General features: G+C 61.5%; 39 protein-coding genes (1 of these 39 only partly in view). 21 read left to right on the top strand and 18 right to left on the bottom strand.

All coding sequences use genetic code 11. The features are described from left to right. The first annotated feature begins 120 nt into the window (after window positions 1-120). The 6 genes from PP1Y_RS01555 to PP1Y_RS01530 all read left to right on the top strand — a co-directional run bounded on the left by PP1Y_RS01555 (window position 121) and on the right by PP1Y_RS01530 (window position 8,807). Entirely contained in the window at window positions 121-2,217 is a 2,097-nt protein-coding gene (locus PP1Y_RS01555; RefSeq protein WP_013836350.1) for an alpha-glucuronidase family glycosyl hydrolase, read from the top strand. Between the two features lie 31 nt (window positions 2,218-2,248). Beyond that, window positions 2,249-3,913 carry a glycoside hydrolase family 43 protein gene (locus tag PP1Y_RS01550; protein ID WP_158511823.1) on the top strand — a complete coding sequence of 555 codons (1,665 nt, stop codon included), beginning with the start codon at window positions 2,249-2,251 and terminating at the stop codon, window positions 3,911-3,913. 92 nt (window positions 3,914-4,005) lie between these two features. Then, a complete protein-coding gene (locus PP1Y_RS01545) occupies window positions 4,006-5,130 on the top strand; it encodes a fumarylacetoacetate hydrolase family protein (RefSeq protein WP_013836348.1) in 1,125 nt (374 codons plus the stop codon). A gap of 127 nt (window positions 5,131-5,257) precedes the next feature. Further along, window positions 5,258-6,040 (top strand): SDR family NAD(P)-dependent oxidoreductase, encoded by a 783-nt coding sequence (locus PP1Y_RS01540; protein ID WP_013836347.1) that lies wholly within the window; start codon window positions 5,258-5,260, stop codon window positions 6,038-6,040. Continuing rightward, entirely contained in the window at window positions 6,031-6,918 is an 888-nt protein-coding gene (locus PP1Y_RS01535) for an SMP-30/gluconolactonase/LRE family protein (RefSeq protein WP_013836346.1), read from the top strand. Before PP1Y_RS01540 ends, PP1Y_RS01535 begins: the two co-directional genes overlap by 10 nt. Further along, entirely contained in the window at window positions 6,915-8,807 is a 1,893-nt protein-coding gene (locus tag PP1Y_RS01530; RefSeq protein WP_041558189.1) for a sialate O-acetylesterase, read from the top strand. Before PP1Y_RS01535 ends, PP1Y_RS01530 begins: the two co-directional genes overlap by 4 nt. A gap of 45 nt (window positions 8,808-8,852) precedes the next feature. Here the strand turns inward: PP1Y_RS01530 and PP1Y_RS01525 are convergent, their stop codons facing one another. Together PP1Y_RS01525 and PP1Y_RS01520 are read right to left on the bottom strand one after the other, a co-directional pair. Continuing rightward, a complete protein-coding gene (locus tag PP1Y_RS01525) occupies window positions 8,853-9,962 on the bottom strand; it encodes a LacI family DNA-binding transcriptional regulator (RefSeq protein WP_013836344.1) in 1,110 nt (369 codons plus the stop codon). A 277-nt stretch (window positions 9,963-10,239) separates the two neighbouring features. After that, window positions 10,240-11,655, bottom strand: coding sequence for a sugar porter family MFS transporter (locus PP1Y_RS01520; RefSeq protein ID WP_013836343.1), 1,416 nt, complete (start codon window positions 11,653-11,655; stop codon window positions 10,240-10,242). Between the two features lie 227 nt (window positions 11,656-11,882). Here PP1Y_RS01520 and PP1Y_RS01515 point away from each other — a divergent pair, with 227 nt between their 5' ends. Then, a complete protein-coding gene (locus PP1Y_RS01515; RefSeq protein ID WP_051009920.1) occupies window positions 11,883-13,475 on the top strand; it encodes an alpha-L-arabinofuranosidase C-terminal domain-containing protein in 1,593 nt (530 codons plus the stop codon). A gap of 51 nt (window positions 13,476-13,526) precedes the next feature. Here the strand turns inward: PP1Y_RS01515 and PP1Y_RS01510 are convergent, their stop codons facing one another. From PP1Y_RS01510 to PP1Y_RS01500, 3 genes are read right to left on the bottom strand one after another with little or no spacing between them, the layout of a single operon-like run. Continuing rightward, window positions 13,527-15,419 carry an NPCBM/NEW2 domain-containing protein gene (locus PP1Y_RS01510; RefSeq protein ID WP_013836341.1) on the bottom strand — a complete coding sequence of 631 codons (1,893 nt, stop codon included), beginning with the start codon at window positions 15,417-15,419 and terminating at the stop codon, window positions 13,527-13,529. 14 nt (window positions 15,420-15,433) lie between these two features. Then, window positions 15,434-16,981 (bottom strand): glycoside hydrolase 43 family protein, encoded by a 1,548-nt coding sequence (locus tag PP1Y_RS01505; RefSeq protein ID WP_013836340.1) that lies wholly within the window; start codon window positions 16,979-16,981, stop codon window positions 15,434-15,436. A 28-nt stretch (window positions 16,982-17,009) separates the two neighbouring features. Beyond that, the gene (locus PP1Y_RS01500; RefSeq protein ID WP_013836339.1) at window positions 17,010-18,050 is read right to left on the bottom strand and encodes an alpha/beta hydrolase family protein; all 1,041 of its coding nucleotides are present in this window, start codon (window positions 18,048-18,050) and stop codon (window positions 17,010-17,012) included. Between the two features lie 371 nt (window positions 18,051-18,421). On the opposite strand from PP1Y_RS01500, the gene PP1Y_RS01495 reads away from it, so the two are divergent. Further along, window positions 18,422-20,512, top strand: coding sequence for an alpha-L-arabinofuranosidase C-terminal domain-containing protein (locus PP1Y_RS01495; RefSeq protein WP_013836338.1), 2,091 nt, complete (start codon window positions 18,422-18,424; stop codon window positions 20,510-20,512). Window positions 20,513-20,589: 77 nt separating this feature from the next. On the opposite strand, the gene PP1Y_RS01490 is transcribed toward PP1Y_RS01495, so the two are convergent. Continuing rightward, window positions 20,590-21,609, bottom strand: a complete 1,020-nt coding sequence (locus PP1Y_RS01490; protein ID WP_013836337.1) for a cupin-like domain-containing protein — start codon at window positions 21,607-21,609, stop codon at window positions 20,590-20,592. Between the two features lie 5 nt (window positions 21,610-21,614). Continuing rightward, window positions 21,615-22,307 (bottom strand): SapC family protein, encoded by a 693-nt coding sequence (locus PP1Y_RS01485; RefSeq protein WP_013836336.1) that lies wholly within the window; start codon window positions 22,305-22,307, stop codon window positions 21,615-21,617. 337 nt (window positions 22,308-22,644) lie between these two features. Here PP1Y_RS01485 and PP1Y_RS01480 point away from each other — a divergent pair, with 337 nt between their 5' ends. The 3 genes from PP1Y_RS01480 (at window position 22,645) to PP1Y_RS01470 (ending at window position 30,104) form a co-directional block, all read left to right on the top strand. Then, window positions 22,645-25,569, top strand: a complete 2,925-nt coding sequence (locus PP1Y_RS01480; RefSeq protein ID WP_013836335.1) for a TonB-dependent receptor — start codon at window positions 22,645-22,647, stop codon at window positions 25,567-25,569. Between the two features lie 64 nt (window positions 25,570-25,633). After that, window positions 25,634-27,175, top strand: coding sequence for a tryptophan halogenase family protein (locus tag PP1Y_RS01475; RefSeq protein ID WP_013836334.1), 1,542 nt, complete (start codon window positions 25,634-25,636; stop codon window positions 27,173-27,175). Window positions 27,176-27,434: 259 nt separating this feature from the next. After that, on the top strand, window positions 27,435-30,104 hold the full coding sequence (locus tag PP1Y_RS01470; RefSeq protein WP_013836333.1) for a glycoside hydrolase family 3 C-terminal domain-containing protein: 2,670 nt from the start codon (window positions 27,435-27,437) through the stop codon (window positions 30,102-30,104). 7 nt (window positions 30,105-30,111) lie between these two features. On the opposite strand, the gene PP1Y_RS01465 is transcribed toward PP1Y_RS01470, so the two are convergent. Both PP1Y_RS01465 and PP1Y_RS01460 read right to left on the bottom strand, forming a co-directional pair. After that, window positions 30,112-32,532 (bottom strand): glycoside hydrolase N-terminal domain-containing protein, encoded by a 2,421-nt coding sequence (locus PP1Y_RS01465; RefSeq protein WP_013836332.1) that lies wholly within the window; start codon window positions 32,530-32,532, stop codon window positions 30,112-30,114. Between the two features lie 170 nt (window positions 32,533-32,702). Further along, the gene (locus PP1Y_RS01460) at window positions 32,703-33,209 is read right to left on the bottom strand and encodes a hypothetical protein (RefSeq protein ID WP_051009918.1); all 507 of its coding nucleotides are present in this window, start codon (window positions 33,207-33,209) and stop codon (window positions 32,703-32,705) included. 130 nt (window positions 33,210-33,339) lie between these two features. On the opposite strand from PP1Y_RS01460, the gene PP1Y_RS01455 reads away from it, so the two are divergent. Further along, entirely contained in the window at window positions 33,340-33,756 is a 417-nt protein-coding gene (locus PP1Y_RS01455) for a response regulator (RefSeq protein ID WP_013836330.1), read from the top strand. A 10-nt stretch (window positions 33,757-33,766) separates the two neighbouring features. On the opposite strand, the gene PP1Y_RS01450 is transcribed toward PP1Y_RS01455, so the two are convergent. Further along, window positions 33,767-34,996: an MFS transporter gene (locus PP1Y_RS01450; RefSeq protein WP_013836329.1), complete on the bottom strand. Its 1,230-nt coding sequence runs from the start codon at window positions 34,994-34,996 to the stop codon at window positions 33,767-33,769. 128 nt (window positions 34,997-35,124) lie between these two features. Between PP1Y_RS01450 and PP1Y_RS24545 the strand changes: the two genes are divergently transcribed. From PP1Y_RS24545 to PP1Y_RS01435, 3 genes are all read left to right on the top strand, one after another. After that, window positions 35,125-35,718: a TetR/AcrR family transcriptional regulator gene (locus PP1Y_RS24545; protein WP_013836328.1), complete on the top strand. Its 594-nt coding sequence runs from the start codon at window positions 35,125-35,127 to the stop codon at window positions 35,716-35,718. Between the two features lie 196 nt (window positions 35,719-35,914). Further along, window positions 35,915-36,961 carry an acyltransferase gene (locus PP1Y_RS01440; protein WP_013836327.1) on the top strand — a complete coding sequence of 349 codons (1,047 nt, stop codon included), beginning with the start codon at window positions 35,915-35,917 and terminating at the stop codon, window positions 36,959-36,961. A gap of 130 nt (window positions 36,962-37,091) precedes the next feature. Continuing rightward, window positions 37,092-38,387, top strand: coding sequence for an alpha/beta hydrolase (locus PP1Y_RS01435; RefSeq protein WP_013836326.1), 1,296 nt, complete (start codon window positions 37,092-37,094; stop codon window positions 38,385-38,387). 7 nt (window positions 38,388-38,394) lie between these two features. On the opposite strand, the gene PP1Y_RS01430 is transcribed toward PP1Y_RS01435, so the two are convergent. Next, the gene (locus tag PP1Y_RS01430) at window positions 38,395-39,375 is read right to left on the bottom strand and encodes a hypothetical protein (protein ID WP_232512300.1); all 981 of its coding nucleotides are present in this window, start codon (window positions 39,373-39,375) and stop codon (window positions 38,395-38,397) included. 162 nt (window positions 39,376-39,537) lie between these two features. Here PP1Y_RS01430 and PP1Y_RS01425 point away from each other — a divergent pair, with 162 nt between their 5' ends. The 5 genes from PP1Y_RS01425 to PP1Y_RS01405 are packed head-to-tail and all read left to right on the top strand — an operon-like array spanning window position 39,538 to window position 47,306. Then, window positions 39,538-40,659, top strand: a complete 1,122-nt coding sequence (locus PP1Y_RS01425; protein WP_013836324.1) for a CapA family protein — start codon at window positions 39,538-39,540, stop codon at window positions 40,657-40,659. Beyond that, window positions 40,656-41,690 carry a hypothetical protein gene (locus PP1Y_RS01420; RefSeq protein WP_013836323.1) on the top strand — a complete coding sequence of 345 codons (1,035 nt, stop codon included), beginning with the start codon at window positions 40,656-40,658 and terminating at the stop codon, window positions 41,688-41,690. The genes PP1Y_RS01425 and PP1Y_RS01420 overlap by 4 nt, the downstream gene beginning before the upstream one ends. A gap of 51 nt (window positions 41,691-41,741) precedes the next feature. Continuing rightward, the gene (locus PP1Y_RS01415; protein ID WP_158511822.1) at window positions 41,742-44,390 is read left to right on the top strand and encodes a TonB-dependent receptor; all 2,649 of its coding nucleotides are present in this window, start codon (window positions 41,742-41,744) and stop codon (window positions 44,388-44,390) included. Continuing rightward, window positions 44,390-45,925, top strand: coding sequence for a tannase/feruloyl esterase family alpha/beta hydrolase (locus PP1Y_RS01410; protein WP_041558175.1), 1,536 nt, complete (start codon window positions 44,390-44,392; stop codon window positions 45,923-45,925). Before PP1Y_RS01415 ends, PP1Y_RS01410 begins: the two co-directional genes overlap by 1 nt. Window position 45,926: 1 nt before the next feature. Next, complete coding sequence (locus PP1Y_RS01405; RefSeq protein ID WP_013836320.1) at window positions 45,927-47,306, top strand: MmgE/PrpD family protein; 1,380 nt, start codon at window positions 45,927-45,929, stop codon at window positions 47,304-47,306. Window positions 47,307-47,382: 76 nt separating this feature from the next. On the opposite strand, the gene PP1Y_RS01400 is transcribed toward PP1Y_RS01405, so the two are convergent. The 7 genes from PP1Y_RS01400 to PP1Y_RS01370 form a co-directional block, all read right to left on the bottom strand. Then, window positions 47,383-48,345 carry a mechanosensitive ion channel family protein gene (locus PP1Y_RS01400; protein ID WP_232512299.1) on the bottom strand — a complete coding sequence of 321 codons (963 nt, stop codon included), beginning with the start codon at window positions 48,343-48,345 and terminating at the stop codon, window positions 47,383-47,385. A 192-nt stretch (window positions 48,346-48,537) separates the two neighbouring features. After that, window positions 48,538-49,971 carry a cardiolipin synthase gene (gene cls / locus PP1Y_RS01395; RefSeq protein ID WP_013836318.1) on the bottom strand — a complete coding sequence of 478 codons (1,434 nt, stop codon included), beginning with the start codon at window positions 49,969-49,971 and terminating at the stop codon, window positions 48,538-48,540. A 224-nt stretch (window positions 49,972-50,195) separates the two neighbouring features. After that, window positions 50,196-50,969, bottom strand: a complete 774-nt coding sequence (locus PP1Y_RS01390; RefSeq protein WP_013836317.1) for a hypothetical protein — start codon at window positions 50,967-50,969, stop codon at window positions 50,196-50,198. Then, a complete protein-coding gene (locus PP1Y_RS01385) occupies window positions 50,966-52,477 on the bottom strand; it encodes a hypothetical protein (RefSeq protein WP_193789707.1) in 1,512 nt (503 codons plus the stop codon). The genes PP1Y_RS01390 and PP1Y_RS01385 overlap by 4 nt, the downstream gene beginning before the upstream one ends. A gap of 10 nt (window positions 52,478-52,487) precedes the next feature. After that, window positions 52,488-54,692 (bottom strand): TonB-dependent receptor, encoded by a 2,205-nt coding sequence (locus PP1Y_RS01380; RefSeq protein ID WP_013836315.1) that lies wholly within the window; start codon window positions 54,690-54,692, stop codon window positions 52,488-52,490. 83 nt (window positions 54,693-54,775) lie between these two features. Further along, a complete protein-coding gene (locus PP1Y_RS01375; RefSeq protein ID WP_013836314.1) occupies window positions 54,776-55,957 on the bottom strand; it encodes an MFS transporter in 1,182 nt (393 codons plus the stop codon). A gap of 11 nt (window positions 55,958-55,968) precedes the next feature. After that, window positions 55,969-57,267, bottom strand: coding sequence for an MFS transporter (locus tag PP1Y_RS01370; protein ID WP_013836313.1), 1,299 nt, complete (start codon window positions 57,265-57,267; stop codon window positions 55,969-55,971). 83 nt (window positions 57,268-57,350) lie between these two features. Between PP1Y_RS01370 and PP1Y_RS01365 the strand changes: the two genes are divergently transcribed. Further along, a protein-coding gene (locus tag PP1Y_RS01365) for a cytochrome P450 (protein ID WP_148274780.1) crosses the window boundary here: on the top strand, window positions 57,351-57,671 show its start. 843 nt of this gene lie beyond the right edge of the window; only the first 321 of its 1,164 coding nucleotides appear in the window; the start codon lies at window positions 57,351-57,353; its stop codon lies beyond the right edge, outside the window.

Genomic DNA, 57,671 nt, shown 5'->3' with positions numbered 1-57,671 from the left:
CATTTGCAAGCCGAACTATCGAGACTTGACTGTGCGTGCCCGTATGATAGCGCTACCAGCATGATTGGGAGAGGTTTCGCTTCTGGCGCCGGACAGGTGTCGATCCTTGCGCGCATTGGCATGTTGCTGTTTGTATCGCTGTGCGCGATCCAGGCAGGGCCTGCCCGCGCCGAAGACGGCTATGCGCTTTGGCTGCGGTACGCTCCCTTGGACGAGGCAACCGCAAGCGCGGTGAACGCGCGCCTTGGAACTCCTGAACTGCTCGGCAAATCCTCGCCGATCACGCAGGCTGCTCAAGCGGAGCTGGCGCGTGGCTTGGGGGCCATGCTCGGTCAGTCGGGTAAGGGTAAAGCGCCAGTCCTCGCCCGGGCCGGGCGCCTTTTCGGACAAGATGCCGGTCTGGCAAGGCAGCTGGCAGGATTGCCGAGCGGGGCCTATCGTATTGCACTGGGGCATGATGGCCGTGTCGTCATCGCCGCCAATGACGATATCGGGCTCCTCTACGGCAGCTTTGCGCTGCTGCGTCATGTGGCGAGCGGCGAGGATCTGGACGCCATCGATCTGACCTCGGCTCCTGCCCTTCCGCTGCGAATGCTGGACCATTGGGATGACCCCGATGGCTTTGTGGAGCGCGGCTATGCCGGCCGCTCGATATTCGACTGGTGGTTGCTTCCGGATCATCTCGATCCGCGCCTCATCGATTACGCCCGCGCCAACGCGTCGGTCGGGATCAATGGGGTGGTCGTGAACAACGTCAATGCGTCGCCCCTGATGCTGACGCCGCGTTACATCGAAAAGCTCGCCCGCCTGGCGAATGCATGGCGCCCCTTCGGCATCCGCGTATTCCTGTCAGCGCGCTTTTCTGCTCCCCGCGACCTGGGCGGACTGACCACTGCCGACCCGCTCGATCCGCAAGTTCGCCGTTGGTGGAAGGAAAAGGCCGACGAGATTTATACCTCCATTCCCGACTTCGGCGGATTCCTGGTCAAAGCCAATTCGGAAGGCCAGCCCGGTCCGCAGGACTATGGTCGTACCCATGCCGATGGCGCGAACATGCTGGCGCAGGCGCTCGGAAGTCGAGGCACGGTGATCTGGCGTGCCTTCGTCTACGCAAGCGGTTCGGAGGCCGATCGGGTCAAACTCGCCTATGAGGAATTCAAGCCTCTTGACGGAAAATTCGCCGACAATGTGATCCTTCAGGTCAAGAACGGACCCCTTGATTTCCAGCCGCGCGAACCGTTTCACCCCCTGTTCGGCGCAATGCCGCACACCAGAATGATGCTGGAAGCACAGATCACCAAGGAATATCTGGGCCTTGCGACCCATCTCGCGTTCCTCGCGCCGCTCTGGACCGAAACGCTGGATGCAGATACCGGCCATGGCAAGGGCAACCGGACCCTCAGCGTAGCGCAGACTTTGGCGCAGGGTGGCATGGCTGGCGTCGCGAATACGGGATCTGACCGCAACTGGACCGGCGGACATTTCGATCAGGCCAACTGGTATGCCTTTGGTCGGCTCGCCTGGTACCCGGAGCTGACAGCCGATACTATCGCGCGCGAATGGGCGGCCCAGACTTTCAGCCGTGATCCCGCCTTTACGGTGCCTCTGGCGGAGATGATGGTCGGCAGCCGGCAGACCGTAGTCGATTACATGACCCCACTTGGGCTTGCCCACCAGATGGGCACCGGACATCATTACGGCCCGGCGCCTTGGGTATCGGATCTGTCGCGACCCGAATGGAACCCAACCTATTACAACCGCGCAGACAAGTCGGGTATCGGCTTTGACCGGATGGCAACAGGCAGCAATGCACTGGCCCAATACGCGCCGAGCGTCGCGGCGCAATGGGCGGATCCCGCGACAGGCAATGAAGACTACCTGCTTTGGTTCCATCATCTTCCGTGGGAATTTCGGACACGGTCCGGCAGCACATTGTGGGCCGAACTGGTCGCGCGGTACGATCGCGGCGTTGCCGGGGTGGACGCGATGGCTGCGCAGTGGGCCGAACTGTCACCTTATGTCGATGCGCAGCGCCATCGCGATGTTGCGCAATTCCTGGCGATCCAGAAGCGCGAAGCGCGTTGGTGGCGCGATGCGTCTATCGCCTATTTCAGCACGGTCTGCGGCTGCCCCTTGCCGTCTGGAGCCCGGCCACCTGCGCATGGGCTCGATTGGTACGAGGCCCTGCGCTTTCCCGATGCCCCGGGCAATCCATGACTTTGGCGAACGAGACAAGAAGGAGAGCAACGTGATCCGCAGCAGGTACCTGATCCTTGCCATGGCCGCGGCCAGTTTGCCGGGAGCCATCGCCGCACAACCTGTCGCGCACGTGGCCGAGGTGGAATATCAGGCTGGTCCCCAGCCAGATACGGCTCCGGGCGAATTCCGCAATCCAGTCCTGCCCGGCTTCCAGCCCGATCCTTCGCTGGTGAAGGTGGGCAAGGACTTCTACCTCGTCAATTCGACCTTCGCCTGGTTTCCGGGGATCCCGATCTACCACAGCCGCGACCTTGTGAACTGGCGGCAGATCGGGAACGCCATCGACCGGCCCGGCATGTTTTCCTTCAAGGGCATGCGTACCAACGATGCGGTATTCGCACCCGCCATCAGCCATTACGGCGGCAAGTTTCGCATTCTCGACACATGCGTGCGATGTGGCGGAAACTTCATGCTCGTGGCGGACCGGCCTGAGGGCCCCTGGTCCGATCCGGTCTGGCTAGACTTCGAAGGCATCGACCCGTCGCTGTTCGTCGACGAGGACGGCAGCGCATGGGTGGTCAACAATGGTGCGCCCGAAGGCGAACCCCGTTATGAGGGGCATCGCGCCATCTGGATCCAGCGCATCGATCTTGCCTCGGGCAAGATGTTCGGCCCGCGCAAGGTCCTGGTCGATGGCGGAGTGCATCCTGAAGACAAGCCAATCTGGGCCGAAGGACCGCATATCTTCAAGCACGACGGATGGTATTACCTGACAGCCGCAGAAGGCGGCACTGCAGAGGACCATTCGCAGACCATTTATCGCTCGCGGCAGGCCGATGGCCCTTATGAAGCCGGTCCGGTCAATCCGATCCTGACGCAGCGCGATCTGCCGGCGGATCGCCCCTCGCGTGTCGAAGCGACCGGCCACGCGGACTTCGTGAGTCTGGACGATGGCAGCTGGTGGGCGGTCTTCCTTGCCACAGTGCCCTTCGAAGGGCAGTCGACGCTGCTCGGTCGCGAAACGTTTCTACTCCCGGTGACCTGGAAGAACGGTTGGCCCTTGATCCTGCCTAAAGGCGCCGCCGTTCCCCTGACGGCAAAGCGGCCGGCCCTAGCCACCGACGGTAAAGTGGACTTGACTCACTGGCGGGACACGTTCGCCGGTCTAGAACTGGCGGCGCAATGGCTGCAACTGCGCGATCCCTCGGGACCGCCGTGGTATCGGATCGACAATGGGCTGGACCTGACGGCCCGCCCGGTCGCGCCGGGGAGCCTGGATGGGCAGCCCGCCTTTCTCGGTCGGCGCCTGCGCCAGCAGACGGCACGCGTCAGCGCGCAGATTGCCTTTACGCCCGAACGGGACGACGACTATGCCGGCCTGATGGCCTTTATGAACGAAGACCATTTCATCAGCATCGGGATCACGAGGGTCGAGGGGCAGCAAAGGATAGCCTTGCGCGAAAGGCGCAGCGCGGATCAGCCTGAAAGCGGCGTAACCGTTGCCAGCATGCCCTTATCGGATGGAGGACCGGTCGAATTCGCCATTTCTCTCGACCGGGGAACCGCCGACTTCGCCTGGCGTCCGGCAGGGCAGGGCGACTGGCGATATCTTGTGCGCGGCCAGAACGTTGAACACATGGCTTCTGTGCACGGCGGTTTGTTCACCGGAACTGTAATCGGTCCATTCGCGCAGCAGGCCTCCACTAATCAATAGGCGAATACTTGCCATTATCGAACGTGCAGGACTTGCCGAAAGGCATGAATCAATCTATGATAGCGCTATCAAACGGAGGGGATTCGGGGCCAATGCCCGACAATCTAGTAGATATCCTGCCCGCGGATTTCCGCGAAGGCTTGTTCGCCGGACGTGCAGAAAGTGAGTGCGGGCCTCATGTTATCGCAATCCGGAATGGCGAATTGTTCGACATTACCGAGCAGGTTGCGACGATGTCGGGTGCCGTCGCGCGGCGCAGCTTCTCGGGTGGGCGGCACATCGGTGCAGTGCAGGACGGCCTGCCCGAAGGCTGGCGCCTGATTTCACCTGTCGATCTGCAGTGCATCAAGGCCTGCGGCGTCACCTTTGCCCTCTCTGCAATCGAGAGGGTGATCGAGGAACGGGCGCGCGGGGATGCGGCGAAGGCCGCCGAAATCCGCGATCTGCTGGAAGAGCGTGTCGGCAGCGGCATCCGGTCCGTCGTTCCGGGAAGCGACGAGGCCATGGCGCTCAAGACTGCGCTGATCGATCAGGGTATGTGGTCGCAATATCTTGAGGTCGCGATCGGACCCGACGCCGAAGTCTTTTCCAAATCGCCGGTTCTTTCGACGGTCGGCCATGGCGCACTGATTGGCGTGCGCTCGGATTCGAGCTGGAACAATCCCGAACCCGAAGTGGTGCTTGTCGCCGATGCGAGTGGCACGGTTGTCGGCGCGACCCTCGGCAACGACGTCAATCTCCGCGATTTCGAGGGTCGTTCGGCGCTTCTGCTGTCCAAGGCCAAGGACAATACCGCGTCCTGCTCGATCGGCCCTTTCATCCGTCTTTTCGACGACGGTTTCACGATCGACGATGTGCGTTCCGCAAATGTCGACCTTCTGATCGAGGGCACCGACGGGTATCGGCTCGAAGGCACGAACCGAATGAGCGAGATCAGCCGCGATCCGCTCGATCTGGTGAACCAGACTTTGAGCGAGCATCACTATCCGGATGGTTTCGTGCTCTTTTGTGGCACACTGTTCGCGCCGACCCAGGATCGCGACACGCCCGGCGGTGGGTTCACGCACAAGCTCGGCGACAAGGTCACCATTCGTTCGGAAAAGCTCGGAAGCCTGTCCAATGTGGTAACCACTTCCCGTGAGGCTCCCCCCTGGACGATGGGCATTGCGGCCCTGATGCGAAATCTCGCCGCGCGAGGCCTGATCGAGAAGGTCTGAAGCGCATGGCACACGGTAGCTATCCGACCGGACAGGCGCAGTTGCCGGTCAGAAGTGCCGGAAGCGTCGATAAGGAATGAACCAGTATGGTAATGAAAAACACAGCTGCGACAGGTCGGCTCAGATAATGGCAGACAAAGCGAACGTCGAGGCGCGGCACGCGATCTATCCGAGCCTGTCGGGCAAGCGGGTGATCGTAACCGGTGGCGCTTCCGGTATCGGTGAGGGCATGGTCGAGGCGTTTACCCTCCAAGGTGCGCAGGTGACTTTCCTGGACATCCAGGAAGAGGCGTCGCTGGCCCTGGTCAAGAGACTTGCGAATGCACCGTTCAAGCCGGACTTCGAGCTTTGCGACATAACCGATATCGAAGCCTTTGGTCAGGTGCTCGACAGGATGCTCACTTCCCTTGGCGGCTGCGATGTCCTGATCAACAATGCTGGAAACGACGACCGCCACGCAATTGAAGACATCACGCCCGATTATTGGGACGAACGCATGGCAGTGAACCTGCGGCATCAGTTCTTCGCCGCAAAGGCCGTGATCCCGGCGATGAAGGCAGCCGGCAGCGGTAGCATCATCAACCTCGGATCGATCAGCTGGCATCTCGGCCTTGAAGACCTGGTCATCTACCAGACTGCAAAGGCGGCCATAGAGGGTCTCACACGCAGTCTCGCGCGGGAATTGGGCCGTTCCGGCATTCGCGTGAATTCGGTGATTCCCGGCAATGTCCAGACGCCGCGGCAGATGCAGTGGTACTCGCCCGAGGGTGAGGCCGAGATTGTCGCTGCGCAATGTCTGGACGGTCGTATTCAGCCGCAGGACATTGCTGCCATGGCGCTGTTTCTGGCATCCGATGACGGGCGGTTCTGCACATCGCACAATTACTGGGTGGATGCCGGATGGCGGTGAGCGGCCCGGTATCGCTTGCCTTCGATGCCGGCGCGATGCTGGGCGAGGGGCCTGTCTGGGACACGGCGCGTCAGTGCTTGTGGTTCGTCGACATCAAGGGGCACGCAGTATGGCGCTTCGATCCTGAAGGCGGCACATCGCGCCGGATCGATGCGCCCGACCAGGTGGGTTGGGTCCTTCCGACCAGTGCTGGTCGGTTGCTTGCCGGACTGAAGAGCGGCCTGCACCTGATCGATCCGCATCCGGGGCATTTTGAGAAGACGGCGACGGTTCCCGGCGAACCGGCGGACAATCGCCTCAACGATGCCTGCACCGACCGGGCAGGGCGCGTGTGGTTCGGATCGATGGATGATGGCGAGCAGCAGGAAACAGGGCGCTTCTATCGCTATGAACGCGGCTCCATCGTCGCGGTCGGTCCTACGGGCGTCACCATTACCAACGGTCCGGCGGTGAACGGAAACGCAGACCTCGTCTACTTCGCCGATACCCTTGGCAGAAAGATATACGTAGCGGAGCTGGGCGAAGACGGCTTGCCTGGCGCACCCCGCCTCTTCGCGGACATCGCGCAGGATTTTGCCGAGGCCTATCCGGACGGTCCTGTCGTCGATGCCGAAGGATGCGTGTGGACCGGCCTTTGGAATGGCTGGGCAGTGGCCCGCTATTCACCTGAGGGGCGGCTATTGGAAACCGTGCCCTTGCCGGTCGCAAACGTCACCAAACTTGCCTTTGGCGGAGCGGATCTGCGGAGTGCCTTCGTCACGACCGCGCGAAAGGGCCTCGATGGGGCCGCGTTGGAAGCCCAGCCGCAGGCAGGCGGGCTCTTTACCTTCCGCAGCGAAGTGGCCGGATTGGCCACGACACCGGTGGAGATGAAATGACCTATCGCTTTCCCCTGGCGCTTGCCCTTCTCGGTACCTCAATGCCGGCCCTCGCGGCTCCCGCTCTTTCACCGTACTGGACCGATCATGCAGTGATCCAGCGCGGCAAGCCGATTGCAGTTGAAGGGCGCGCCGATCCCGGTGAGCGCGTAAGCGGCTCGCTCGGCGATGAGAGCAGCGAAGCCGTGGCAGGCAGCGACGGGTATTTCACGCTGAAGTTCAAGGCCCATGAAGCAAGCCGGTCTCCTCTCACCCTCACGGTCGGCAACCGTCAGGTCCGCGATCTGCTGGTGGGCGATGTCTGGCTGTGCTCTGGGCAGTCCAACATGGCCTTCATGGTGAAACAGGGCCTCAATGCCGCCACGGAAATCGCATCATCTGCGGACGATGGCTTGCGCTTGCTGCGCGTACCCGACGGATCAGCGGTAAGTCCGCAAGCGCGTTTCAGCACGCCTGCACAGTGGGCGGCAGCCGCTCCCGATACAGTTCGCGATTTTTCCGCCGCCTGCTATTTCATGGCGCGCGAGCTGCGCGCCACCCTTGGCGTGCCCGTGGGCGTGATCAATTCCAGTTATGGCGGTTCGCAAATCCGCGTCTGGCTCACTCCCGAAAGCGGCAAGGCCCTTTACGGCGCCGAGCAGATGGACATGCTGCGATCGTTCGGTTCGGATGAACTGGGTACAGTCGCGCGTTTCGCTCCCACCTGGGAGAACTGGTATCTTCAGCATTCCGGCGGCACGGCGCCCTGGGTCAAGCCGGACAGTCTGCAATGGCAGCCCGTGCCGCAGATCAGCGTATGGAACGAATGGAAGGGCTCGCCCCTTGTCGAAAGCCCGATCGGAACCGTCTGGCTGCGCAGGGAAGTCGATCTGACTCCGGCTCAGGCGAAAGGCGGGGCCAAACTGTCGCTTGGCGTCATCGACGAAATCGACATGACCTGGGTCAACGGCCATCCGGTCGGCAATACCTTCGGTTGGGACGTCGAGCGTAATTATGAAGTGCCCGCTCGCTTTCTCAAGCCGGGCAGGAATGAAATCATCGTTGCCGCCACCAATACGTGGAGCACGGGCGGATTTACTTCGCCTGCGGACAAGTTGAGCCTCACGCCTGCCGGCGGGGCCGCGGTTCCGCTGGCTGACGGTTGGCGCTACAGCAAGGCACCGATGAAGGAGCTTCCCCCGCGCAGTCCCTGGGATACCAATGCCGGTATCGGCGTTCGCCATAATGCCATGGTCGCGCCGCTAGGCCATGTCGCGCTCAAGGGCGCGGCATGGTATCAGGGTGAAAGCGATGTCGACCTTCCCGGTTATCGCGACCGCATGCGCGAACTCTTTGCAGGCTGGCGCAAACAGTTCTCATCAGACATGCGTATGCTCGTGGTTCAGCTTGCCAACTATGGGCCGGTGCAACTGGCTCCGACCAATTCCGGTTGGGCAGACTTGCGCGAAGAGCAGCGTCAATCGGTCTTGGCTGACAAGAACGCCGAACTCGTGACTGCCATCGACATCGGTGAGCGCACCGATATCCATCCTGCCAACAAACAGGTGCTCGGCCATCGGCTTGCCCTTGCAGCGCAAGGCATTGCCTTGCCTGAGCCGGTGAATGCCATGCGCGACGGAGAAAATGTGCGGGTCCGCTTTGCCGGTGTTGCTGGGAAGCTCGTCGCATGGAGCGCAAGCAGCCCGCTCGCATTCGAACTGTGCGGCGATACCCAGTCGACCTGCCGCTATGCAGCGGCGCGGGTGGACGGCGCCAGCGTGCTGCTGGCTGACGATGGGAAGCCTGCGACCCGTGTTCGCTACGCCTGGGCCGACAGCCCGGTCGTCAACGCATACGATGACAAGGCCATGCCCTTACCCGGTTTCGAACTCGATATCGCCTCGCGCTGAACAGGCCCGCATTGTGGATGCTGATACCTGAACAGGCAGGGGGTATCATTCCTCCTGCCTGCTGCCCCTCATGGCCCTGCGGGCAAGGCCCGGCGCGTTGTCGGACTGGCGCCGCACGATCGAGTAATCGAGCTTGAGATGCACGGGAACGCCGGCTTTGCCGCTACGTTCTGCCCGCAGTTCAGTGGCCAGCATTTCGAGCGCCGTGCTTGCCATCTCATGGATGGGCTGGCGGATGGTCGTCAGCTCAGGCCAGATCGTGCTGGCAATCGGCGTATCGTCAAAGCCGCAAACCGTAAGGTCCAGCGGCACGTCGAGGTGACGGCGCTGCGCCACCGCCACTGCGGCTGCCGCCATGTCGTCGTTGGAGGCGAAAATCGCGGTAGGGGGATCTGGCTGGTCGAGCAGGTACATGGCTGCATCGATGCCCGAGCGATATGTGAAGAGACCCTGCCGCACGAGACTTTCAGGCACATCGAGCCCGGCCGCCGCCATCGCGTCAAGATAGCCGGACAGGCGTTGTCCGCTTGCCGTCTGGTGGGGGTTGCCGATGACGAAACCGATGCGCTTGTGGCCAAGCCCGATAATGTGGTTCGTCATGTCATAGGCGGCTTGATACTCATCGATCATCACCGCCCAGTCGTCCGCTTCCGCCGTGCCCGGGCCGACCAGAACGGCACGACTGTCCAACTGGCGAAGCAGTTCCAGAAGCGGCTTTTCGTCGCTCAGAGGTGGGGGCAGAAGGAAACCGTCGATGCCGCTTTTCGTGAGACGTCGGATGACTTCGTCTTCGTCTTCGCCGAACGCGCAGCGTTCGACTACGAGGTGAACGTCACTGTGGCTCGCTTCTTCCAGACAGCCCATCAGGAATTCGCTGAGATAGGACGCTGACGGGTTGGTGTAGAGCAGCGCAATGCGTAATTGCGACGCGCCGGCCAGGCTTCGGGCGGCGCGGTTGGGCGAATAGTTGAGCTGTTCTATCGCCGCCTGCACGACCTTGCGGGTGTCTTCGCGTACGCTTGCTTCGTGGTTGATCACGCGGCTGACCGTCATCGGCGAGCAACCTGCCAAGCGCGCCACGTCGGCAATCGTCGGCCGACCTAATTGCTTGCGGTTGCCCCTCTTTTTCCGGCTTGTTGCGTCATCCTTCGCCATGTTGCGATCTAGTACCGGTTTCCGGCGTACCGCAAGCAAATGATGGGCGCGTAATGGCTCTTATCCGCAATGTTTGGCCCTTCTACGGGCTCATCAGCGTCAACTCGCGCATTCGATAGCTGCCGGGACGTGCCGTACGATCGATCCATCTGCACCATGAAGCCTCCGTTCTCGCATCCTGGAAATGGAAGGGCGCGGCCTTTCCGCACTGTAAGACCGCGCCCTTCTTTGTGCCGGGGAGGAGGAGAGAGAGTTCCCCGGCCTCGGGGGGAGAGGTTCAGCGTTCGTCCCAGCCCTCCATTTCTTCCAGTTCCTTGCCTCTCGTTTCATTGATGAAAGAGCGCACGAGGAAGAAGCTGATGGCGGCGCAGATGGTGTAGAACGCGTAAGTGAGGCCAAGGCCCAAGCCACTTGCCATGCCGGGGAAGGACTGGACCACTGCGTAGTTCGCGGCCCACTGGGCAAGACCGCACACGGCGAGAGCCGAGCCGCGCAACTGATTGGGGAACATTTCACCCAGCATGACCCACATGACCGGGCCCCAGCTCACATTGAAGAAGATAACGTAGAGATTGGCTGCGACCAGCGCGACCAGGCCGATCGACTGATCCAGCACCAGGTTACCCGCCACATCGAGCGTTCCGCTGGTAAAGACCCAGGTCATTGTGCCTAGCGTCACTGTCATGCCGGCCGAGCCTATCAGCAGGAGCGGCTTGCGTCCGATCCGATCGACAAGGCCCATGGCCACGAAACAGGCCGCAATGGATACGATACCGGATACGATGTTGCGTTGCAGGGCAGTCTCCTCGGACGCACCGGCGAGCTTCCACAGGGTTTCGCCGTAGTAGAAGATCACGTTGATGCCGACGAGTTGCTGGAAAACCGCCAGGACGAGCCCGGCCCACACAATCGGCCGCAGGATTGTGCCGGGTGCCATGACGTCACGCAGGCGCGGGCGGTGATCGTGCGAGAAGCTGGCCCGGATTTCCTTGACCTTGGCGCTTGCCGAGAAGGCGCCGAACAACCTTGCGAGAATGGCTTCCGCTTCGGTGTCGCGCTTGCGGCTGACAAGATAGCGCGGGCTTTCCGGAATGGTGAATAGCGCGATCAGGTAGACCGCCGCTGGCACCGATTGTGCAAGGTACATCCAGCGCCAGGCAGGATGACCGCCGATCATACCCAGCGAATCGCCCGCTGCCTGAGCCAGGAAGTAGTTCACCACGAAAGCCAGCGTCAGGCCGGTGATGATCATGACCTGTTGAACCGATGTAAGGCGGCCGCGCATGTGAGCGGGGGCGACTTCCGAAATGTAGGCCGGAGAAAGAACGCTGGCCGCGCCCACTGCCATGCCGCCGGCAAAGCGTGCAATCACGAAGATCGTGTGATCGGGCGTCAGACCCTGGATGAGGGCACCGATCAGGAAGATGACTGCCGAAATCATCATGACCCGCTTGCGCCCCATGGCGTCTGCCAGCCGTCCGGCCAGAAAGGCACCGGCGGCGCAGCCGATCAGCAGAGAACCGACGGTGAAGCCAAGCCCGGCATCGTCGAGCGCGAAAGCGTCCCGAAGACCTGCCTGGGTTCCGTTGACTGCGCCACTGTCATAACCGAAAAGCAATCCGCCGATAGTCGCAACCGCGACGATTGCGCCGACCAGCGACATCCTGACATTGTCTTGCCCGCTATCGTTCATCAGTTTTCCTCTCACCCGCCCAACATGCGGACTTGCCATTTTGTTAGCGCTACCTAAAACAGAATCCAGCAACTGCGCAAGAGGTCTGTGCAAGCAGATCGATTAATTCAACCGGTGAACATGGAAAGTCCCGGTATCCGTGAATGCAGGGTGCGAAAATGCAAGGATCAATTTGATTGAAGCATCGATGTGCTGCCGGGCATGTCACATTTTGCGGAGAGGAAAGAATGTACCGAACAGGATGGCGGTATGCCGCGACCTTGGGCCTGATGTCGCTTGCACAGGCGGCCTCAGCGGCCAGCGATGATGATGTCATTCCGGTCGAGGTCGAGGCCGACAAGACCGGTGCCACGATTGACCGGAATGTCTTCGGTCAATTTGCAGAGCACCTCGGCTACGGAATCTATGGCGGAGTCTGGGTAGGCAAGGATTCGAAGATCCCCAATGTTCGGGGTATTCGCAAGGACGTGGTCAGCGCACTGAAGGCTATAAAGGTGCCCAATGTCCGGTGGCCGGGTGGCTGCTTTGCCGACGAGTATCACTGGCGTGACGGGATCGGACCGCAAAGTGCGCGCCGTGCGACGGTCAACGCGAACTGGGGCGACTCGGGCGAGCCGAATACATTCGGAACGGACGAATTCATGGATTTTGTCAGCCAGATAGACAGCGAAGCCTACATTTCGGTGAATGTCGGTTCCGGCACGGTGCAGGAAGCCGCGGACTGGCTCGCCTACATGACAGCGCCTGCCAGCAGCGCTGCGGGCAAGGAGCGGGCGGCCAACGGTCATCCGGAGCCCTACAAGGTTCGCTATCTCGGCCTCGGCAACGAGAGTTGGTCATGCGGCGGCGCCATGCGCCCAGAATACTATGCGGATCTGATGAAGCGCTACGCCCGCTTTGTCCGCAACTACCGGCCCGAGCAGATGGAAAAGGGCGCGGCTCCCATGCAGCGTATAGCCGTGGGGCCCAATGGTCCGGATACAGCCTATACAGAGCAGGTCATGAAGACCTGGACGCAGCACGACTGGGCCTGGAATATCGAGGGCCTTTCCCTACACTCCTACACGACTGGCGGTTGGCCGCCATCGATGTCGAGCACCGATTTCGGCCGGGATGCTTATGCCTCGCTCGTCAAGGAAACGCTGGGGATGGACGCCATGATCGCCAGCCATTCCGCCATCATGGACAAGTACGATCCGGACAAGAAAGTTCCGCTGGTGGTCGATGAGTGGGGCGTCTGGCTGGAACCCGCACCGGGCACCAACCCGGGGTTCCTGATCCAGCAGAACTCGCTGCGCGATGCGATCATCGCGGCCCTGAACCTCAACATCTTTGCCCGTCATGCCGATCGCGTGCGGATGACGAACATCGCCCAGATGGTGAACGTCCTGCAGGCCATGATCCTGACCCAGGACGAAAAGATGCTGCTGACGCCTACCTATTACATCTACAAGATGTATGTGCCGTTTCAGGATGCGCGCTTCGTACCGGTGAATTTCGACGCTGGCACCTATCGTGAAGGAAGCGTCGAACTGCCGCGCGTCGATGCGATTGCCGCGCGCGGAAGAAACGGCAAGCTCTGGCTGTCCGTGACAAATCTCGACCCCTCACGAAAGGCGACGATCTCCGCCAGCTTCGATGGATTGACGATAAAGGCGCTGGCAGGCGAAGTATTGACCGGCCCAAAGGTCAATTCGATAAACAGCTTCGATAGTCCCGATGTGGTCGTGCCAAGACCGATCTCCGGAACGGTGCGCAATAACAAGGTCACCGTGGACCTTCCGGCCAAGTCCGTCGCGGTCTTTCGGCTTGACGAATAAGGAGATGGCAGCGGCCCACCCGACCGAGGTGGGCCGCCAGGTCCCTCCAGATCAGTGGGTCAGGGCAGCATTGCCCCAAGTCACGGGATCGGGAAAACGCACAGGCGTCGCGGTCCGGGCGACGATCTCCACAAGCTTTGCACCCGAGACGTCAGCCTTGATCGTGGAGGGAGCCTCGCCGAAGCGCTTGGGTTCGGACCGGGCAAGCAACCTGCCATCGCCGTAGACCAAGAATGTCACAGGCTCGCTCCTGTCCCGCGCGCTGTCATCCACACCGACCTCAGCGGAAAAGTGCTTGTATCCGGCATTGCGGATTTCCAGTCGCGAATTGGCAAGAACCCCGATCCCGTTTTGGTAACGTTGACCGGAAACGGCCAGTTCCTCGCCATATGGTGTTGCATCCGCCTGGGCGCCGCCCCAACCGCCATAGCGCGGATGTTCTCCATTGCCGTGGGTTGACTGCCAGGGCAGGATCGCGCGATGGGTCATCGGTTCTGCTTGCGGAACGGTAACACCATCCACGGCCGGATTCACGCTGCCCGGCATTTCCGACAGATAGTAGCCATCGGCCAGCACGCGCTTGCCCTTCGCCTTGAATACCAGCGCCTCGCGCGGGGCCAGCGTGAACTTATGCTCGCCCTTGAATCGCGTGGTCTCGCCAGTCCAAAGATCGGTAAGTTCGACATCGGCGCCGGCAAGGAACTTGAGGTGTTCGGCGGTGAGCACGGCGTCCAGCGGCGCGGAGGTGCGATTGAGGATCGCTACGCCCTTGGTGCCGTCGGCAAGAGTCTTGGCATAGATTTGCACATCGTCGGAGTCGTAGGCCAGTACCGCCTGATTTCCGGCCGGATCCTGATCGAGCGCGATGATCCGTTCATTGCCGAGGATCTCCATCAGCTCGGGCGCAGCATGGCGCAAGTCGTAGCCGATGATCAGGGGGGCGTTGAGCATTGCCCACATCGAGAAATGGGTGCGTGCCTCGGTCAGATGATCCGCGTCGAATTCCCCGCTGCCAATATAAAGCATGTCCGGGTCGTTCCACGATCCGGGCTGTGCGTAGAGGGCTCGCCGCGAAGTGCTATCCATGTTGAACAGCATGCGGCCCCAGATCGGGAAGATATCCTCGCTGGTGCGAGAGAGGTTCCCGACGTTCTTCGCCCAGGAGCGCACATCGGCCGATCCCCAGATGCATAGCGAGAACACGAAGTCGTTGTCGGGATTGTAGCGTTCCAGGGCGTCGGCCACCTTGCCGAACAGGGCACGCACCGCCGGAATGTTCGTCCGGCCCAGCGAATCGGAATCGATCAGCGGCGGAAAGGCGCGAAACTCTCCGGAGGCCACGCGCGGGCTCCCCTGCGGCAGGCCCCTGATGCCGCAGCCATCCACCTTGATCAGGTCGAAGCCCCACTCCGCGAAATAGAGGCCGATATCCCGGTCGACGTGATCGTAAAGGCCCACTTCGCGCTCGGCCACGGTGCCGCTGGGCAGACTGGCCTTTTCCTCGCTGTAGATCTGACCGCAGGAATTGCGCCCGATCTCCGAGTAGATGCCGGCTTTTAGTCCCATGTCGTGCAGCTTGTCCGTCAGCGGGCGAAAGCTGGTCGTCCCGTCGCTACGGATTGCCGAAGGGAAACGGTCGGTGCGGATGACGAGACGGCCGTCTGCCCCGCGCCGAGCCCACCAGCCTTCGTCAAGGTCGACATAGCGATAGCCCTTCGCAGCCAGCCCGGATGTGACGATGGTTTCGGCAGCGCCGAGAATCTTGGCTTCATTGATTTCGAGAGCAAAGGCGTTCCAACTGTTCCATCCCATCGGTGGCAGGGCGGCATTGCCTTTATCATAGGCGGTCCAATCGCCTTTCGGATCGAGTTCGTCGGCATGGGCCGCAGTCACGGTCAGAGCCAGGATGGCAACCGCGCCAAGGAGGCGAAAACCTCGTTTCATTCGGGATCTCCCGGTTAGAGTATGAAGCTGTCTATATCGAGAAAGCCGCCCTCGCCCTGCGTGTTGAAGCAGGAGAGCGCGAACTGTTCGCCCTGGAACGTGCCGGTCCGCCAAGCGAAGGCGAGCGGAAACGTGCCTCCAAGCGGGACCCAGTCCTTACCATCGAGGCTGTAGGCCATGCTGGCCTTGTCCCTCGTGAAATCGGCATTGACGGAAAGCCAAAGTTCCGAGCCCGCGATAGCTGTTCCGGCCACCTTCACTTCCTCGCGCGGGCCGCTCTGCGTGCTTTCCAGAAGGCCCATGGTCAGGAACGGGCGCCCCTTGGGATCGCGGCTTGCAGCGATGGTCGCACTGTATTGCCCGAAAGTGCCGAACCCGCACCGATCGCCTTTTTGCAAGCCTGCGATGTCGAGTTTCACGACGGCGCGGCTGCGCGGTCCCTGGGCCTTCTGCACCAGCGTATTACGCGCCGACCAGAGGTTATCCGCAAGCATCGCATGAAGTCTCAGCCATCCCGGCCGCTCGTTGAGCGACCATGCACTATCATCCGGATTATGGTTCCATTGCCATTGCATACCAAGCCGGGCATGCGTGAATCCGTCCGACGCGGCGAGCTGCGATGGCGCAAATCCATCGATCGGCTTGCGCGCCTGTCCGGGCACTTTTCCCGGTTCCTCCGGTGTGCCCCAGATGGGCCAGTCATCCTTCCAGAACACGGGACTGAGGTTGGTCATTCGCCCTATCGAACCGGCATCGGCCATGACAAAGCCGAACCAGCGACCGTCAGGCAGGTCGACAAGCGCGCCCTGGTGGCCACCGGTCCTGTCGTCAATCTGCTCTCGGGTTTCCCAGGGGCCAAAGAGGCTGCGCGAGCGCGAAACCGTAAGCGCCATGCGCGGCGGCACGGCGTTGAATATGTAATACCATCCGTCGCGCTTGACGATCTTGGAACCCTCGCCGCCCGGTACGAAATGGATCTTGCGCGAACCCACGATCCTGTCGAAATCGCGATCGAGCGTCAGCAGCGTGATTGTGCCGTCCGAATTGACAGCTGTGGCGATATAGCCTGTACCGTCGTCATCGATGAACAGGCCGGGATCGAACGCCTCGCGGTTCAGTTCGTGATATTGCCAGGGACCGCGCGGATCCGGGGCATAGTAGATACGGGTATTGAGCCCCACGGGCGTCACCGCAAGGTAAAACATGCCCCGATGGTGACGCAGGCTCGTCGCATAGAGTCCGCGTCTGTATCCATTGCCGCCCTTCAGATCATAGGCCGGCGAGCCATCGATACGTTGCACCACATGACTGTAGAATTCCCAGTTCACCAGGTCCTTCGAATGCAGGATGGTGATACCGGGAGTGTTCACGAAAGTCGTGGTGGCAAAATAGAAATCTTCGCCCACGCGAATGATGTCGGGGTCGGGATAGTCAGCGTAAAGCACCGGATTGCGGAATGTGCCATCGCCCTGATCGGCCTGCCAGACCTGCGCCATGGCAGGGGTTCGGGAGAATGTGCAGGAGCACAGGGCGGCCGCTGCGGCAAGAATTGTCAGGCGCATATCTGCAGGGTCCAGCGTTGCAGCGCGATCAATGGGCGAGGTGGGCGCTGAAAAAAGGCATGACGTGATTCTGGAACCGATCGGCCACCGCGCTGGTATGCGTGCCCGGATAGATCTCGAGGCTGTTGGCGATGCCGTAGCTGTCGAACAGGGCGTGCAATTTTCGGGTATCCACCTTCAATCCGTCCTGATCGCCGACATCCATGGCAATCGCCGCGTACTTGCGCAGGTTGTCGATGTACTGATCGGCGAAGGCGAGGGGGGAATTGGCCATCCACTTGGCGATGATTTCAGGCCGGGCCGTGCCATCTTTTACCGGCAGGTCGAGATAGAGGGGCGGATTTCGGGGATTGGGAGACCATGCCGCAGCCATGGCCAGCGCTCCGCGCGGGCCGAACGACAAGTCCTCCGAATCGGCTGGCATCCTGAGCTGGGCCACCTTGGCCTCCAGGTCCGGCTCGAAGCTCTGCGGATCGCGCACCGAAAGACAGCATGGGCTCATCAGATAGAGCGCCCCGAATACGTCGGCATGCTTCAGCCCGATCCGCGTCGCTCCGTAGCCACCCATTGAGTGCCCAACCAGCCCGCGGCTGCGCCTGTCACGAAGTGTGCGGTAATGACTGTCGACATAACCCACGAGATCGCGCGAAACGAACGTCTCGAAATCGCCGGTCGTCTGCGAACTGGAATACATCGATCCGTTATAGGCGGTCTTGCTGTCCGGCAGGACCACGATCATCTCTGCTGCACCTTCCGCAAAGGCGCCTTCGACCGTCTGGGGAACGTGGATTTCCTTCATCCATTGTTCTGCACCGATAGAGTAGCCGTGAAGCGCATAGACAACCGGATAGCGCCTGCTCGGCTCCTTGCCGTAGCTGGGTGGAAGAATGACGACGACATCCCGATCTGCGGATTCGCCTTCGAGATTCCCTTCGATCGCAATGGAATGGACCTTGATGCGCTCAACCGTAGCCGGTTTCGCTCCCGCCACTGGCGTGGGCACCAGGGTCTGCACTTGCGCATGCCCGGGCAAGGCTACCGATGCGAGTGCCAGCGCCGTCGATACCATGAATGGTCGCGACGGCCTCGACCAGCACGTCGCCATGCCGCTGAGGCCTTGCACGGCAAAAGACATCACTTCGCGGAATTGCGCCATCTCATCCTGTCCCCTTGCGAATGGTACCGGATCTGAGTTTCGAAACACGTCGGCCCGGCAATGGCCGTTTTGTCAGCGTAAATATTCTGAGTGTCAATTGCAGATCGTAATGATTGGTGTTCACGGCGCTGGCCAAACACGCCTTTCGTGCGATATTAATGGCGTTATTACAGATATATAAGCCGGACGCCTCCCTGAGGCCGCCTGAGCATGTATTTGAGGTAGCGCTATCATAGAATCGCTGGTACACTAATAACTCAGAGTGAAAATGGGGAGAGAATGCCATGCGGATTGCGCTGAATGGCGCATGCACAGGGCTGGTTCTGGCACTGGGCGCATCGATAGCGCTGCCCGCGACAATCCGGGCGCAGACACCCGATACCGTTAGCGCAACGATCGACGCCCGCAACCGATCGGAGCCGGTGACGCGCCATGCCTATGGCATGTTCATCGAGCCCATTGGAGGCCTTGTGGCGCGCAGCATCTGGGCCGAGATGCTCGATGACCGCAAGTTCTACTATCCGGTGGTGACCGCAGCGAAAGACGTGCCCCCGCCGCCGAACCCGGAGGGCAGGCCGGGAGTAACCTACAGGAAATGGCGTCCCATCGGAAATGACGGTGCCGTGGAAATGGATACCTCCGATCCATTCGTTGGCAAGCAGTCCCCCAAAGTCGTTGTCCAGGGCAAGGAAGTGCGCGGCCTCGGCCAATCGGGTATCAGCATCGCGGCCGGTAAGCGCTATGTCGGCCACTTCTGGCTGTCGGGGGATCCCGGTGTCAAGGTTCAGGTTGCACTGGTTTGGGGCAAAGGACGCGCGGATCGCATGGTCGTGGCGCTCCAGGCTCCCCGACGCGGTTGGCAGAAAGCCGAATTCGCCTTCTCGCCCAATACAGACGCGAGCGATGCGCGATTGGAGATCACCGGTACAGGCTCCGGCACCTTCAGGGTCGATGCGATCTCCCTCATGCCCGATGACAATATCGATGGCTGGCGCGCGGATACGACAGCGATTGCCCGTTCGCTGAATTCCGGCATGTGGCGTCTACCCGGCGGAAACTTCCTGTCCGATTGGGACTGGCACGGCGCACTGGGCCCGCGCGACAAGCGTGCTCCGATTTTCGACCATGCCTGGAGCGCCATGCAACCAAACGACCTCGGCATGGACGAATGGATGAAATTGACGCAGATTCTCGGTGTCGATCCTTATGTCACGGTCAATGCCGGTCTTGGCGATGCCCATTCTGCTGCCGAGGAAGTCGAATATCTCAACGGTCCGGCCACCAGTGAATGGGGAGCCAGGCGGGCCGCGAACGGGCACCCGAAGCCTTATGCGGTCAAGTACTGGAACATCGGCAATGAACCCTATGGCTGGTGGCAGATCGGCCGGACGACGCTCGACTATTTCATGATCAAGCATAACCGCTTTGCGGAAGCCATGCGGGCTGTCGATCCGTCGATCGTTCTGATTGGATCGGGTGCGATGCCCGATCAGCTCAAGCCGCGCGATACCAAGGAAAACCCGTCACTGGAAAGTATCCGTCACAAGTTTGGAACCGAGGAAGACTGGACTGGCGGACTGTTCGCCAAGGCGTGGGGGAACTTCGACGGCGTTAGTGAGCACTGGTATGACTCAGCGGAAAAGCGCCCTGACGCACCGGCCGATGCCGAACTCATGGAGTACGCGCGTTCGCCTTCGAATCAGGTGAGAATGAAAGCGGAAATCTGGGATATCTATCGGCAATGGTTCCCCAGGATCGACAAGGACCATATCTTCCTGTCGATCGACGAATATGCCTACTTCGGCGGCGCCAACCTGAAGTCAGCACTGGCCTATGCAATGGTCATGCAGGAGATGCTGCGCCATACCGATTTTCTGAAGATGAGTGCCTTCACCACTGGGGCATCGACGATGGACATCACGGCCACCGACTCGGTTCTCAACAGCACCGGTCTCGTGTTCAAATTATACGGTGAGCATTTCGGTGAAGGCACGGTTCCCTTGGCAGTTACCGGAAATTCGCCGCAGCCGGAGCCCCGTTACCCGGTCGGTTACGATCATCCGCAAGTGCGCGCCGGCAGTCCGACTTATCCGCTGGACATCATCGCTGCACTGGGCCCGGACGGCAAGTCGTTACGCATCGGCCTCGTCAACGCCACGTTCCAGAAGCAGTCGGCAGATCTCTCTTTCAAGGGGCTCTCGATCGCGGGAGCCGGCGAGCGCTGGGTGTTGACCGGTAAGTCGGTAGACGCTGCAAACAAGGTCGGCGCTACGCCTCAAGTCACGATTACCAGTAGCCAGGCAATGCCGTATCAGGGGGCGCTGTCGGTCCCGCCGATCTCGATAGTGGTCTACGAGTTTCCCTTGAGAAATTAGTCCGAATGCCTGACGGGCGAACTGGGCGGGATCGCGGTTGCGGTTCCGCCCTTCTTTTCGACCCTTGCGGATTGCGCTCAGCTGCCCCGCAGCAATTGCATGACCATCGCCCGTATCCTGCCGTAATTCCCCTTATCGAGCGGGCCGAGGATGCCATGTTGCTCTGCCGGCAGATGAGCCAGGGGATGACCGTTCGGACGGAAAACATAGTGATCGAAAAACGCCCGCCAGGCAGCACGTTCAGGCGCAGGACGTTCGGCGATGGCAATCATGGCCAGCATCATGGTCGTGAATGGTGCATCGGGTCCGGCAGCGAAAGCGTCCCACCAGTAATTGACGAGCAGATTGAGATCGCCTTGCGCCTCTACCTGATGCCACCACAGCTTGGGAAGATAGAGCGCGTCACCCGGCTCCAATTCGACGACCAGCGCTCGATCGCGGATGGCTTCGAAGCGAGGATACTGTGGATCTTCGCGGCTTGATCCAGTGGCCAGGCTTACAGGCTGGCCCGCCATCGTGTGATCGATCGGGCCGACATAAAGATCGCTGACGGCTTCGGGAGGAAAGAGTGTAAATGTTCGTCGGCCGGCCACTACACAAGCGACGTTGTCGAACGTGTCGTAGTGACATGCGACTGTCGACGCATTGCCTATCCAGACTCGTGGCCTTGCAGTCGGTGGCACAAGGGGCAGCACGTTTTCTTCGGCGAAGCCGGGCAAGTGGACCTCAGCCGGGAGCGATCCCAGGTAGACAGAGCCCAGTGACGGATTCTCGGCGCACTGGGCAATCCGATCCAATGCGGGGCCGATGGCCATGGTTTCACACTCGAAATTGAATCCATCGCGGTGCGAACCGTAATGATACCGGGCTGCGATCGAGGTATCGCCAACGAAAGCCATTGCCGGCTGCCCATTGTCAAACGCACAAAGGTATTCCCGCAGGTCTCGGTCGGACTTCGTCGCCACTCTATGCGCGGGCCAATCGGCGCAACCCTTGCGCAGGATGACCGGTTGGCACGGCTCGATGACATTTCTTTGAAATGCCTCCGGACCGGAAATCTCTTCGCGAGAAATCTCGGCAACCGATTCTTCCGGCATCGCTTTCAAGCAGCCCGGCTGAGTCGGTGATTGCGAATATGGGCCAGGGCGCTGACATGCTTGAGCGAGCCGACCATGGTGTAGATCAGTTGAAGATAGCCCTTGCGAAACAAGTCGAGCACCGCAGAGTCTTCCAGTTCATTCACCGTATCAAGGCTAACTGTATAGAGGCCTTGCAGCACCAGCTTCTCGCCATCGTCGAAATTCAGTGAAATATCGATCGGCTCGATCAACTTGAGGCGCAGGAGGGTGGCAGTGAAGGTTTCTGATTCGTGCTTGCCGGTTACCAGTTGAGTCAGGACCCGCCGAATATGGCGTAAAGGCGTGGCGGGCCGCCCATCCATATCGAATAAGAGTTCTCCTTCGTATTCGCTGAACCTGGGGCAGGTCGGGTCGATGGCGATTTCATCCTCCGATACGTAAAAGCCCTCGCGCTGCTGGTCCAGCGTCCGGTAGGTGGGCGCAGCACCATCCCGATGGTCGGAAAGCAGGTTCTCACCCGGCTTGAAGCCGAACATGGCGCCAACATAGAAGGCGCCGGTCTCCGGGCTCTTTGCCAGCAGGATCGGACAGCTCGCGGCCGCGCCGGCAAATTCACTCGGCATGATTTCGGTGAAATGCGCCGCTTCGGAATGCCGTTGCCGCAAGCGCAAGCTCCGATGTTCATGGGAATTTAGCGCTACCAATTGATCTGCCATATTCTTCTCTCCCGGACGGCGTCTGCATGCTGCAGACGGCGTAAATCGGTGCTTTTTATCGCCGTATTCCGCAGCAAATAGCGCAAAAACCGGCTCTCGCCAAGCACTGCAGAACTTTAATCAATACACCTACAAAAGACTATTGATAGCGCTACCTTCCGGTGCTACGAATTGGTCAGAAGAAAGGAATCGGGGAGGATCAGGGCGAAGCGCCGTGCTGATGACGGCTGGCAGCGTCGGCCTCTCTGGACAAGTTAATTTCTATCTGTCGCGCAAGCGATGTCTGATCGAACCGGATCAACGCGGTCGATACATAAAAGGGCATGGAGGGGATATGATGATTTCCAATCATACTGGCCGAACTTTGAGCAGTCGCCTTAGGCATGGTCTTTTTGCAGCCAGTGCATCGGGCGTCCTTGCCTTTGCGCTCACGGCTCCTGCTTATGCGCAGGAAACGGGAGGCGAGGCCGGAAATACCGCTCCGCAAGCCCGTGATGGCGAGAACGGCGTCATTATCGTCACCGGTATTCGCGGTTCGTTGCAGCGCAATCTTGATGCCAAGCGCGAAGCCCCTGGCGTAGTAGACGTCATCTCTTCTGAAGAAATCGGCAAGTTTCCCGACTCCAACGTGGCGGCATCGCTTCAGCGCCTTCCGGGCGTTTCGATCCAGCGCGACGGACCGCGCGGCGAAGCCAATGGCGTGACCATTCGCGGTTTTGGCGGCGACTTCAACGAGACGCTGGTCGATGGCCGTCGCCTTTCGACGGCAACCGGCGGCCGTTCCATCGATTTCAGCACGGTCGGTTCCGATTTCATCGGGTCGCTGGCCGTATACAAGACGCCGGACGTAGCGGTAGGCTCGAATTCGATCGGTGCCACCATCGATATCGCCTATCCCAAGCCGCTCGACAGGCCCGGCTTCCACATGGCTGCGAGCGCATCCGGATCGATCCAGAACTATGCCAAGAAGGTCGTGCCCTCTGTCGGGTTGCTGATCAGCGACACCTTCGCCGACAATACCTTCGGCATTCTCGCCGATGTCATCTATACCCGCCATGATACGCGCACGAACAACGTCTACGTGCATGGCTTCCCGGGCGGCTTCTACGCGCCTTGCCAGCTTCAGGGCAGCACGGCGACCGTCTGTAATCCCACGGATGATACGACGGCTGATCCCAGCCAGGTCAAGTCGGTCGTGGGTTTCTTCGAGCAGCAGTACGGCGCCCAGCAGACCTACACCAAGGATGAGCGCATCGATGGACGGATCGCGCTGCAATGGCGTCCTTCCGACGACATTCTGCTTACGCTCGACGACAACTATACCGAGCAGCGCATCAATTCGAATACGTTCGGCTTCGGTATCTGGTTCAACCAGGGTTCGTTGCGCAACGTCGTTCTCGACGACAACGGCGTACCTTTGGACTTCACGCAGGCAGGTTCGCAGACCGACTTCACGGCTGAGCGCGCCAGCAACCTGCGTCGAACCAATCAGACTGGCCTCAATGTCAAGTGGAACGTCAGCGACAACTTCGAAGTCGAGGCCGATGGCAGCTTCTCGAAGAGCTGGCTCAATCCGGACGGCCGGATCAGCTCGCGCGGTGCGGACATCGGCTATGGTTTCGGCATTGGCCCGACGCTGGGAATCTCCATCGATGGCAACAGCAGCGGTGCGTTCCCCTCGCTCCATGACTATGGTGCGAATGGCGATCCAAGCCGCTGGGCCGACACGTCGGTCATCGGTTCGCATGTCACCGTCAATATCGCCAACAAGAATACGGATACAATCAAGCAGGCCCGTCTGTCGGGCAAGTGGACCCAGGACGACTTGACCTTGACCTTCGGGGGGACCTACCTCGACGATACCTTCAAGTTCCGTAGCGCCAATACATTCGGGAACAACTTCTGGCAGGCCTATTCCGGTTATGGCCCAGCTTCGGGCACCAGCGGTGGTGTTGCAATTCCGCTGGATCTCTACAACGGAATGGTGGGAACCGGCGGATTCATTCCCGGATTTGACGGAATGCTGCCGCCTACGTTGATCAATTTCAACGCGGTCGACTATCAGAACTTCCTGACGTCGCTGGGCAATCCACAGGCTGGCAATATTCCAGGCTACAACTACGGATGCTGCAATGGCGATTTCACCGGCACGTTCGATGTCGCTGACGATGTTGGTAGCTACCGCAACATAAGCGAAAAGACCTGGTCGCTCTTCCTGAAGGCCCGGTTCGAGACCGAACTGGCCGGGATGCCATTCACCTTCACGGCGGGCATGCGCCAGGAAACGACGCACTTGAGCTCAAGCGGCCTCGGCCGCCTGCCATTGTCGATCACGCCGAGCACGACCGATCCCACCCTGCTGACGGTCAATTTCGGCCCGGTGCAGCCGGTCACGACCAAGAACAATTACAGCTACTTCCTGCCCGCTGTTGATGTGAAACTAGAGGTCATGCCGGATCTCGTCCTGCGCTTCGATGCGTCACGTACCTTGACCCGGCCGACGCTCAACTTGCTGACTCCGGTTCTCAACATCGGTACCGGCCAGCGTATCGGCGCGCTCACGGCCGATGGCGGAAACCCGACCCTGAAGCCCTATCTTTCGGACAATTTCGATCTTGCGGCGGAATGGTATTACCAGCGAAATTCCTATTTCGCAGTCAACCTCTTCCTCAAGAACGTCTCGAACTTTATCGTTCAGGGCACGCAGCGTCAGACGATCAACGGTGTCGTCGATCCGTCGACGGGGCAGCCTGCGCAGTTTACGGTTTCTCAGCGCCTCAATGGTCCTGATGCCACCGTTCGCGGCATCGAGCTTGCCTTGCAGCATACCTTCGGTGACTCCGGCTTTGGCTTCATCGCAAACGCTACATTCGTCGATACCAACAAGCCCTATGACCGCAGCGACATCAGCCAGAGCGGCTTTGCTGTCACCGGCCTTGCGAATTCGGCAAACTTCGTCGGCTTCTTCGACAAGTACGGGTTCGAGTTCCGCGCAGCGCTCAATTGGCGTGACGAGTATCTGCTCCAGTTCGGACAGGTTCAGAACACCGGTGCCTTCGGAGCCGAGCCGACCTTCGTGAATGCCAGCACGCAGATCGACCTCAGCACCAGCTACCAGATCACCGAAGGCCTGAACGTCTTCGGCGAGATCCTGAACCTGACCAACGAAACGCAAAGCACGCACGGTCGCTACAAGAACCAGTTGCTTGACGTTTACGGTTACGGTCGCCGCTTCACCGCGGGTGTCCGTTACCGCTTCTAGCTCCTCCCTGGCCGGAGGTGTCGAAAGGATTGACACCTCCGGCAAACTGGTTTTGCCTCAGCTCATGCAGCGACCCACCAAGAAGATCGTTATCGTTGGCGGCGGCACGGCCGGATGGCTTACCGCCGGCGTGATCGCCGCCAGGCACCTCAGCCGGATGCCTGGCGGATTTTCGGTTACCCTCGTCGAATCGCCGAATACGCCGATCATTGGCGTGGGCGAGGGGACCTGGCCGACCTTGCGGACGACGCTGGCCAAGATCGGCGTATCGGAAACGGACTTTTTCCGGGAATGCGATGCGGCCTTCAAGCAGGGAGCCAAGTTCGCCCGCTGGACCACCGGCGCGCACGATGACGCCTATTACCACCCGTTGATGCTGCCGCAGTCTTTCGCGCAACTGAACCTCGCTCCGCACTGGTTGGCAAATGGCGAAAGCAGCTTTTGCGACGCGGTTTGTCCGCAAGGGCGCATCTGCGACGATGGCCTTGCCCCCAAGACCATCGCAACACCCGAATTCGAAGCGCTGGCGAACTATGCCTATCACCTCGATGCGGGCAAGTTCGCGCCCTTCCTGCAGCGCCATTGTACGCAAAAGCTTGACGTTCGCCATGTTCTGGCAGACGTCCAGCGTGTCGAAATGACCGAAGATGGCGATATCAAGAGTGTGGTCACCGAGCAGGCCGGTGAAATCGAAGGCGATCTTTTCATCGACTGCACCGGCTTCAAGGCGCTGCTGATCGGCGAAGCGCTGGGCGTGCCATTCAAGGATTGCAGCGATGTGTTGTTTTGCGACACGGCGCTGGCGGTTCAACTGCCTTACGAAAGCGAGACGAGCGCGATAGCCTCGCACACCATATCCACCGCGCAGTCCGCCGGGTGGATCTGGGACATCGGTCTGCCGACCCGGCGCGGTATCGGCTATGTCTATTCCAGCGATCACACGAGTGGTGACGATGCCGAGCGCGAATTGCGCACCTATCTTGGCGCTGCGGGCAAGGATCTGCCGATCCGCAAGATCCCGATCCGCTCTGGCCACCGCGAGACTTTTTGGAAGCGCAATTGCGTGGCTGTCGGCCTGGCTGCGGGATTCCTCGAGCCGCTGGAAGCCTCCGCCATCGTCCTGATCGAGCTGTCGGCCAAATTGATTGCCGAGCAGATGCCCGCCTGCCGCGAGGTCATGGACCCCATCGCGCGGCGGTTCAACGCCACCACCGACTATCGTTGGGGCAGGATCATCGACTTCCTCAAGCTTCACTATGTCCTGACGCAGCGCAGGGACAGCGCGTTCTGGCAGGACAACCTGCGGCCCGAATCCATTCCCGAAAGATTGCAGGAGCTTCTGCTCCTCTGGAAATACCAGGGCCCGTGGTTCCACGACGAGTTCGACCGGGTTGAGGAAGTATTTCCTCCGGCAAGCTATCAATATGTCCTTTACGGCATGGGTTTCCGCACAGAGGTGGAGCACGAAGCTCTGGCAGGCGACGCCGGACTTGCCGCCAGGGCCATGCGAGAAAACGCGGCTCAGACGCAGCGGCTGCGGGCAGGGCTTCCCCGTCACAGGGACCTGATCCGGAAGATCGTCGATCATGGTTTGCAGCCGGTCTGAAGGCGATCCTGTCGCGGGTGCAGTTGCAGGGGGTATTCATCTCTTTCGAACGTGCGGATGGCGCACGAGTTGCCGTCCGCAAGCGTCTCGACGGGGCTTGCCGGTGTTGTGGAGCCTCCCGGTGTGAGCTGACCGAACTGCCCACGTAAGTTTCTCACCATTCCAGAGCACGAACCATTCCAGCAAACGACGAGGAATACGCATGACTCACCCCCCATCGCGCCTTCACCGGTTGACGTCCCTGCTCCTTGCCGGGGCCATGGTGTTCCCTGTCGCAATTTCGCCGGTTTCCGTAGCGGCACAGGAGGCCGGCTCCATGACCGGGATCTCGCCAGTGCGCGCGAAGGCCAGAGCCATGGCGGCGGATCTCGTCGCAAAGATGACGCTGGATGAAAAACTGGGTCAGTTGCTGAATACCGCTCCGGCCATTCCGCGTCTCGACATTCCGGCCTACAACTGGTGGACGGAATCGCTGCATGGGGCGCTGGGTTCCCTTCCGACGACCAACTTTCCCGAGCCCATTGGCCTTGCCGCTACTTTCGATGCGTCGCTTGTGAAGGATGTTGCCGGTGCAATCAGCACCGAAGTCCGAGGACTTCACGCACTGGCACGCAAGACGGGCCGGATGGGGCGCATTGGCACCGGGCTCGACACATGGTCTCCCAACATCAACATCTTCCGTGATCCGCGCTGGGGCCGCGGGCAGGAAACATATGGAGAGGATCCCTATCTGACAGCGCGCATGGGCGTGTCCTTCGTGGAAGGGATGCAGGGGCCCGATCCCGATCTTCCGGATGTGATCGCCACGCCAAAGCACTTCGCTGTCCATAACGGTCCGGAATCGACGCGCCATCACGCCAATGTCTTCGTCTCGCGCCACGATCTGGAGGACACATACCTCCCCGCTTTCCGCGCCGCTATCGTCGAGGGCAGGGCCGGTTCGGTCATGTGCGCCTACAACCGCGTCGACGGACAACCGGCCTGCGCCAGCCAGGAACTTCTGCAAGAGCACCTTGTCGATGCTTGGGGCTTCCAGGGCTACGTCGTGTCCGACTGCGATGCGGTGAAGGACATCAGCGACAATCACAAGTATGCGCCCGATGGCGCAGCAGCCGTCGCTGCCGCCATGCGTATGGGCGTCGACAGCGAATGCCACACATGGACCCTGTCCGACACCGACGGATTGACCGACCGCTATCGCGAAGCGCTGGAGCGCGGCCTGATCACGGTAAGCGATGTCGACAGGACACTCATCCGCCTCTTCTCCGCTCGGCTGCGCAATGGCGACTTGCCGGGCGTGCGCAAGTTGAGCACCTTTACGTCCTCTGCCGCCGATGTCGGCACCCCGGCCCATGGGGCGCTGGCGCTCAAGGCCGCGGAAGAGAGCCTGGTGCTTCTCAAGAATGACGGAATCCTGCCGTTCCAGACTGCCGGAATGAAAGTGGCCGTGATCGGTCCCTTCGGCGATGCCACCCGCGTGCTTCGGGGCAATTATTCCTCGACTATTTCGGCCCCGCCGATCTCGGTGGTCGACGGATTGCGACAGGCCATGCCGAAGGCAACTGTTTCCTACGTGCCCTTCGGCGAGACTGTGACCGATGGCGATCCGGTGCCGGAATCGGCACTCGTGAGCGACGATGGCAAGCCGGGTCTCACGGCGCGCTACTACAATGTGCAGGGCACGCCGCCCAAGCTCTTCGATCCGGGGAAGCGTGACGAATACCTGAAGACCGTTAAGTTCTCCGAAAAGCCGGTCGTGACCCGCCGAGAGCGAAGCGTCGACGGACGGAGCCTTGATCTGGCGCAGGTCTCCGATCATCACCGGGTGGTCTGGACAGGCTACCTCGTGCCACCGGAGAGCGGCACTTACCGCCTTGGGCTTTCCGGCTTCCAGAGCGGTCGGATGGATTTCGACGGTAAGCCGTTCGTGGACCTCAAGGATGCCCAATGGGGCAGCCTGCCGACCATGAAGACGCTAACCCTTGAGAAAGGGCATCGCTATCCGGTCCGGATCATCGGCGAGGCGCATACCGGCACGGCCGGGATCGGATTTGCCTGGAAGCGGATTTCGACCGACCCCGCCGGTGACATGCGCCGCGCTGCTCAGGCGGCCGATGTCCTTGTCGCCGTGGTCGGCCTTACGTCCGATCTGGAAGCAGAAGAATCGCCGATCGAGATTCCGGGGTTCAAGGGCGGCGACAAGACCACCCTCGATATTCCGGCGGACCAGCAAGAGTTGCTTGAGCAGGCGAAGGCAACCGGTAAACCGCTGATCGTCGTTGCCATGAACGGCAGCCCGATCAACTTGCATTGGGCGAAGGAAAACGCCGATGCTATCCTGGAGGCATGGTATCCGGGCCAGTCGGGGGGGCTTGCCATTGCCAATGTTCTGACTGGCAAGGCCAATCCGACCGGAAAGCTGCCCCTGACCTTCTATCGCAGCGTCGAGGATCTGCCTCCCTTCGACGATTACGACATGAAAGGGCGAACCTATCGCTACTTCACCGGGAAAGCGGTCTATCCCTTCGGCTACGGTCTCAGTTACACGACATTCGGCTATGGCCCGGTGGCAGTTGAACCTGCTTCGGGCGGGGCGCAAGATGGCATTCGGGTAACCACGCAGGTGAGCAACACCGGCCAGCGCGCCGGCGGCGATGCCGTTCAGCTCTATCTCGATTTCCCCGATGCACCCGGCACGCCCAACATCGCCTTGCGCGGATTCCAGAAAGTGTCGCTGCAACCGGGAGAAACGCGTCAGGTAACCTTCACTCTTTCCCCGCGTGATCTCAGCTCGGTCACCCCGGATGGCGTTCGCAAGGTGTTGAAAGGCCATTACAGGGTGACGGTGGGAAGCGGCCAGCCGGGCTTCAGTGCCGCGACGCGATCGGCCGATTTCTCGGTCGAAAAGGCGGTTACGCTGCCGAAGTAACCACTGTTCAGGTCCTCAGCAGCGGCCCGTTCAGCGTGACGGGTCGCCCTGGGACCAGTTCCACTTCAGCGCTGCGCTCGTTCAGATGGACGATCCGCATTCCCGCAATGCGACTGACCAGTCTTGCGCAGACAAGTTCGCCAGCGCGCCATTCCAGGCTGACCTTGCAGGCGCCGCGTATGCGCAAGCCTCTTACGGAGCCATCCGGCCACGCGCGGGGAAGGGCAGGCAGAAGGCGGATCTCATCATCGCGGCACTGGACAAGCATCTCGGCAATCGCCGCTGCGCCGCCGAAATTTCCGTCGATCTGGAATGGGGGATGCGCGTCGAACATATTGGGATAGGTCCGGTCGGGACCGAGAAGGTAGCGCAGGATACGGTGCGCATGATCGCCCTCGCGCAGGCGAGCCCAAAGATTGGCGCGCCATGCCGTTGCCCAACCGGTGGATTCGTCGCCGCGCAATTCAAGTGACTTGCGCGCGGCCATGGCTAGATCGGGCGTCTCATCGAGGTTGATCTGGTGGCTGGGGAAAAGCCCGTAGAGGTGGGAAACGTGGCGGTGATGCGGCTCGGGCGCTGAGGAATCCCAGTCCTCCAGCCACTCCTGCAATTGACCTTGAGCCCCGATCTCGTCGGGAGCGAGCCGCCTGCTCGTGTCGAGGATCTGCGCAGACAAGTCATCATCCAAGCCCAGGATAGTCGCAGCCCTGGCCGTCTGTGCGAAGAGGTCGCGCAGGATCTGCCGGTCGACGGAGGGCCCGGCGCACACCGATGCCCCGCCGGGATGCTCGTTTTCGGGTGAGATCGACGGATTGGTGACGAGATATCCGCTGGCCGGATCACGCTGCAATGTATCGAGAAAGAACAGCGCCGCTCCCCGCAACAGGGGATAGACAGAGCGCAGGAATGCCGTGTCGCGGTGATAATCGTAATGGTCCCATAGATGCGTGCAAAGCCAGGCGCCGCCCATCGGCCATAGACCCCACGCTGCTCCATCGATCGGCGCAGTGGCTCGCCACAAGTCCGTATTGTGATGTGCGACCCACCCACGTGCGCCGTACATCTCCCGAGCGGTGCTCGCACCGGTCTGCGCAAGATCGCGCACCAGCGCCACGAGGGGGGCGACGCATTCGCCTAGTGCGGTTGGTTCGGCGGGCCAGTAGTTCATTTCAGTATTGATATTGATCGTGTACTTGGACCCCCACGGCGGGTCGTCACTGTCGTTCCAGATACCCTGCAGATTGGCAGGCTGGCTCCCCGGCCGCGATGAGCAGATCAGCAGATAACGTCCATATTGGAAGTAGAGCGCAGCGAGGGCGCTGTCCTGTGATGTCTCACTGGTCCGAATACGTTCGTCAGTGGGACGGTGTGCAGCCGGGGTCTCCCCCAGATCGAGAGAGACGCGGCGATAGAGCCGTCGGTGCGACGCGGCGGTGTCGGCCGCGATACGCGCAAAGGAATGGCGACTGGCAGCCTCTATCTGACTGCGCGTGATCTGCGACGGGTCGCCGCCGACATCGTCGAACTGACGATAGCTGGTTGCCATGGCGATCAGGATCGTCACGGCATCGGCGCCTTCCACTGCAAGCTTGTTGTCGCTGACCGAAATCCTTCCGCCTTGAGGCAGAACGCGTGCCCGTGCCTCGAAGCGCAAGGCTCCCTCCACACCGTGCGCCGCGTTGTTCCGCCCACCAAAGATCAGCGTGCCGCCATCGATCGAAAGCACTCCGTCGTGAGGCGCCCCCAACCCGACGAGACAGTGCATCCTGCCTGGTCGATCGGCGGACAAGTGCACCGCAATGACCTGATGATCGGGCGATGCGATCACCTTGCGGGACCAGGAAACGCCATCGGCCTTGAAGGTTGTCGCGGCAAGGGCTGCATCGAGATCCAGCTCTCGCAAGTAGCTTCCCTGCTCGATGGTGCCGAGGTGAGGCATTGCTATCGTCAGGTCGCCGAAGGTCTGGTAGGCCATCTGGCTCAAGGGGCGAGCCATGAGCCTTGCATCCGCCAGGGTTTGCGCTTGGGTAAAATGTCCTTGTTCGATCAATCGCCGGATTTGCGGAAGTGCCTCGCGCGCTGAGGGATTTACCGGATTGTAGGGCCCCCCGGTCCAAAGCGTATCCTCATTGAGCTGGAGGCGTTCCAATCCGGTTCCGCCGAATACCATGGCGCCGATCCGGCCGTTACCCACCGGAAGGGCCTCGGTCCACTCACGCGCCGGCTGACAATACCACAGGCGATCCCGGGCCGTCGGTATCGGTGCCGCACCGGATGGTACAGGTGAGCCAAGTTCGCCCAATGCCGTGGCCGCTGCTGCACTCGCCGTGCCCGTCAACAGCTTGCGGCGGGTCACCGAGAAATGATCCTTGCCCGCGCCGAGAGGGTGACGCAAAGGTCTGGCCGGGTTGCCGACTGGAACGCTCATCGACTTCTCACTATCCTCTCCGCGTGGGGCCGAAGTGCGGATGGCTTTCTGGCAGCCACTTATCTTGTCGGAGTAATGATAGCGCTATTCAAGGTCAACTGGCGAGATCGATTTAAGTGCTCTGGCCCGGTGTACCTGGGCATTTACGGAAGCCCGGAATGGTAAGCCAGTCAGCCGGCGACGAGGAGTTCCGACAGATCTTCGGGATGGGAGACCCGCTGGCGCGATTGCTGCGCATTGTCGTCCGGCGTCCGAACATGCTGCAGGAACTGATCGACCTGCAACTTGAGCATGATCGCCTGCTGTTCGAGTTCGGTCGAGGACGTCAGCACCTGCGACGCGGCTGCGCCTGTCGACAGCGACGTTTCGCGGACCTGCTCGATATTGGAGGTTACGTCGTCCGCACTGCGTGCGGCCAGGTCGATGCTGCGCGCGAGATCTTGCCCTGCGATCGATTGCTGGTCCACGGCCGCGGCAATCGAAACCGAAGTCGCTTCCAGTTCCTCGATGTCCTTGCCGATCACGCGCAGTGCTGCGACGCTGCATTCGGTCAATTCCTGGATGACGCGGATCTGTTGCGAAGCTTCTTCCGCCGCCCCGCTGGTGCAATCGGCCAGTTCCTTGACCTCCGATGCCACGCCTGCGGAGAGGGCCGCGAGGTCCGAGGCCGAACCCACGGTACCCGTGGAGGATCACCAGCAAGTGATCGACCGGGCCAAGACGATCGCACATATCTTGAGCGACCAGGACAATTCCTGAGACAGGGGAGTGGCAGCCATTCTTGAGGGTCTGATCAAGCGTTCCCGGTTGCAGCCGCGGCCCGAGGACAGCGCAGTCCAAACACCGGAGCCTGTCACGAAGCGGCGCTGCTTGCTCATCGATGACTCGCGTGTCATCCGAAAGGTCGCCCGGCGCATTCTGGAGGGGCTGGCCTATGAAGTCAGCGAAGCGGAAAATGGCGAAGAAGCGCTTGTCCAATGCCGCTCGGCCATGCCCGATCTCTTCATGGTGGACTGGAACATGCCGGTCATGAGCGGCTTGGAATTCGTGACCTCCTTGCGGGGAATGCAGGGCGACCGCCGGCCAAAGGTCATGTTCTGCACCACCAATTCCAACACCGACGATATCCGCAAGGGGATAGAGGCCGGGGCCGACGAATACGTCATCAAGCCTTTCGACCAGCAGTCCCTGCACGCCAAGCTGCTGCGCATCGGCGCCGCTTGACTGATTCGCCTCACTCGGCCGCGATCGGGCTGGTTTCGGGAACTGGTGAGGGAAGCGGTGCAACGCGGTAGAGCCGGAATGCGATGGCGAGCGCTGTGAGCACGAGGGTGCACGAGAAGAACGTGACCCCGTTCCAGCCCACCCCGGTCCAGGCATAGCCACCCGCAGATCCAAGAACGCTCGATCCCAAATAGTAGAAAAACAGGTAGCACGCTGTCGCCTGCGCACGATCCCTGCGCGCGCGCCGCCCGACCCAGGCCGAAGCGATCGCGTGCGCGGCAAAGAACGCAATCGTGACGGTCCCTATTCCGGCGATGATCAGCGGCAAGGCGCTCGCTGCAGTCAGTGCAATGCCGAAGACGAAGAGGACAAGCGGCAGCCAAAGACATTTGCGGGGGCCGAACTCCCCGGAGAAATGGCCCGCGACCGCAGAGCTGATTGAACCGAGCAGATAGAGCAGGAAGATGAGCCCGACTTGGGCCTGAGACAGTGCATAGGGTGGGGCAAGCAGGCGATAACCGGCATAATTGTAGATGCTGATGAAAGCCCCCATGATCAGGAACGCTTCCACAAACAGCCAGGGCAGGGCCTTGTCGGCGAACAGGTGCCGGAAGCCGGCCATATAGCTGCCCCAGGAGTGGTGACGCGGGATGAATTGTCGCGAAGGGGGCAGGATCTTCCAGAAAAGAGCCGCAATGATCAGCCCGGCAATGCCCGTAATGCCCAGCGCATCGCGCCAGCCGAAGTATTCGGTCAGCACGCTCACCAGCAGTCGTCCGCTCATGCCCCCGATCGCGGAGCCGCCGATATAAAGCCCCATCGCACGGCCGACGGCGCCATCCTCGACCTCCTCGCTAATATAGGCCATCGCGACGGCCGGGACGCCTGCAAGCGCCAGTCCGCACAGGAATCGCGCCGCGAGTAGGCTTTGCCAGTTCGGCAACAGGCCGAGCAGGGTGGTCAGTGCCGCCGCGGCCAGCAGCGAAGCGATCATCATGGGCCGGCGACCCAGCCTGTCGGATAGCTTGCCTGCGACCAGCAGCACGAAGGCCATCGGCCCTGTCGCCAGCGATACTGCAAGGCTCGCTTCCTCAGCCGCCACGCCGTAAGTCTTGCTGAACAATGGCATCAGGGGCTGGGTGCAGTAAAGCAGCGCGAATGTCGAAAGGCCGGCAAACAGCATGGCGATGCACAAAAGCCGATAGGCGGCGGTTCCGGGCGTGATCTTCTCGGCTTCCATTCGCCTCGCTATGGAGTGCCTGTAACCGGCCTTCAATGCATGAAGTGGTGCTGCGAGGCGCAAGACGGATAGTTGTGCGGTGAGGGCTGTCACCGTAGATCGAACGATGTTGAACAAGCAGTGGGTTGATGCCGAAGATTGTCGATCACTCAGCCCGCCGCCGGGCCGTCGCCGAAATCGCCGCGAAGCTTATCGCACGCGACGGTATCGAAGGGACCAAGGTCCGGGATATCGCGCGGCTCGCCGGTTACAGTACCTCGATCGTCTCGCACTACTTCAAGAGCAAGCACGAGCTGCTGATGTCAGCCTATCGCATGCGCATGGAAAGGACCGTCGCGCGTGTCGAGGAAGTATCGCGCGAAGGAAGCGCACTTCTCGACAGCCTCGCTTCCGTTCTGCCACTCGACGAGGAACGGGTCGAAAGCTGGCGCATCTGGCTGGCCTTCTGGGGTCTCGCGACTGCAGATGAAACGTTTCTCCAGGAACAACGCCAGCGCAGCCGCGAATCCGTCGATCTGTTTCACCGCGCGATCGTCAACTCAGGCGCCATGCCGGATGACGAGCAATCCCGGCTCGTCGCGCAGGCACTGCTGAGCAGTGTCGCCGGGATTGCAACCCAGGCGATCTACGATCCGGATAATTGGCCAGCGCAAAGGCAGCTTAGGATTCTGAAACTGCATCTGGACAACCACATCCCCGGCTGGGAAAGTCGAAGCGGCTAGGAATTGTTGATGAAGCCTTGGCTCAGGTCCAGGTCTACCTGCTCGGGACGCAACCCGATCTGCCCTCATCCTTAGCGTATTTTCAGTACTGTCGCATGGTCCTGACGCGACGGTCAGACTTGGAAAAAGTCTTCATTCCGGCGTTATTACAATAAATTAAATTGTCTCCGCCGCGCATTTTTTGAATCTCGAGGCGATGAAGCGGCTCAATGGACTTGATGCTCTGCGCGGCATCGCGGCTGTGAGCGTTCTGCTCCATCACATCAACATTGATCGCGTCAGCATGACGTCCAACAATGCCTATCTCGCGGTCGATTTCTTCTTCATGCTGTCCGGTTACGTCATGGCCAGGACCTATGAAGGCCGCTTCGCTACCGGACTGGGGGCGGCCCGCTTCATGTTCCTTCGCTATGCGCGGCTCTGGCCCGTCATGGCATTCGCATTTCTCCTCGGCATTCCCGCGGCACTGACAGGCATGGGGCTGACCGGCATTGCGGTCCTGTCTTTTGCTTTCAACATGGCACTGCTGCCGTACTGGGCTGCCTGGAGTCCCTATCCGTACAATGTCGCGGCCTGGTCGATCTTCTACGAGCTGGTGGCAAACCTCATGCACACGCTTCTTTTCTGGCGGGTGAGGACAAGGCTTCTCGTGCTGTGTGTCCTTGCAATGGGCGCCGTGTTCATCGGCAGGGGTTTGACTGCGCCGATCCTTCACGTCGACGGTCTGGGAGCGTTTGGCTTCGCAGGCGGTCTGCCCCGGGTCTTGATGAGCTATCCGCTCGGCATCGTCCTTTATCGACTTTGGAGGGATGATCCTCCGATCAGCATTCCTGCCCCACTCGCCTATCTGACAATGCCCGTTGTGTTCATGGGATCGGAGTTGAGCGGCGTTCGCAACATATTCATGGATCTGGCTTTCGTCCTGATCCTGTGCCCCGTCATGATCGCTGCCGCACTGAAGTGGGAGCCTCCGGCTGTCGCGAAGAAGCTGGGCGAAATTTCCTTCCCCTTGTACGCGGTTCACGTGCCGGTGATGACTCTGATGTCGATTTCGAAGCTATCGGACTTCCTCGCAATCCCGGCCTCATTCATTCTGGCCGTCATCGTCGACCGAGCGGTGAGCCGCTTGCGGCGAGACAGACTGGCGACCGACCAGACCGAACCCGCGGCTTCGGGTACCCCGCTTCAAGATGCAGGCAGCGGGATCGCCGGGCCAGTTGCTGGCCATGTGCATTTGAACTGAGACCTGATTTTGGTCCTGTGACAACCGGACCCGACAAGCGAGGCGATCATCGCTTTCTTCGATCAATGTAAGCGCTTGCTATGACTTCATTGGGGGCATAGGTACGTGGCATCAGCAAATGGAGAAGTTCATGGCTTTCGGACACTTGCGTTGGCTGTGCTGTGCCGCACTCGCCGTTTCGCAGGCAGCATGCGCGCCCCATTTCGCCTCGCCGGTTCTGGCTGCTGAGGGTTCAGTCAACGCGGCGCATCTGCGAGGCGATGTCCTGTGGTCGGTGCGGGTGCCGGAGCACTGGAATGGCACCTTGCTGGTTTGGAGCCGAGGTTATGCGCGCAAAGCGGGCGCACCCGAGGCGGCTCCGGATCGTTTCATTGTACCCCTGCTGGCGCGCGGATATGCGCTGGCCGGGTCGGACTACGGGTCCGGCGGTTGGGCCCTCGCGGACGCCGTCCCGGCTCAGAACCTCGTGGTGGACGAATTTGCACGCAAGTACGGCAAGCCGCGCAGGGTGATCGGATGGGGCATGTCCATGGGCGGGCTGGTGACCAGCGCTCTGGCCGAACAGGACAAGCCGCGCATAGATGGGGCTCTTGCCCTGTGCAGTTCCATCGGCGGAGCCGTCGGCATGATGAACATGGCGCTGGACGGCGCATTCGCCTTCCGCACGCTGGTCGCTCCGAACGAAGGAATCCAGTTGGTCGGTGTGAAAGACGACATGGCCAATGGCCGCCGCGTCGCCGCTGCCGTCGCGCAGGCGCAAACGTCGGCTGATGGCAGGGCGCGCATTGCCCTGGCCGGGGTGCTGGCCGGTATACCGGGATGGACGGGTCCTGACAGCCCGGAGCCGTCTGGCGATGACTTCGAGGCACAGGTCGACGAAATAGCCAAGGCATTTGCCATGGGGGTGATGCTGCCGCGGGAGGATCAGGAGACCCGTGCGGGAGGGCCATTCTCATGGAACACCGGCATCGATTATCGTCGTCAGCTTGAAAAGTCCGGGCGCAGCGCATTCGTGGAACGGCTCTATCGCAGCGCCGGGCTCGATCTCGATGACGATCTTGCGCGACTGGCCAGTGCCGAGAGGATTTCGGCAAAGCCGCAGGCCGTCAGCTATATGATGGCGCATTACACGCCCGATGCGAACCCGCGCGTCCCCCTCCTCGCTGTTCAGGCTATCGGCGACGGCATGACGTCCCCGTCGCTGCAACGGGCTTACGGCAAGGCTGCGCCCGGCACTCTGGTCCAATCGCTCTATGTGCGGAGAAGCGGCCACTGCGCATTTTCGCAGGACGAAATACTGGCCGCGCTGGATACCCTGGAGGGAAGGCTCGAAGCGGGGCGGTGGTCCCGCCCCGGAGCTCCCTTCATTGCCTACGATCCGCCGCCGATGCTGCGCCCGTGTTTCCGCGGCCGCAGCTGCCAATAGTCGCCTGTCAATCGATCCCCTTCTTCTCGATTGTCCAGTCTGTTCCGCTGCACAGGCGGCAGTTCTGTCCCTTGAAGGTGCGAGCCGCTGTCCTGTCCCCGCGCAGCTGCCATTCGAGCCAGTCGACCGCCACGTGAGCGACCGCGCCGCCCATCGGCTCGAAGAATGTGCCTCCATGGCCTACCGGCAGGTTGAGCAGGACCGCGGGCACCTTTTCAATCCGTGAGAAATCATCCACGCCGTTGGCATAGGCGATATCGGTCGGCCCACCCAGAATGTAGAGCGTGGGCGTGTGAAATCCGCCGAGCATGGCCTTGTCGACGTGCATCCCCGCGATGGCCTGGACCCCATCGTTGAAGATGCCCGAATTGTCGATCATCACCGTCTTCACGCGGGGATCGGGGGCCAGTTCAATGGCCTGCAAGCCACCGCAACTGTGGCCTGCCACGGCGATCTGGTCGATGGCGATGTGGCCGGCATAGGGACTGTCCGACTTGCCGGCCTGGGCAATTGCCCAATCGATTCCGGCACGGACATCCTCTGCTGTCGTGGCGGGCGGCGGCAACTGGCCATCTGCGCCGGCGCTGCGGGAGGGCTTCCGGGGAGACATGGCATGCGGGCCGCTGCGGATTTCGCCCGGTGCAATGACCAGATAGCCGTAGGACGCGATTTCCGCGAGATGGAGCCGCGCGCTGGCCCCGTCATCTGAACAGCCGCCGTTGCCCCACGCAAGCACCGCGAGTTTCCTGGCACCCATCGCTGACAGATCCCTGGGCCGATAGATGACATGATCGGGGAGCGAAGGGTCCATCTCCATAACGGCGGGGAAGGGGCCGTCGCCGGCGGTATCGGGAATTGCATCGCGCTTCGCCTGGGCGGCCGCCATGTCGGCCGGACTGGGGCGAGCGGTTTCCTGCGCTCCTGCGGCAACAGCGATGCCTGCTGTGAAGATCATGGCAACGAAAGCGGCTTTGCGTGTCGAAAGCATTGAAATCCTCCAACTTCCCGGGGGGTAATTGCGCCTTGCAAGCGCTTGCGTAGAGATGTAGCATAGCTATACGTCATTACAATCATAATGAGAGAGGGGAGAAGTCGGCATGCTCTTGCGCTTCACCATCGAGGCTGCCGCTCCGGCGCTCTGCGGTCATTCATGACACACCTGTTCCTGGCCACCGGAGACCTTGCGATGGATCGCGAGGTTTACGACGAGAGCTTCGTGGCGACGCGCGATGCGCTGCAGGCAGCCGATGTTACCTTCGGTCAGTTGGAAACCAGTTTTGCCGAACGCGGAACGCGCCTTCCGCAGGCTCGACATGCCGTCCTCGCAAGGCCTGAGGGGGCGGCTGCACTTGCGCGCGCCGGGTTCAATTGCATTTCTATGGCGGGCAACCATTGCATGGACTGGGGAGTCGAGGCCTTTTTCGAAACCCGGGCCAATCTCGATTCCGCTGGCCTGCGTGTCGTTGGCGCCGGCAAGGACATTCGCGAAGCGCGCAGGCCGGCAAGGTTCACGCTGGGCGATGGTACACGCATTGCCGTACTCGCCTATTCGAGCATTCTGCCGCAAGGATATTGGGCGGATGAACGCCGGGCCGGCTGCGCGCCGATGCGGGCATTCACGGTCTATGAACAGATAGAGCACGATCAGCCCGGTACACCGGCACGCATTCACACTTATCCGCATCGCGAAGATCTTGCTGCGATGGAGGCGGATATTCGCGCGGCCAAGGCCGATGCCGACCTCGTATTCGTGTCGCAGCACTGGGGCATCCATTTCGTACGTGCCGAAATCGCCGAGTACCAACGCGACGTCGCCCGCGCGGCGATTGCTGCCGGGGCGGATGCGATCTTCGGTGGACACGCGCACATCCTCAAGGGGTGCGAAGTGATCGACGGCAAGCCCGTGTTCTATTCGCTTTCTAACTTCGCCACCGACTTGCGCATGGACGAGGCGCATGCCGCTTCGAAGAGCTGGAACGAAATACGCGTCCTGGCGGAAGAGTGGGAGCCGGACTTCGGGGGGCTCTACAACTTTCCGACAGCATCCCGCCTCGGCATGGTCGCACGGATCGAAATTGCGGACGGCAAGATGACGAGGGCCGGGTTCCAGCCGCTTTACATCGGCCGTGACGCCGTACCCCGGTTTACCGCAGCAGGCAGCGACGAGTTCACGCAGACGCTCGACTACATGCGGGCCGTCACCGAAGAGGCGGGACTCAACGCGCGGTACCGGATCGAGGGCGAAATCGTCGAGATCGAGGGCGTGGCATGAAGCGCAGTCCTCTGCTTTCTGTTCCGCTCGAAGCCTGGGTCATGCTCTACCTCTTGAGCTACCTGCCCAATGTGATGGTCACCAAGTACGTCACGTCCGTGCCGCACGGTAACCTGGAGCGGCCGCTTACTGGCCTTGAGACCCTGCCGGCCTCGCTCATCATCAGCATGGTGCTGACTTACGGCTTTATCTGGCTTTCGGGCTGGCACCGCGATGCGCATGCCGTCTCGATCGGCAGGGCCCGCCTTCCGGTGCCGACGCGATACACGCTGCTGTCGGGCATCGGGACCGCGCTGATCCTGTTCACCGTTCCGCTGTCCTTCACCTTTCAGGGTGTCAGCATCCCGTTCATCCAGCTGCTCATGCGCGGCGACATCCTGATCATCGCGCCGCTCGTTGACATGATCTTCGGACGCCGGGTGCGCTGGTGGAGCTGGACGGCTCTCGCCATGGTCTTGCTCGCGCTGTTCATCACTCTTGCCGATCGAGGCGGATTGAAGCTCCCGCCGATCGCGATCGTCACGATCCTGCTCTACACGCTGGGTTATTTCATCCGTCTGGCGGTCATGACCAAGATTGCCAAGAGCGGCGATCCGGCATCGGTAAGGCGCTACTTCGTCGAAGAGAAGATGATTGCCTTGCCCTTGTCGGTCGTGGCACTGGGCCTGCTTTCCGCTTCGGGCATAGGCGGGCAGTCGGGCGAGCTGGCCTGGGGCTTCGTCAAGATCTGGAGCGATCCAGCACTCTGGTCGCTTGCCTTCATCGGCGCCACCCTGACCGTCATTTCCGTAATCTCCATCATCATCCTGCTCGATCCGCGCGAGAACGCCTATTGCGTCCCGCTGGAACGTGCGGCGAGCCTGGTTGCAGGGGTCGGGGGGACAATCCTTCTCGCTGCGTTCTTCGGCTTGCCTGCGCCGCGTCTTGCCGAGCTGGTCGGAGCGGGCATCCTGATTGGAGCGATTGTTCTGTTGTCTGTCGCACCGCGACTTTCCGTATCGGCCATGCGAGCCAGAGCGGAAACGAACTGAAGTCCGATGGCCGGATCGGTGCGGATCCGGTTTGGAAAAGGGGAGAGAAAAATGAAGCAATCTGTCGTGAAAAAGCTGGCGACCTGCGTATCGGCAAGCGCTGTAATGGCGTCTCTGGCCGCGCCTGCATGGGCTCAGGACAGTGCAAGTTCGACCGATGATGCAAGCGCTGTCATAAATAAGTCTGCCGACGACAAGCAGATAGAGGCGATCATCGTTACGGGCAGCCGCATCCGCGGCGTTGCCCCCGTAGGCTCGAACGTCATCGCAATCGGAACCGATGAGATCGCCCGGGAGCCTGTTACCTCGACCAACGACCTGCTGCGCCGGGTGCCGCAAGTGGTTTCGCTCGGTGCGAACCGCAATGGCGGGACTGCGCAGAACGGCGCGGCAAATGCGACGCGCGGCGCCGGCATCAATCTTCGCGGGATCAGCACCAATGCGACGCTGCTGCTCTACGATGGCAAGCGATTCCCGCCGCAGGGAACGCAGGGCCAGTACACCGACCCGTCGGTCATTCCCGCCATTGCGCTTGAACGGGTCGAAGTTGTCGCGGACGGCGCCTCCGCAATCTACGGCTCTGACGCGATCGCGGGCGTGGTCAATTTCATAATGCGCAAGAATTTCGACGGCGTTGAAGTACGCGGGCGTCTGGGCATGACCGACAGCAAGTATGCCGAGCAGCAGATAGCGGGCGTCATTGGCAAGACGTGGAATGGCGGCTCGGCCATGATCGCGGCCGAGTTCACGCACAATTCCGCGCTGCGAGGCTACGATCTGGACTGGTACCAGGACGACAACCGCGCCCGCGGCGGCCGGGACCTGCGTACCACCAATTGCGATCCGGGCACGCTTTCAGTGGGGGGCACCACTTACGCGATCCCGCAGGGCGGGCTCACTGCGGCCAATGCGGGAACGCTTGTGCCCGGCACATCGAACAAGTGTTTCCTCAACGCTCAGGACACGGTGATACCCAAGCAGAACCGCTATAACGTGGTAGGCAACATCTCGCAGGATCTGACCCCGGACATTCGCCTGTTCGCCGATGGGTTCTATTCCTACAGGGACGGCACGATTGCGGGGGTGAACACGATCAACGCCACGGTGCCGAGCACCAACCCCTTCTTTGTCTCGCCCGTCGCCGGGGCGAGCTCGGTCAGCGTTGCCTATTCGCTGGTGCCGACCGTCGGGCCTGACTTCAATCCCTACCATGGCTCGTCCTGGAATCTGATGGGCGGCATCGAAGCGCGCCCCTTCGGGGATTGGCGCGCCACGGTCTACTATGCGCACGGCGAATCCGAGGACGTTGCCGATCGCAGGCTCGGGATCAATTCGGGCGCTCTCGCCGTAGCACTTGCCGACACCGATCCGGCTACCGCCCTCAACGTCTTCGGCGGGCCCAACAATCCCGCGACAATCGCGGCGATCCGCGATCGCCTGTTCGTCATCACCGGCAAGACGCGGCTCGACGTGGTCAATGCGCAGATGGATGGCTCGCTCTTCGAACTGCCGGGCGGCGCGGCAAGGCTGGCGGTGGGCGCCGAGTATCGCAAGGAGTATACCTTCACCGACCTTGAGATCGGCTCGAGTGTCTCGGCCGCGCATATCGCCGATGGCGGATCGCGCAACGTGAAGGCGGTGTTCGGCGAGCTTTTCGTCCCGGTCGTGGGTGCGGGCAACGCGATGTCCGGTATCGAGCAGCTTTCGCTGTCGCTCGCGGGCCGCTACGAGAAGTACAGCGACTTTGGTCACACCTCGAACCCCAAGATCGGCCTGACCTACAAGCCCGTGGACGCCGTCACGATCAGGGGAAGCTACGGCACCTCGTTCAGAGCGCCTACTTTTACCGAAGTGTCGACTGTCGCGGGCGGTGCCGGCCTCTATTACGACCTGCTGCCGGGGCCGGCCGGCAACCAGCGCGGCATCGGCATTGCCGGCGGCAATCCGGATCTCAAGCCAGAAACCGCGACGACGTGGTCGGTCGGCGGGGATATCGCACCGGTTCGCGGCCTGCGCGCAACGCTCACCTACTTCCATATCGACTACAAGAACCAGATCCAGGCACTCAGGGGCACGCCCGGATTGCTGACCAATCCGCTTTACAGTTCGTTCGTCATCCTGAACCCGTCCGCGGCACAGGTGCAGGACCTGATTGCTTCGGGCCTTCCGATCAACGCGCCGATCGACGAAACCAATGTGACGTTCATTGCCGATGGACGCCGTCAAAATCTCGGGCGTTCAGTGGTCGCCGGACTGGATTTCGGTGTTTATCTCGACTGGGCGATCGGTGCGGTTCAATTCGACGCGAGCGCTCAAGGAACCTATTTCAGCAAGTACGATTTCGAATCGGTGCCCGGTGCAGGGCTGACAGGCGTGCGCGGCACGATCAACTTCCCCCAGAAGTTCCGCTCGCAGGCCGACCTCGGCGCCCGCTTCGGCAAGTTCAGCGCCCGGATCGTCTGGAACCACCTCGACGGCTACGAGAACAACACCGTGACCCCTGTCCAGAAGGTCTCCTCCTACGATACGTTCGACGTCAACCTTGGCGTCGATGTGACGAGCGCCTTCCATGTCGGCCTGGACGTGAGGAATCTGTTCGACCGCGATCCCCCCTTCGTCGACACCCAGCGCGGACACGATCCGCAGTCGGCGAACCCCGTCCCGAGGCTGATCTCCATGACCGCGGGGGTCAAGTTCTGATGCCTCTTGCCTCGCTTCTCTCCCTCATCCTTGCTGCAGCGGGTTCCCCGCAGGCGGGCAGTTGTGCGAGCCTTCGCGGCTCGCACGGCGAGGTTACGGTGGACGCGGCAGTTGCGATAGATCCGGCGCCGGTCTGGATGCCCCGGCAGGAGACCTTCTACACCCCGGTGCCGATCAAGGTTCCGATGTGCCGGGTGGAAGGGCGCATCGAGGGCAATATCGGATTCGAGCTATGGTTGCCCGAGCAATGGAACGGGCGCCTGCTGGGGGCAGGCGTCGGCGGGGACGCCGGTGTTTTCAACTACCGCGACATGAGCCTGCGCATTTCGCAAGGATTTGCGGTGGTAAGCACCGATAGCGGGCACAAGGCAAGCCAGGCGCACTGGATGACCGATGCGAAGGCGCGGACGGATTATACGCACCGCGCTCTTCACCTGACGACCCGGGCCGCAAAGGCGCTTGCGGAGCGATTTTACGGGCGGCCTGCCAATCGGTCCTACTTTACCGGCTGCTCGGGCGGCGGGCGCCAGGCGCTCAAGGAAATGGAGACGTATCCGGGCGACTACGATGGCGTGATTGCCGGTGCGCCGGGCCCCTACATGCCTCTGCAATCGGTACGCATGCTGTGGTTCGCGCTGGAGCAGAAACGGCGACCCCAAGCGGCGCTGACCGATGCCGACTGGCACTTGTACGAGACGCGCGTCACGCAGCAATGCGATGGTCTCGACGGGGTTAGCGACGGCATCATGGAAAATCCGGCCGCCTGCCGCTTCGATACGGCTACGTTGCTCTGCAAGCCTGGCCAGACCGGCGAATGCCTGAGCGCGCCCAAGCTTGCCATGCTCGACGCGATCATTGCGCCGATGCCGGACGAGCAGGGGCGCCCGATGGACAAGGGCTTGTTTCCCGGCGTGAGAACCCGTCCCGGACCTCCTTCGCCCTTGCTGAGGGCCATGTGGGCGGACGGTGTTTTCGGCAATCCAGACTGGGATGAAATGACCTTCCGTCGCCGTGCAGATCTTGCCGCTGCCAATCGCAAGATGCCCGAACTAAGGGCGGACAGGACTGCGATTGCGCCATTCATCGCCAGTGGCGGCAAGGCTATCATGTATCAGGGTTGGCAGGATCCCTCGGTCAATGCCGGCCCGACAATCGACTTCTACGCAGCGCTGGCGCAGGCCAACGGCGGAAAGGAACAGCTTGCGCGGTCGGTGCGCCTGTTCATGGTGCCGGGCATGTACCATTGTCGGGGCGGGCCAGGCGCCGACATCTTCGGCGCCTCCGCCCAGATCCCGGTGCCGGACGATCGCGACCCTTCGCGCGACATGCTCTGGGCATTGATCCACTGGGTGGAAGATGGCCTTGCGCCTGAAAGCATCGTCGCCGCCCGGAAGTCAGAAGGCGCAGCCTCGTTCACGCGAAAGCTATGCCCTTTTCCGCAATCGGCTCGATACGATGGCAAGGGGCGGACCGATTCGGCATCTTCGTGGAAGTGCGTGGATGATCCGCTTCTCGAACGCATGATGGGATCATAGGATGCGTGAGACATGCGACCATGTGAGCGACACGCTCTGTCAGTGGGTTAGTGATCTCGCGTTCGGCGACCTGCCCGAGTCGACTGTGGCAGCGGCGCGGCACGTCCTGCTCGATGCCAGTGGTGTCATTCTCGCTGCAAGCGGACTGTCGCCGGAGGTCCGGCCCTTTATCGCCCTTGCCGAAGGTGAGGGGCCATGCCGTATCCTTGGCACGGGAATGACGGCACCGCCGCAGATGGCGGCCTTTGCCAATGGCGCCATGGCCCATGCGCTTGATTATGAGGATGCCTTCGACCGCGCGCCGGGGCATCCGAATGCCAGCCTCGTGCCGGCCCTGCTGGCACTGGCGCAAAGCCACGGATCGGTCGACGGCGAGCGGTTTATGGCCGCACTTGTCGCCGGTTGCGAAGTCTCGTGCCGCCTGGGGCTTGCACTGCGCAGGCCGATGGAAGCGGGCGGTTGGTATCCGCCGCCGATCCTTGCCGGTATAGGAGCGGCAGCCGGCGCGGCCAAGTTGCTCGGCTGCTCGCCCCGACAAGTGCGCAGCGCAATCTCGCTCGCCATGTGTCAGGTGACGATCCCGGGCGAGATAAAGCACAGTGCCGGCACGGTCATTCGCGCGGTCCGAGAGGCTTTTCCCGCTCAGGCAAGCGTCCAGGCCGCCCTACTGGCGCGGGCCCGCGTTGCGGGATTCGAACGCCCGCTGGAAGGCGAGGCCGGCTTTTACGCTCTCTATGCTGGTGGAGCATTCGATCCAGAGGCATTGGCCGGTGATCTTGGGCAGCGCCTGTGCATCGAGGAACTGACCTTCAAGCCCTGGCCCAGTTGCCGGGGGACGCATCCGTTCATCGAAATGGCTTTGGCCCTGCGCGAGGACCACGACCTGACGCCGCCGCAGATTGAAGCGATTCATGTCGGGATCGACGACGTGCAGCGGATGTTGACCGAACCGCCGGCGCGCAAGGCGGCTCCTGAAACTGCCATCGACGCGAAGTTCTCCATTCCTTTCACCGTTGCCCTGGCGATTGCGAGGGGAGGGGTGGGGCTCGATGACTTTGGCGCCGAGACGCTTTGCGATCCTGCCCTGCTTGCGCTGGCAGGCAAGGTCGTGGCAGCGGCCGACCGTCAGACTGGAGCGCGCGCACGAGGGGTGGGCGGTTCGATCCGCATCGAACTGGCCGACGGGCGGTCATTTTCGGCCGGGTGCACAACCGCGCGCGGCAGCCCGCAGATGCCGCTCAGCGAGGCGCAACTGGTCGAGAAGTTCATCGACTGTGCCGCGCGGGCAGAAGTGCCATTGCCTGCACGGACAGCCAGTGCCCTTGCTGACAGGATCCTTGCGCTGGAAAGCTGCCAGGACGTCGGCCAACTGTTCGCCTAGACCGCGCAGAGCGACAAAGCGCCGATCGACTCAAGTCAATGTTGCAAGGTCAAGATGCTGAATCAGGATTGATGGGTCAACGCGGAGGCCCGGTAACTCCGTCCGGGTCGGCATCGCCGACGGAAACCTGCCCAGTGAGCACGACATTCTGGTATGCGTAGGGTATCTCGATCCCGGCTTCGTCGAACCGCTTCTTGATCTGTTCTAGCAGATCGTATTCGACCGATTTTGAGGTTGCTGCATCCGGGCACCAGGCGCGAAGTGAGAGATCCACGCTCGATCCACCAAGGTTGATCACCGGGCATCCGACAACTTCCGTAACGCCTTCATGCGCTTGCGCCAGATCGAGTACGATCTGGCGAGCCTTGTCGATATCGGACGCGTAGCCGATCGAGATTGTCAGCGACATCATGACCTTGAGATCGACCGAGGACAGGTTGATCATGATCTGGTTTGCGATCGTGCCGTTGGAAAGGACGATACGCCGATTATCGAAGGTGCGTAGCACGGTGTAGCCAAGCGAGAGCTCCTCCACGATTCCCGTCTCGAGCCCTGTCGGTGCCGTCAGTTGCAGACGGTCGCCGCGACGAAACGGCTTGTAGATCACGAGACTGATGCCGGAAACCAGATTGCCCAGCGTGGACTGCGCGGCAAATCCGACCACGACCGATACGATGCTGACCCCTGCGAGCAGTGACGTCGTCAGCTTGTTCAGGGAAGGCACGAGATGGGAAAACAGAAGCGCCAGGACGATCCACATGACGAAAGTCGCCAGATGCTGGATGAAGCTGATCGTCATCCGGTCGATCCGTTCGTTGGGATCGTGATCGATCAGGGTCACTACGGCTCGGCGAAGCAGCCAGCTCAGCGCGAAGCCGAAGAGCAGGAACAGCATGCCGAGCGCGAACGCGCCCCAGAAATGGCTCGGATTGAAATACTCGGTGAGATCGAGCAGCACCCGCGATGGCCCCCACCCTCCTGACGTGGCGGTAACTTCCGTCGGCGGGACATCCCGGGCCGCTATCGATGGCAAAGTCATGTGGCGAACCAATATTCCATGAAAGGTGTCAGCAACAAGGATGTTTTTCTTCGAACGCCTGATTTGCGCCGTATTCCCGCAATTCAGGTGGCAGGCACGCCAGGACTGCCCGCCTCATCGCGAAATCCAGAACCTGTCGTGTAGCGGATCAGGAATGGGCGTCCAAAGATACGATGCCCTGCAGAACCGGATTCAGAACAGTGCAGCGGTCATGGTCAGCAGATTGTCGACAAAGCGGCGTGCTATCGCTCGGTTGGTGGCATCGCCGCGGTCGATCTCGATGGCATCCTTGAGCCAACGCTGCTGACGATCGCGTAACTGAACCGCAAGCTCGGCTGACTCGAACAGGATGTTGTTCTCGAAATTCAGTTCCAGGCTGCGGCGATCCATATTGGAAGACCCGATCAAGGCCAGGGCATCGTCTACCACGACCGTCTTCGCATGCAGCAGTCCGCCGTAATATTCGAAGATGCGTACCCCGGCTTTTGCAAGAACCGGATAGTAGGCACGGCTGATGGCTCCGACGATCCGGTTATCGTTACGACGTGGAAAGACGATACGAACCTCTACCCCGCGTCGCGCTGCTGCGACTATCGCGCCGATCAGCGGCGGATCGGGCGCGAAGTACGGCGTCGTGATCGTCACGCTGACTTTCGCTGCCGCGAGCACGGCCACGAACATGTCGGTCATCGTTCCGCGTGGCGAGAGTGGCCCTGTCCCGGTGGCGATTGCGGCGAAACCATCGGCTGAAGGCTGCGGCGGATCCATGGTCATGTATGGACGCAGATCCTCTCCAGTTTCGGCAGTCCATGCCGAGGCAAAGATGATGTCGGCCTGACGTGTTACCGGCCCTTCGTAGCGGACGAGAATATCGACCCAGGGAGCGAACCTTCGTTTGACGAGAAACGCCGGATCGGCGCAATTCTGGCTGCCGCAGTACGTAACGCGGCCGTCGATGACGGCAATCTTGCGGTGATTGCGCAGATCGGTGCGATGCCCCACGAGAAAGCCCAAGCCTAGCGGCGCCTGGAGCGAGCTGCAAAGCCGCGCCCCGGCATCGCGCATCGCGCTCCAGCGCGCGGAGTGGATCAGTGAACGTGATCCGATCGCGTCGGCAACGATACGGCACGTTACCCCTCGCCGGGCGGCGCGGCATACGGCCTCCACGACCTTCGTGCCGTTATTGTCGCCTAGCCAGATGTAGAAAGACAGGTGAACCGACTGCTCTGCAGTATCGATATCCGCGACGAGCATTGCGATCCCGGTATCGGAATCAGGCGCGATACGCGCCGTGTTTCCAGTCGAAACCGGCCAGTGCGATGCGGCCTCGAAGGTCCGGAAGGCGTTAGTGGCCAAACCCGCGGTGCCGGCCTGTTGTGCCGACCGGGGAGCGAACGGGAGGAACTCTTCATATACGCGCCGCCCGCGCTCCCGGAAACCCCGCGAAATCCAGGGTTCGCCAAACAGAAGGTACAGGATCACGCCGATCACTGGCAGGGCGATCAGCAGCAGCAACCACGCCGCTCGCGCATAGGAATCGCGCCCGTCGAGCAGGATCGCGCGGACTATCACCGCAAGATAGAGCGCCGCGACGATTAGCCATGTGGCCGTCCCCAGGTCAATCAATGAGGTTCCACCCTGCCAGCCCCGCTTACCTATCGCTCAGTGTTTCGTTCGTTGGCTGATGATCCAACACCGATTGCGGGCCAACGACAAGCGGATATCGGCCCTCGCTCGAACTAACGGCAACTTTCAGGGGCAGGCCTTGCCGCCGGGAACGGCGCGGATAGGGCGCGAAACCGCCATCGAGACGACGGCGGCCAAGTCGCCGTCTGGTGATATGTGCGTATTTAGAACACTGCGCGGATTTCCACGCGTCGTTCGGCCTGACCGGGTATCGTATCGGCATCCGGATCGTCGCTTCGGGTCGTTCCGGCTTGCCAGCGTGTCTCTACGGGAATGCCGGGCACAAGCCGTCGCAGCGTTTCGGCGATAGTTTCCGCCCGCTGCCGGGCAAGTTCCACAGGCTCGGCGAGCGTGACACCGGACACTTCGACAGGATCGGTCGCGGCAAATCCCGTGACGACCAGCTTGCCGGGCTTGGCAGCCCTGATCCAGGTCGCAGCGTTGTCCAGCAGGTAGTCGTCGTACTGGTAGATCAGGAAGTCGTTGCCGTACTCGAAATAGGCGGTGAAGGTACGCTGGGCGTAAGGCCCGGGGGGCGTTTCGCGCGGCACCGAGAGCGGATCGATATAACGACCCTGCAACTTGTATCTGCGGCCGGGATAGGCCTCTGCAGGTAGCATGTGGCGGGTGCAGGGGATCTCGTAAAGGCGCGAGGTGCGCACGGGCCGCAGCACGGTGTCGCCGCAAGGCGTCGGCGGTTCTTCCGAGACGCGGCCCTCGACAAGGATGGCGTAGTTCCAGTCCGGTTTGTAAGGCGACCAACTGACATCGTAGCGCTGGCCGCTTTCTCGATCCGTGGCGAGCCAGCAGCCGGATTTGCGGCCTGCATCGGTGTCGCGGTAGACCGGGCAGGTGACGAAGCGCACCAGCTCGCCGGTATCCTGCGCCGGGGCTGCGAGCGAGGCGCCCAGCGCCACGAGGGTTGCAAGTGACTTCATAGCACGCTCATCAAATTTACCAGATCGCGCTTCTCTTGCTCGGTGTAACCGATGTCGTAGCGACGGTCGTAATAGTCGACGACGCCGCGCAGATCCTTGGCCAGGCCGTTGGAGAAATAGGGGGCTCTGGCAGCCAGACCCCGCATGGACTGTAGCGTGATCTTGCCGACGTCGCCGCAGCGTCCGCTGGTCAGCGCAAAACCGGGATCCATTGTATAGAACACGCGGCCATAGTGGGGATGGGGCGCCTTCAGGCAGGTGATCCGGAATAGTGGCAAGTCGGGCATCGGATCGGCGAACGGCATCGTCGTCGTCCCCAGGTCGACCTGGCCCGGAGCAACGTCGTTCCCCATCTGGCTCATGTTGTGACAGAAGACGCAGGAGTTTCTGACCGGGTTGCCGAACCCGATCCGTGAATTGATGCCGGCGGTGTCGGAAATCAGGAAAGTCTTGTCGCGAAAAACCTTGGCGCCGCGCGCCACTGACTGACGAAAGGCGAGTTGCGCGGGGGTGAGCGTCTTCGCGTCTTCGGGGGAGATGTCCTCCCACTTCGCGAATTCGCTCCACACCGGTTCACCGATGCTGCCAAGCGCTCCCGGCTCGGAATCGCGCAAGTGCGCCGGACCGCCCTTCGCGCCAAGCGTATCGAGCGCACCTGCGTCTTTGCCAACCTGCTGGGCGGTGAAGATACGCTTCTCGAAATCCTCGATCCGCGAGATATCGGCCTCGCCAAGACGCTTCAACATCTGCAAGTGGGTCGATCCTGCGTCCTCCATCTGAAGGCGCAGGGTGCCTGTGCGGTTGTCGGCCATGATGTTGCCCGACATCATCTTGCCGGTGCGCGGGTCGATCGGCAGGGCGTACCCCTGCTTGGGATCGAATGGGAAGCCTGCTGCGAGCAGGTATTTCATGTTCGCGACGGGGCGAGGGCGGCGGTAGACCGAGATGTTGCCATGTTCCGGACCATGGTCGGGGCCGCTGTTGCAGCCATTGGGATCGCGCACGACGGTGATGGTGAAATCGGGCGTGACCGCTTTGCCATTCCATTCGCGCACTGGCCAGGCGCGCTCGATGCGGATAAGGCCGCGATCGAGCAGTAGCGAATGCGAAGCGCGCGCTCCCTGGGGCAACGATGGGCAATTGGAGCCGTCGTAAGCCGCGAAGAGGGGGTCCTTGCCTCCGGTCGCATCCCATCGTTCACGGGCGGATTGTGCAGACAGGCTCATCGCGTCGGCAGGCTGATGGCAAGTCACGCAGGCGCGGCCATTGCGGCCGATCGGTTCGAAGAAAGGATGCCCCTTCGTGTCCAGCTTCCCGCCGGTAAGGAGAAGGCGGAGCGTGCCCTCGTCGTTTTGGTAGTCAAGTTGTTCGGGAAATACCCGGCCCTCGCCCGGCGACCACCACCGCGGAAGAGGGGGCCGGGCGGCTGCGATCGAAACCGCAGCCGCCCCGATCACCGTGGCCAGGAGCAGAAAGACCGATTGGACGGAGAACCTGTGTCTAGCCAAAGGTCTTGCCTCAGTCGCCGAATGCGACCTTGATCCGCACGCCGTAGGTGCGCGGTGCGCCGTAGATGATGCCGCCATCGGCGCTAGAGCTGTTCTGGATCTGGGTAGCGATATAGGTCTTGTCCGTCAGGTTGTTGACGAAGGCTTCCAACTTGTACTTCGATCCCAGATCGAAGGTGAGGCGCGCGTCGAACAGGTCGCGCGAAGGCACCAGCGTGTTGAAGCTGGGGAATGGCGTCGCGTTCTGGTCGCCCACGTGCGACCACTGGACGCGTGGCGTCACGTCGATCCCGCCGACCGGGAAGGTGTACTGGATTCCACCGTTGATCGTCCAATCGGGAGAGAATGGCAGGACGCGGCCCTTGGGCACGAAGCGCAGGCCAGTGGGGCATCCTGCGTCGGTCCCGGGTGCGTTGGTGTCGGTAATGCAGCCCGAGTTGCTGAACTTGGCGTCTAGGTATCCCGCGCCAAGATTGAAGGCGAGGCCGCCGAACTGGCCGGTGATTTCGATCTCACCACCCTTGGAGTGGCCGCCAAGGGCGTTCTGCGTGACCGGAAGACCGTTCAGCAGGCTGGAGAGCTGGATGTCCTTGTAGACCGAATAGAACACGTCGCCGTTCACGCGCAGGTGCCGGTCGAGCAGCTCGGTCTTGAAGCCGGCCTCGTACACGAAGTTGCGCTCGGGCAGGAAGTCGGGCGTGTTGGGCGTCAGATTGACGCCGCCGGCCTTGTAGCCCTTCGATGCCGTGAGGTAGAGCATGTTGTTGTCGTCGAAGTGGTAATTGACCCCCAGCTTGCCGGTCAGCTGGTGCGAAGAGGCTGCGCTGACATAGGGCAGTGGAATGGGCGGCCCCGGAACGGCGAAGCGGGTGTAGACCTGCTTGTCCCAGCTGTAGCGGCCACCTGCAATCAGTTCGATCTGGGGTGTCACGAACCAGTTCGCCTGCCCGAACAGCGAATAGGACGTGTTCTTGGCAGTGGTCACGATATCGCTGTTGGACACTACGAAATCGGTGGTGTGACGATTGTCCCGGTATAGCGAGACAGGGACGGTTTCGTCGAGCGCAAAGGCTCCGACCACCCATTGGAACGGGCCGTTCCCGGTGGAGAGGAGGTTGAGCTCGCCGATCAGGGTCTTGAATTCGGTAGAGGCATTGCTGACGCGGCCGGGATAGAGCCTGGTGTTGGCGCTGCTCGTCGGCAAGTTGGCGGGGACCGGTAGGGCCGTGGCGGTGCGATCGCCGTCGGTCTGGTCGTGAGTGAAACCGTCCTGCCAGGAAACGAGGGCGCGGGCCTGCATAGCTTCGCTGACATCGTACCGGATCTCGCCGCCGATGCGATAACCGGCCTGGTTCTGGTAGGAACGGCCGTCCTCCTCGATCACGAAGGGGTCGCTGGTGATCGCGTCGTTGCGGTTCTTCACGGCATTGTTGTCGGACCGCACGTCGAAGTATTCACCGCGCACATGCACGTTCAACCTGCTGTCCATCCCCTGCAGACGCAATGTCGCGCGCACCGCGTCCATGTTGAGGTTGCCGGGCTGGCTCTGGGCGTTGTCAGCAATGTTCTTGGTGAAGCTGTCGCGTTCCTCGTGAACTGCCGCAATCCGCAGGGCGACGCTTTCGCCGCCGACGTTGATCGCGCCGACCACGCGATAGCGGTCGTAGTTCGAGGCGGTGGCATCGACATAGCCCGAAACATCGTCGAAACTCGGGTCCGGCGTGCGCACGTAGATGGCGCCGCCGGTCGAGTTCTGACCCGTCAGAGTACCCTGGGGGCCGCGCAGCACTTCCAGCGAACCGATGTCGTAGAAGCTGAACCCGATGAACTGCTCGTGCGGGATGAGCTGGCCATCGATATAGTAGGCGACACCGGGGTTCGACGTCGGCGCGGACTGGGCGATACCCACGCCGCGGATGTTGATGAAGGTGGAGCGATTGAAGGTATTGATGGCGATCGACGGCGCCACCTGCTGGATATCGTTGAGGTTCGTGACGCCCTTCTGCGCGAGCTGGTCCCCGGTAAGGACCGTGGCCGAAATGGGAATGTCCTGAAGGCTCTGCTCGCGGCGTTCCGCGGTTACGATGATTTCGTCGAGGGCTTTGCTCGCCTGGCTGCCCGAAGCGCCCTCAGTGGCGGTCTGGGCGAGCGCGGGAACTGCAACGCTGCAAAGCAGGGCCGCGATACTGGATCGCGTAAAAACGGAAACTGGCATTGGTAACCTCCCATCGGTCTGTCTTTATGATTGGCTCTTTACGACAAATGTAAGCCCTTGCAAACCCGAATTGCAGGGGGCGTTCAGGCCGTCTCTCGAGGGCGGGCCAAGGCCGCGCAGCCTGCAGCGATGGCGGTCGCGATTACAAGCGCAATGCACAGTTTGGACGATCCGACCGGCGAAAACCACGAGATAACCGTTATCGCAAGAGAGCTAATCAGCATCTGGCCGGCGCCTGCGAGGCTTGCTGCGGTTCCGGCCAGCGATGGGTTGACGGCAATGGCGCGTCCGATGCCTGCCGGACCGGCTACTCCGGCGCTGACGCCGAGCAGAATGAGGGGCGCGATAAGCGCGGCGGGACCGGTCAGGCCCGAAAGGTCGCCTGCAAGCGCTGCCACCGAGCCCGTCACCCCCAATGCAACTCCTGCTACCAAGGCATCAGTGCGGCGTTCCAGTAGTGCCACGAGGCGAGAGCCGGCAATGCCGCCGACGGCGACGAAAAGAAAGGCGATACCGACCTCGTCCGGCGAGAGACCGTAACGGCTCTCGAGAAGAAACGGCGCATTCGCGAGGAAGATGTAGAGCGCCGAACTCATCGCCGCGAGGGCTCCCGCCGCACCCAGGAAAGCGCGGTCGGTCAGCAGCCTGTGATAGCCTGCCCACAGCGACTGGACGAGACTTCGCGCCGGCATGGCTTCGCCGTCCCCGGGGCGGGACTCGGCGATTGCGATCCACGCCGCGGCAAGGGCGAAGAGACCGGCAAGGGCGAGGAGGACAAACACGCCGCGCCATCCTGCCGAGGAAGCAATCAGACCGCCGACAACCGGAGAAAGTGCAGGCGAAATCAGCACGACCATCATCAGCGTTGCCTGCCGGGCGGCGCCTTCGCCCGGCGATGCATCGTCGCTCACGATCACCCGCGCGGTCACCACACCCGCCGCGCCGCCCGCCGCTTGCAGCACGCGCGCCGCCAGGAGCGCGGACAAGGAGGGGGCCAGAAAGGCAGTGAAAGCACCGGCGGTATAGGCCATCAGCCCGGCAAGAAGAACGGGCCGCCGGCCTATCCGGTCGACGAACTGCCCGGCCACAAGCTGGCCTGCCCCCAGGAAAAACAGGTAGAAGCCCAGGATATGCTGCGCCTCGCCGGGACCGACGGCAAAGTCGGCGGCGATCATCGGGAGCGCCGGCACCAGCATGTGGATTGCCATCGATCCCATCGCTGCAATTCCCGCAAGCAGGACCAGCTTCCTGTTGTTGCGCTCCATCACCGTGGGGCCTAGCCCCGTGCGCGACGATCAGCCGATCGCGCGACAAGGCACAATCCGGCACAGGCCACGGCGATGCCGAACAGCAGCAGGGTGGGTGGCAGGAACGACCCGCTCATCTGCTGGAGCACGCCCATCAGCGCCGGAACTGTCGCGCCCGCGAGACTGCCGAACATGTTGATGACCACGATGCCCATGGCGAGGGCTGCCGGCTTCATCAATCGGATCGGAATCGCCCAGAAAGCCGCCACCGTACACCCGGTGCAGGCGCCCCCGATGGTCAGGGCGGTGAGACCCAACAGGCCCGGCCCGGCCAGGAAGGCGATCAGCAGGCCGCAACCTCCGGCCAGCGCGGGCAGGGCAACGTGAAGATAGCGTTCGCCGGTTCGATCCGAATGCCGTGCATTGAGCAGCAATCCCACGGCGCTGGCGGCCCAGGGCAGGGCAACGACGATCCCGGTCTGGGTCGCGCTCAGGCCAGTCATCCCCTTTACGACCTGCGGCAGCCAGAACATGACCCCGTAATTGCTGGCCAGAATGCAGAACCAGATCGCGGCGCAGGTCCATCCGACGGGGCTGGACAACATGTCCCAGCGGCCGCCATCGCGATCGCCTGAGGATTCGCGTTTCGCGCCCCTGACGTTCGTCGCCAACCAGTTGCGTTCCGCGCTGTCGAGCCATTTCGCGTTGGCCGGTCGGTCAGGGAAATGCAGCCAGGCGAAGACCGCCAGGGCCAGCGCGGGAAGCGCTTCGACAAGGAACATGAAGCGCCAGCCCGGCATGCCGAACGGGTTGGTTGCATCCAGCAGCATGCCCGAAATCGGGGCTCCGATGACTTGCGCTATCGAGATAGAGGTGATCGGAATGGCAAGGATGGACGCGCGATACCGCTCGGGGGCCCAATGGCTCAGGTACAGCATCAGCCCAGAAGAAAGTCCGCCTTCGGTAATGCCGATGATGACCCGCAGGCCATAGAGTTCCCATTCGTTGCGCACGCCCGCCATCGCGCATGAGGAAAGTCCCCAGGCGAGCGTGATCATCGCCAGCCAGCGGTGCATTCCGATACGTTCGTATACCAGCACGCTGGGATATTTTGCGAGCATGTAGCCGATGAACAGCACGCCTGCGCCGAAGCCATACTCGCTTCCCGATAAACCGAGGTCCTGGTTCATCTGCAGCGCAGCGAAGCTGACATTGGTCCGGTCGATCGCGCCGATGAGGATATAAAGGGCGCAAGGTATGACCAGACGGACAAGCACTTTGCGCCCGATCGCCTGCTCAAGATCGGCCGCTGCTGGTTGCGAAGACAAAGTTCCAATCTCCCGTTTACGCTTATGATAGCGCTTGCATAAGCTCGCGTCGATGCCGTATTAGCACCGACATGAAAGAGATCATGCAAGACTTCGATCCCGAACGGCCCGAGGATTTCGACAGCGCGCACGCCGAATATGCGCGCCTGCGCCGCGAATGCCCGGTGGCCCATACCGATGGCCTGGGTGGCTTCTGGGCCCTGACCCGCTACGATGACGTCAAGCGCGCCGCATCCGATCCGCTCTTCGTCACCTCGGTGCAGAACGTCGTACCGAAAGTGGCGTTCACGGGCCGCCGACCTCCGCTCCACCTCAATCCGCCAGAGCACACGCCGTATCGCAAGGCGCTCAATCCGTTGCTTTCGCAGGAGCGCGCAGAGGCGCTCGCCCCCCATACGCGCACC

The organism is Novosphingobium sp. PP1Y (assembly GCF_000253255.1).
In the GTDB taxonomy this organism is placed as follows: domain Bacteria; phylum Pseudomonadota; class Alphaproteobacteria; order Sphingomonadales; family Sphingomonadaceae; genus Novosphingobium.
This window is presented reverse-complemented; position numbering and strand designations above follow the sequence as displayed.

Excerpts from the sequence above, each read along its gene's own strand:
- PP1Y_RS01415 (WP_158511822.1), top strand. The coding sequence starts at position 41,742 with ATGAAGCAATCTGTCGTGAAAAAGCTGGCGACCTGCGTATCGGCAAGC.
- PP1Y_RS01530 (WP_041558189.1), top strand. The coding sequence starts at position 6,915 with ATGACCTATCGCTTTCCCCTGGCGCTTGCCCTTCTCGGTACCTCAATG.
- PP1Y_RS01540 (WP_013836347.1), top strand. The coding sequence starts at position 5,258 with ATGGCAGACAAAGCGAACGTCGAGGCGCGGCACGCGATCTATCCGAGC.
- PP1Y_RS01425 (WP_013836324.1), top strand. The coding sequence starts at position 39,538 with ATGACACACCTGTTCCTGGCCACCGGAGACCTTGCGATGGATCGCGAG.
- PP1Y_RS01535 (WP_013836346.1), top strand. The coding sequence starts at position 6,031 with ATGGCGGTGAGCGGCCCGGTATCGCTTGCCTTCGATGCCGGCGCGATG.
- PP1Y_RS01435 (WP_013836326.1), top strand. The coding sequence starts at position 37,092 with ATGGCTTTCGGACACTTGCGTTGGCTGTGCTGTGCCGCACTCGCCGTT.
- PP1Y_RS01440 (WP_013836327.1), top strand. The coding sequence starts at position 35,915 with ATGAAGCGGCTCAATGGACTTGATGCTCTGCGCGGCATCGCGGCTGTG.
- PP1Y_RS01390 (WP_013836317.1), bottom strand. The coding sequence starts at position 50,969 with ATGAAGTCACTTGCAACCCTCGTGGCGCTGGGCGCCTCGCTCGCAGCC.
- PP1Y_RS01405 (WP_013836320.1), top strand. The coding sequence starts at position 45,927 with ATGCGTGAGACATGCGACCATGTGAGCGACACGCTCTGTCAGTGGGTT.
- PP1Y_RS01470 (WP_013836333.1), top strand. The coding sequence starts at position 27,435 with ATGGTGTTCCCTGTCGCAATTTCGCCGGTTTCCGTAGCGGCACAGGAG.
- PP1Y_RS01545 (WP_013836348.1), top strand. The coding sequence starts at position 4,006 with ATGCCCGACAATCTAGTAGATATCCTGCCCGCGGATTTCCGCGAAGGC.
- PP1Y_RS01480 (WP_013836335.1), top strand. The coding sequence starts at position 22,645 with ATGATTTCCAATCATACTGGCCGAACTTTGAGCAGTCGCCTTAGGCAT.
- PP1Y_RS01515 (WP_051009920.1), top strand. The coding sequence starts at position 11,883 with ATGTACCGAACAGGATGGCGGTATGCCGCGACCTTGGGCCTGATGTCG.
- PP1Y_RS01510 (WP_013836341.1), bottom strand. The coding sequence starts at position 15,419 with ATGAAACGAGGTTTTCGCCTCCTTGGCGCGGTTGCCATCCTGGCTCTG.
- PP1Y_RS01375 (WP_013836314.1), bottom strand. The coding sequence starts at position 55,957 with ATGGAGCGCAACAACAGGAAGCTGGTCCTGCTTGCGGGAATTGCAGCG.
- PP1Y_RS01410 (WP_041558175.1), top strand. The coding sequence starts at position 44,390 with ATGCCTCTTGCCTCGCTTCTCTCCCTCATCCTTGCTGCAGCGGGTTCC.
- PP1Y_RS01505 (WP_013836340.1), bottom strand. The coding sequence starts at position 16,981 with ATGCGCCTGACAATTCTTGCCGCAGCGGCCGCCCTGTGCTCCTGCACA.
- PP1Y_RS01430 (WP_232512300.1), bottom strand. The coding sequence starts at position 39,375 with ATGCTTTCGACACGCAAAGCCGCTTTCGTTGCCATGATCTTCACAGCA.
- PP1Y_RS01380 (WP_013836315.1), bottom strand. The coding sequence starts at position 54,692 with ATGCCAGTTTCCGTTTTTACGCGATCCAGTATCGCGGCCCTGCTTTGC.
- PP1Y_RS01450 (WP_013836329.1), bottom strand. The coding sequence starts at position 34,996 with ATGGAAGCCGAGAAGATCACGCCCGGAACCGCCGCCTATCGGCTTTTG.
- PP1Y_RS01490 (WP_013836337.1), bottom strand. The coding sequence starts at position 21,609 with ATGCCGGAAGAATCGGTTGCCGAGATTTCTCGCGAAGAGATTTCCGGT.
- PP1Y_RS01500 (WP_013836339.1), bottom strand. The coding sequence starts at position 18,050 with ATGGTATCGACGGCGCTGGCACTCGCATCGGTAGCCTTGCCCGGGCAT.
- PP1Y_RS01400 (WP_232512299.1), bottom strand. The coding sequence starts at position 48,345 with ATGACTTTGCCATCGATAGCGGCCCGGGATGTCCCGCCGACGGAAGTT.
- PP1Y_RS24545 (WP_013836328.1), top strand. The coding sequence starts at position 35,125 with ATGCCGAAGATTGTCGATCACTCAGCCCGCCGCCGGGCCGTCGCCGAA.
- PP1Y_RS01475 (WP_013836334.1), top strand. The coding sequence starts at position 25,634 with ATGCAGCGACCCACCAAGAAGATCGTTATCGTTGGCGGCGGCACGGCC.
- PP1Y_RS01520 (WP_013836343.1), bottom strand. The coding sequence starts at position 11,655 with ATGAACGATAGCGGGCAAGACAATGTCAGGATGTCGCTGGTCGGCGCA.
- PP1Y_RS01495 (WP_013836338.1), top strand. The coding sequence starts at position 18,422 with ATGCGGATTGCGCTGAATGGCGCATGCACAGGGCTGGTTCTGGCACTG.
- PP1Y_RS01465 (WP_013836332.1), bottom strand. The coding sequence starts at position 32,532 with ATGAGCGTTCCAGTCGGCAACCCGGCCAGACCTTTGCGTCACCCTCTC.
- PP1Y_RS01485 (WP_013836336.1), bottom strand. The coding sequence starts at position 22,307 with ATGGCAGATCAATTGGTAGCGCTAAATTCCCATGAACATCGGAGCTTG.
- PP1Y_RS01420 (WP_013836323.1), top strand. The coding sequence starts at position 40,656 with ATGAAGCGCAGTCCTCTGCTTTCTGTTCCGCTCGAAGCCTGGGTCATG.
- PP1Y_RS01555 (WP_013836350.1), top strand. The coding sequence starts at position 121 with ATGTTGCTGTTTGTATCGCTGTGCGCGATCCAGGCAGGGCCTGCCCGC.
- PP1Y_RS01525 (WP_013836344.1), bottom strand. The coding sequence starts at position 9,962 with ATGGCGAAGGATGACGCAACAAGCCGGAAAAAGAGGGGCAACCGCAAG.